Source organism: Gardnerella coleohominis (assembly GCF_002896555.1).
Lineage (GTDB): Bacteria > Actinomycetota > Actinomycetes > Actinomycetales > Bifidobacteriaceae > Bifidobacterium > Bifidobacterium vaginale_F.
This window is the reverse complement of sequence record NZ_MNLH01000001.1, coordinates 346,029-403,699: the sequence shown is the minus strand read 5'-3', so window position 1 is coordinate 403,699 and position 57,671 is coordinate 346,029. Positions and strand designations below refer to the sequence as shown.

At 37.9% G+C, this 57,671-nt stretch carries 54 protein-coding genes, 2 pseudogenes and 1 riboswitch (2 of these 57 cut by a window edge); of the genes and pseudogenes, 24 read left to right on the top strand and 32 right to left on the bottom strand.

The window, feature by feature from the left end; genetic code table 11:
- The 21 genes from BFS05_RS01565 to BFS05_RS06765 form a co-directional block, all read right to left on the bottom strand.
- Positions 1 to 1,089: the 5' portion of a recombinase family protein gene (locus BFS05_RS01565; RefSeq protein ID WP_103084288.1), read on the bottom strand. 507 nt of this gene lie to the left of the window's left edge; the window shows 1,089 of its 1,596 coding nt (coding positions 1-1,089); it begins with the start codon at positions 1,087 to 1,089; its stop codon lies beyond the left edge, outside the window.
- Between the two features lie 61 nt (positions 1,090 to 1,150).
- Complete coding sequence (locus BFS05_RS01560) at positions 1,151 to 1,363, bottom strand: SHOCT domain-containing protein (protein WP_103084287.1); 213 nt, start codon at positions 1,361 to 1,363, stop codon at positions 1,151 to 1,153.
- Positions 1,350 to 1,760: a helix-turn-helix domain-containing protein gene (locus BFS05_RS01555; protein ID WP_103084286.1), complete on the bottom strand. Its 411-nt coding sequence runs from the start codon at positions 1,758 to 1,760 to the stop codon at positions 1,350 to 1,352. Before BFS05_RS01555 ends, BFS05_RS01560 begins: the two co-directional genes overlap by 14 nt.
- 151 nt (positions 1,761 to 1,911) lie before the next feature.
- Positions 1,912 to 2,685 carry a GH25 family lysozyme gene (locus BFS05_RS01550; RefSeq protein WP_103084285.1) on the bottom strand — a complete coding sequence of 258 codons (774 nt, stop codon included), beginning with the start codon at positions 2,683 to 2,685 and terminating at the stop codon, positions 1,912 to 1,914.
- Positions 2,678 to 3,097 carry a phage holin family protein gene (locus BFS05_RS01545; protein ID WP_032834188.1) on the bottom strand — a complete coding sequence of 140 codons (420 nt, stop codon included), beginning with the start codon at positions 3,095 to 3,097 and terminating at the stop codon, positions 2,678 to 2,680. Before BFS05_RS01545 ends, BFS05_RS01550 begins: the two co-directional genes overlap by 8 nt.
- A gap of 176 nt (positions 3,098 to 3,273) precedes the next feature.
- Entirely contained in the window at positions 3,274 to 3,645 is a 372-nt protein-coding gene (locus BFS05_RS01540) for a toxin (protein ID WP_019260891.1), read from the bottom strand.
- Entirely contained in the window at positions 3,626 to 3,808 is a 183-nt protein-coding gene (locus tag BFS05_RS01535) for a hypothetical protein (protein WP_076002854.1), read from the bottom strand. Before BFS05_RS01535 ends, BFS05_RS01540 begins: the two co-directional genes overlap by 20 nt.
- Positions 3,809 to 3,855: 47 nt before the next feature.
- Entirely contained in the window at positions 3,856 to 6,663 is a 2,808-nt protein-coding gene (locus BFS05_RS01530; protein ID WP_103084284.1) for a phage tail spike protein, read from the bottom strand.
- 12 nt (positions 6,664 to 6,675) lie between these two features.
- Positions 6,676 to 7,329: a hypothetical protein gene (locus tag BFS05_RS01525; RefSeq protein ID WP_219726412.1), complete on the bottom strand. Its 654-nt coding sequence runs from the start codon at positions 7,327 to 7,329 to the stop codon at positions 6,676 to 6,678.
- 11 nt (positions 7,330 to 7,340) lie between these two features.
- Positions 7,341 to 9,908, bottom strand: a complete 2,568-nt coding sequence (locus BFS05_RS01520; RefSeq protein ID WP_103084282.1) for a phage tail tape measure protein — start codon at positions 9,906 to 9,908, stop codon at positions 7,341 to 7,343.
- 491 nt (positions 9,909 to 10,399) lie between these two features.
- Positions 10,400 to 11,056, bottom strand: coding sequence for a hypothetical protein (locus BFS05_RS01510; RefSeq protein ID WP_032812428.1), 657 nt, complete (start codon positions 11,054 to 11,056; stop codon positions 10,400 to 10,402).
- A gap of 288 nt (positions 11,057 to 11,344) precedes the next feature.
- Positions 11,345 to 11,710, bottom strand: coding sequence for a hypothetical protein (locus BFS05_RS01505; RefSeq protein ID WP_004117064.1), 366 nt, complete (start codon positions 11,708 to 11,710; stop codon positions 11,345 to 11,347).
- A 17-nt stretch (positions 11,711 to 11,727) separates the two neighbouring features.
- Positions 11,728 to 12,300: a major tail protein gene (locus BFS05_RS01500; RefSeq protein WP_014554473.1), complete on the bottom strand. Its 573-nt coding sequence runs from the start codon at positions 12,298 to 12,300 to the stop codon at positions 11,728 to 11,730.
- Positions 12,284 to 12,622 (bottom strand): hypothetical protein, encoded by a 339-nt coding sequence (locus BFS05_RS01495; protein ID WP_103014107.1) that lies wholly within the window; start codon positions 12,620 to 12,622, stop codon positions 12,284 to 12,286. Before BFS05_RS01495 ends, BFS05_RS01500 begins: the two co-directional genes overlap by 17 nt.
- Positions 12,615 to 12,995 (bottom strand): HK97 gp10 family phage protein, encoded by a 381-nt coding sequence (locus BFS05_RS01490; RefSeq protein WP_103084281.1) that lies wholly within the window; start codon positions 12,993 to 12,995, stop codon positions 12,615 to 12,617. The genes BFS05_RS01495 and BFS05_RS01490 overlap by 8 nt, the downstream gene beginning before the upstream one ends.
- Positions 12,992 to 13,324 (bottom strand): phage head closure protein, encoded by a 333-nt coding sequence (locus BFS05_RS01485; protein WP_103084280.1) that lies wholly within the window; start codon positions 13,322 to 13,324, stop codon positions 12,992 to 12,994. The genes BFS05_RS01490 and BFS05_RS01485 overlap by 4 nt, the downstream gene beginning before the upstream one ends.
- Positions 13,325 to 13,603: a head-tail connector protein gene (locus BFS05_RS01480; RefSeq protein WP_016815967.1), complete on the bottom strand. Its 279-nt coding sequence runs from the start codon at positions 13,601 to 13,603 to the stop codon at positions 13,325 to 13,327.
- A 30-nt stretch (positions 13,604 to 13,633) separates the two neighbouring features.
- Positions 13,634 to 14,818, bottom strand: a complete 1,185-nt coding sequence (locus BFS05_RS01475) for a phage major capsid protein (protein ID WP_016815966.1) — start codon at positions 14,816 to 14,818, stop codon at positions 13,634 to 13,636.
- Between the two features lie 2 nt (positions 14,819 to 14,820).
- The gene (locus BFS05_RS01470; protein ID WP_103084279.1) at positions 14,821 to 15,564 is read right to left on the bottom strand and encodes a head maturation protease, ClpP-related; all 744 of its coding nucleotides are present in this window, start codon (positions 15,562 to 15,564) and stop codon (positions 14,821 to 14,823) included.
- Between the two features lie 116 nt (positions 15,565 to 15,680).
- Entirely contained in the window at positions 15,681 to 16,448 is a 768-nt protein-coding gene (locus BFS05_RS01465) for a hypothetical protein (protein ID WP_103084278.1), read from the bottom strand.
- 229 nt (positions 16,449 to 16,677) lie between these two features.
- Positions 16,678 to 16,827, bottom strand: coding sequence for a hypothetical protein (locus tag BFS05_RS06765; RefSeq protein ID WP_180978553.1), 150 nt, complete (start codon positions 16,825 to 16,827; stop codon positions 16,678 to 16,680).
- Here BFS05_RS06765 and BFS05_RS01460 point away from each other — a divergent pair.
- Positions 16,819 to 17,141, top strand: a pseudogene (locus BFS05_RS01460) (IS256 family transposase); the annotation flags it as partial. The gene BFS05_RS06765 and the pseudogene BFS05_RS01460 sit on opposite strands and share 9 nt — an antisense overlap.
- A 223-nt stretch (positions 17,142 to 17,364) precedes the next feature.
- On the opposite strand, the gene BFS05_RS01455 reads toward BFS05_RS01460, so the two are convergent.
- From BFS05_RS01455 to BFS05_RS01445, 4 genes are all read right to left on the bottom strand, one after another.
- Complete coding sequence (locus tag BFS05_RS01455; RefSeq protein WP_103084277.1) at positions 17,365 to 17,670, bottom strand: YhbY family RNA-binding protein; 306 nt, start codon at positions 17,668 to 17,670, stop codon at positions 17,365 to 17,367.
- A gap of 238 nt (positions 17,671 to 17,908) precedes the next feature.
- Positions 17,909 to 18,040, bottom strand: coding sequence for a hypothetical protein (locus BFS05_RS06950; RefSeq protein ID WP_258004174.1), 132 nt, complete (start codon positions 18,038 to 18,040; stop codon positions 17,909 to 17,911).
- Between the two features lie 116 nt (positions 18,041 to 18,156).
- Positions 18,157 to 20,640 (bottom strand): energy-coupling factor transporter ATPase, encoded by a 2,484-nt coding sequence (locus BFS05_RS01450; RefSeq protein WP_103084276.1) that lies wholly within the window; start codon positions 20,638 to 20,640, stop codon positions 18,157 to 18,159.
- Between the two features lie 15 nt (positions 20,641 to 20,655).
- On the bottom strand, positions 20,656 to 21,228 hold the full coding sequence (locus BFS05_RS01445) for an ECF transporter S component (protein ID WP_103084275.1): 573 nt from the start codon (positions 21,226 to 21,228) through the stop codon (positions 20,656 to 20,658).
- Between the two features lie 6 nt (positions 21,229 to 21,234).
- A riboswitch (FMN riboswitch) is annotated at positions 21,235 to 21,368 on the bottom strand.
- Between the two features lie 172 nt (positions 21,369 to 21,540).
- Here BFS05_RS01445 and BFS05_RS01440 point away from each other — a divergent pair.
- The 3 genes from BFS05_RS01440 (at position 21,541) to BFS05_RS01430 (ending at position 25,190) form a co-directional block, all read left to right on the top strand.
- Positions 21,541 to 22,752, top strand: a complete 1,212-nt coding sequence (locus tag BFS05_RS01440) for a glycosyltransferase (protein ID WP_258004173.1) — start codon at positions 21,541 to 21,543, stop codon at positions 22,750 to 22,752.
- 178 nt (positions 22,753 to 22,930) lie between these two features.
- A complete protein-coding gene (gene ppgK / locus BFS05_RS01435; RefSeq protein WP_103084274.1) occupies positions 22,931 to 23,701 on the top strand; it encodes a polyphosphate--glucose phosphotransferase in 771 nt (256 codons plus the stop codon).
- Positions 23,702 to 23,927: 226 nt separating this feature from the next.
- On the top strand, positions 23,928 to 25,190 hold the full coding sequence (locus tag BFS05_RS01430; RefSeq protein WP_103084273.1) for a pyridoxal phosphate-dependent aminotransferase: 1,263 nt from the start codon (positions 23,928 to 23,930) through the stop codon (positions 25,188 to 25,190).
- 34 nt (positions 25,191 to 25,224) lie between these two features.
- On the opposite strand, the gene BFS05_RS01425 is transcribed toward BFS05_RS01430, so the two are convergent.
- Positions 25,225 to 27,423 (bottom strand): beta-carotene 15,15'-monooxygenase, encoded by a 2,199-nt coding sequence (locus BFS05_RS01425; RefSeq protein WP_258004172.1) that lies wholly within the window; start codon positions 27,421 to 27,423, stop codon positions 25,225 to 25,227.
- Between the two features lie 129 nt (positions 27,424 to 27,552).
- Positions 27,553 to 29,154, bottom strand: a complete 1,602-nt coding sequence (locus tag BFS05_RS01420) for an ABC-F family ATP-binding cassette domain-containing protein (protein WP_103084272.1) — start codon at positions 29,152 to 29,154, stop codon at positions 27,553 to 27,555.
- A 415-nt stretch (positions 29,155 to 29,569) separates the two neighbouring features.
- Between BFS05_RS01420 and uvrA the strand changes: the two genes are divergently transcribed.
- The 20 genes from uvrA (at position 29,570) to BFS05_RS06760 (ending at position 51,995) form a co-directional block, all read left to right on the top strand.
- The gene (uvrA, locus tag BFS05_RS01415) at positions 29,570 to 32,518 is read left to right on the top strand and encodes an excinuclease ABC subunit UvrA (protein WP_103084271.1); all 2,949 of its coding nucleotides are present in this window, start codon (positions 29,570 to 29,572) and stop codon (positions 32,516 to 32,518) included.
- 46 nt (positions 32,519 to 32,564) lie between these two features.
- A complete protein-coding gene (gene uvrC, locus BFS05_RS01410; protein ID WP_103084270.1) occupies positions 32,565 to 34,757 on the top strand; it encodes an excinuclease ABC subunit UvrC in 2,193 nt (730 codons plus the stop codon).
- Positions 34,758 to 34,914: 157 nt separating this feature from the next.
- Entirely contained in the window at positions 34,915 to 36,033 is a 1,119-nt protein-coding gene (locus tag BFS05_RS01405; RefSeq protein ID WP_103084269.1) for a GuaB3 family IMP dehydrogenase-related protein, read from the top strand.
- A 512-nt stretch (positions 36,034 to 36,545) separates the two neighbouring features.
- Positions 36,546 to 37,142 (top strand): hypothetical protein, encoded by a 597-nt coding sequence (locus BFS05_RS01400; RefSeq protein WP_103084268.1) that lies wholly within the window; start codon positions 36,546 to 36,548, stop codon positions 37,140 to 37,142.
- 430 nt (positions 37,143 to 37,572) lie between these two features.
- Positions 37,573 to 39,600, top strand: a complete 2,028-nt coding sequence (locus BFS05_RS01395) for an AMP-dependent synthetase/ligase (RefSeq protein ID WP_103084353.1) — start codon at positions 37,573 to 37,575, stop codon at positions 39,598 to 39,600.
- 345 nt (positions 39,601 to 39,945) lie between these two features.
- Entirely contained in the window at positions 39,946 to 40,431 is a 486-nt protein-coding gene (gene def / locus BFS05_RS01390; RefSeq protein ID WP_103084267.1) for a peptide deformylase, read from the top strand.
- 298 nt (positions 40,432 to 40,729) lie between these two features.
- On the top strand, positions 40,730 to 41,557 hold the full coding sequence (gene rpsB / locus BFS05_RS01385) for a 30S ribosomal protein S2 (RefSeq protein WP_103084266.1): 828 nt from the start codon (positions 40,730 to 40,732) through the stop codon (positions 41,555 to 41,557).
- 103 nt (positions 41,558 to 41,660) lie between these two features.
- Complete coding sequence (gene tsf / locus BFS05_RS01380) at positions 41,661 to 42,512, top strand: translation elongation factor Ts (RefSeq protein WP_103084265.1); 852 nt, start codon at positions 41,661 to 41,663, stop codon at positions 42,510 to 42,512.
- A 303-nt stretch (positions 42,513 to 42,815) separates the two neighbouring features.
- Positions 42,816 to 43,565 carry a UMP kinase gene (gene pyrH, locus BFS05_RS01375; RefSeq protein ID WP_103084264.1) on the top strand — a complete coding sequence of 250 codons (750 nt, stop codon included), beginning with the start codon at positions 42,816 to 42,818 and terminating at the stop codon, positions 43,563 to 43,565.
- Positions 43,566 to 43,674: 109 nt separating this feature from the next.
- Complete coding sequence (frr, locus tag BFS05_RS01370; protein ID WP_103084263.1) at positions 43,675 to 44,229, top strand: ribosome recycling factor; 555 nt, start codon at positions 43,675 to 43,677, stop codon at positions 44,227 to 44,229.
- 64 nt (positions 44,230 to 44,293) lie between these two features.
- On the top strand, positions 44,294 to 45,352 hold the full coding sequence (locus BFS05_RS01365; RefSeq protein ID WP_103084262.1) for a phosphatidate cytidylyltransferase: 1,059 nt from the start codon (positions 44,294 to 44,296) through the stop codon (positions 45,350 to 45,352).
- A 111-nt stretch (positions 45,353 to 45,463) separates the two neighbouring features.
- Entirely contained in the window at positions 45,464 to 46,381 is a 918-nt protein-coding gene (gene lgt, locus BFS05_RS01360; RefSeq protein WP_103084261.1) for a prolipoprotein diacylglyceryl transferase, read from the top strand.
- Between the two features lie 31 nt (positions 46,382 to 46,412).
- Positions 46,413 to 47,078 (top strand): ribulose-phosphate 3-epimerase, encoded by a 666-nt coding sequence (gene rpe / locus BFS05_RS01355; RefSeq protein WP_180978552.1) that lies wholly within the window; start codon positions 46,413 to 46,415, stop codon positions 47,076 to 47,078.
- A 286-nt stretch (positions 47,079 to 47,364) separates the two neighbouring features.
- Positions 47,365 to 47,970, top strand: coding sequence for a CDP-alcohol phosphatidyltransferase family protein (locus tag BFS05_RS01350; RefSeq protein ID WP_103084259.1), 606 nt, complete (start codon positions 47,365 to 47,367; stop codon positions 47,968 to 47,970).
- Positions 47,971 to 48,154: 184 nt separating this feature from the next.
- The gene (locus tag BFS05_RS01345) at positions 48,155 to 49,174 is read left to right on the top strand and encodes a DUF881 domain-containing protein (protein WP_374703748.1); all 1,020 of its coding nucleotides are present in this window, start codon (positions 48,155 to 48,157) and stop codon (positions 49,172 to 49,174) included.
- A gap of 13 nt (positions 49,175 to 49,187) precedes the next feature.
- A complete protein-coding gene (locus BFS05_RS01340) occupies positions 49,188 to 49,520 on the top strand; it encodes a small basic family protein (protein ID WP_103084258.1) in 333 nt (110 codons plus the stop codon).
- Position 49,521: 1 nt separating this feature from the next.
- Positions 49,522 to 50,355, top strand: a complete 834-nt coding sequence (locus BFS05_RS01335) for a DUF881 domain-containing protein (RefSeq protein ID WP_103084257.1) — start codon at positions 49,522 to 49,524, stop codon at positions 50,353 to 50,355.
- An 18-nt stretch (positions 50,356 to 50,373) separates the two neighbouring features.
- Positions 50,374 to 50,811 (top strand): FHA domain-containing protein, encoded by a 438-nt coding sequence (locus BFS05_RS01330; protein WP_103084256.1) that lies wholly within the window; start codon positions 50,374 to 50,376, stop codon positions 50,809 to 50,811.
- A 136-nt stretch (positions 50,812 to 50,947) separates the two neighbouring features.
- Positions 50,948 to 51,580 (top strand): MerR family transcriptional regulator, encoded by a 633-nt coding sequence (locus BFS05_RS01325; RefSeq protein ID WP_103084255.1) that lies wholly within the window; start codon positions 50,948 to 50,950, stop codon positions 51,578 to 51,580.
- 232 nt (positions 51,581 to 51,812) lie between these two features.
- Entirely contained in the window at positions 51,813 to 51,995 is a 183-nt protein-coding gene (locus BFS05_RS06760; RefSeq protein WP_219726409.1) for a hypothetical protein, read from the top strand.
- A 329-nt stretch (positions 51,996 to 52,324) separates the two neighbouring features.
- On the opposite strand, the gene BFS05_RS01315 is transcribed toward BFS05_RS06760, so the two are convergent.
- The 5 genes and pseudogenes from BFS05_RS01315 to BFS05_RS07130 form a co-directional block, all read right to left on the bottom strand.
- Entirely contained in the window at positions 52,325 to 53,032 is a 708-nt protein-coding gene (locus BFS05_RS01315) for an HAD hydrolase-like protein (RefSeq protein WP_103084253.1), read from the bottom strand.
- Positions 53,033 to 53,077: 45 nt separating this feature from the next.
- Positions 53,078 to 53,425 carry an RNA polymerase-binding protein RbpA gene (locus tag BFS05_RS01310; protein ID WP_103084252.1) on the bottom strand — a complete coding sequence of 116 codons (348 nt, stop codon included), beginning with the start codon at positions 53,423 to 53,425 and terminating at the stop codon, positions 53,078 to 53,080.
- Between the two features lie 196 nt (positions 53,426 to 53,621).
- Entirely contained in the window at positions 53,622 to 56,303 is a 2,682-nt protein-coding gene (locus BFS05_RS01305) for a DEAD/DEAH box helicase (RefSeq protein WP_180978550.1), read from the bottom strand.
- A gap of 103 nt (positions 56,304 to 56,406) precedes the next feature.
- A complete protein-coding gene (locus BFS05_RS01300; protein WP_103084251.1) occupies positions 56,407 to 56,775 on the bottom strand; it encodes a hypothetical protein in 369 nt (122 codons plus the stop codon).
- Positions 56,775 to 57,671 (bottom strand): annotated as a pseudogene (locus tag BFS05_RS07130) (helix-turn-helix transcriptional regulator); its annotated part runs 243 nt beyond the window's last position; the annotation flags it as partial. The gene BFS05_RS01300 and the pseudogene BFS05_RS07130, both read right to left, overlap by 1 nt.

The following is a 57,671-nucleotide window of genomic DNA, read 5'->3' as shown; positions in this document are numbered from 1 at the left end:
ACTTTCCATAACAGACTTTTGTGAACAAGCATGAATATCTTCAAGATGCGTTATACAAACCCATATGCCATACGCCTTATTATGTTGATAAATTATTCGTCTTTTACACTTGCTTCCACACTCACCACAACGAATTTTACCTGAAAACGCATAAAGCTTATTGTACTTACCACTACCACATACTATATTATTTTCACTTCTTCTCCACGCGATAATCTCTTTTACAAGATTAAAAGTTTCATGACTGATGATAGCCTCGTGATGGTTTTCAATAACATACTGTTGTTTCTCGCCACAGTTTTTATGACGGTTAAAATTATCGTCTGTAAATGTCTTTTGAAAAATCACATCCCCTGTGTATGTTTTATTAGTCAAAATAGCATTCACGGTACTTGAAGTCCAACTTCCGCCCTTTTTAGTTGGAATCTTTTTATCGGTCAATACTCGTGCTATTGCTTCTCCACCCATGCCGGAAAGAGCCATGTTGAAAATTTCTTTTACTACCCTGGCTTGCTCGGGAACTATAATCATTTTCTTATTCTCGTTTTTATACCCATACGCAGGGCAGGAAATGACGAAGGTTCCGTTTTCGAACCGTTTTTGAATTGCCCACGTGTTGTTTTCCGAGATGGATTTTGACTCGCTTTGCGCAATAGAACTCAGGATAGAAAGCATAAGCTCTGAACTCATATGCTCGGTATCAATGTTTTCTTTCTCAAAATACAAATAAATACCGAGACCGGTAAGTTTTCTAACTATTTCAAGACAGTCAACCGTGTTTCTTGCAAGCCTACTAATAGACTTTGTAATAATCCTGTCTATCTGACCGCTCTGACAGTCTTTAAGCAGTTGTTTAAGACTTTCACGCTTACCGATTTTCGTGCCGCTAATACCCTCGTCAAAGTAAAGCCCCGCATACTCCCAGCAGGGATTAGACTTAATATAGTTTTCGTAATGCTCCTTTTGCACTTCTAGACTGAGAAGCTGCTCATCACTATCACTAGAAACTCTCGCATACGCTGCAACCCGCGTCTTTTTCTCAAAACCAGTTTTTCGCATTGTAGAGTCTATTTTTATTATCTCTTTCACTATTTCCCCTCACTTTCAGCTAATACTATTCATCACTCTAAAAGCAGTGTTTATCAAGCTTTTAACCCAATAATTCCTTGTAAAACGGGTGAAATTTTTCCCTGTTAAGACGGCTTATTTTTTCTTTTTCTTGCTCGCTGATAAGCCCTTTTTTAAAGAGTGAAGCGGTAAGTTTTTCGGCTATTTCAAAACGAAAATCCGCCTGCATACTCTCTTTTGTCCAAGCTCTCGCTTTAACATCCTTTAGCCCGTGAACATCATTACTTATTTGCATGATGCTCACCTCCAAAACGATGTTCTATATAGCAGGCGTGGCAGCAGTATTTTCTGGTTTTATTACCGTAAGAGATAAAAGAATTTTTGCAGTTAAGACAAGCACACTCATAGTTTGCCTGTCTTTTTACCAACTGTGTATGCTTGTTCCACCACGTGTTTCTACACGCGTCAGAACAGAAACGTTTAACTTTTCTTCCTGTGTTTTGCTTAATTGGTTTTGAACAAGATTCACATAATTCCGTCTGTGTTTTCATAGACTGGATTACGCCTAGACTATTACGTTTGCAGTAGCTTTTAATCGTATTAACGGAAACATCCATACGGTTTGCAATCTGCGTATAGCTAAGACCTTCATCTCTTAGTAATTTGACTTGCTGTTTTTCTTCCACATTCATTTGCCTGTGCCTCCTTACATCACAGGCAAAGAAAAAACAGTGTTTTTTAACCTCTTGACTTGACAATTTAACCTTAAAAAAAAAATAAAAAAAGCCCGAGGATTGCTCCAATGTAGGAACAAGCCTCGGGCTTTACATGTTTCAAACTGTTTTACAAGAGTTCGTTTACTCGTTTTTGTACCGTAGCATAATCGTATCCGGCAGAAGTTAAACGCTGTTTACGCGTGCTACCGTTACCCCACGCGCCGTTAATAACTTCTCGCGCCACCTCATCAATACTTGACGTGCGCGCAGCTTGGTCAGAGCCGCCGTTTTTACACCCGTTTAATCCAGCGTTTTTAATAATGCTCGGATAATCCACGTAAGCATAATCCATGTCAACTCTGCCGGCTACTCCAGGCACACTGCCACTTGACGAGTATTGCCAAAGACCATACGAGCCTTGATAACTGCAGTGCGTGTTCCACTGTGCGATCCACAAAGCGTAACGGTTTCTAACATGAGATGACACAAGATTATTAGCGGTTGAAAGCGAGGTGTAAAAGCCTGCATAATACCCGCAAGTTTCCAGCTTATTGCAAAAACTGGTAATCAGCGAATCGCAGAAAGCTCGCCCACGGTTAAGCTGGCTTTTTTCTTCCAAATCAAAGTAAACAGGATACTCAAAACTCTTACCTGAAAGCATGTTCGCACAGCTTTGAGCCTCTTCAGCCGCCTCAAAACCAGAGTTTGCGTACGAATACCAGTAGGCTCCCACGTCAAGACCAGCTGTTTTTGCTTTACGATAGTTCTGTTCAAACCACTTGTCTTTGCATCCGATACCGTATCCTGCTCGAATGATCACAAACTCAACGCCGGATGCTTTCACCGCGTTGAAATCAATGTCACCCTGCCACTCTGATACGTCTATTCCTTTTTTACTCATGAGTATTGTCCTTTCTGTTCTTGTCGTGTAATTGTTCTAAAACGTTTTTTAATTTCTCAGGCACGGGAAGCCCCAGGTGAGCCGCGTTTTCGGTTAAAGATAATCCTTCGTTAGATAGGTAGAAGAAAATTACTGCGGTTCTAATCACGCTTCCTTGTTTCAAAACATGAAAATCTATAATGTTTGCTATGCCAACAAGCATAAAAATGAGCACCTTTCTAAAGATGCCCTTAAAACCAATGCTGCTAGACAGTTTCTTATCCGTGACCGCACACATCACGCCTGTAATATAATCCGTTACCACAAATAAAACGAGTGCGAGGATCAGCCCGTCGCACCCGCCTAAAAAGTATCCCAGCCAGCCGCCTACTAGTGTGAAAGCCAGTTGAGCACTATTCCAAAATCCTCTCATAATTCTCCTTACAAGTTTTCCTAACATTTGCCAGTACTCTTATAAAAACAAAAAGTAAAAAGTAGAAAGTAATAAAAAATGGCAGGCATGGTTTAACCCACACCTGCCCTAACATTTCAGCATTTCAGCATTTCAGCTTTTCAGTATTTCGACTGATATTATTTTTCAACACATGACTACTCCTTACCATCTTTTTCACCTTCATCAACCATTTCATCTTTTACACTTTTCCCAGCCGCTTCATCTTTTTCATCTTTTTCATCTTTTTCGTCTTTTTCGGCTTTTTCGGCTTTTATTTTCAAAATCTCGTCGTTAAGTTCGCGTTCTCTAGAATTAAAATAGTCTTCTAACTGTTTCACATACACTTCATATTCCATCGAGTTTTCCGCAATCACTGCCGAACGCATATCAGATAATACGCTTGCAACAATGCCTTCTATCATGTAAGTAGGTATTGGTATTTGCTTATTCAACTCGACTATTTTTTCGTTTAACTCAGCCTTATATTTTTGCACAGCTACCGCGTAGCTAATTGTCGGTTTTACCACTACTCTCCTCCAATCTTTTTAGAATAATATCCAGCTTGTGGCTGATTTCGCATAAAATTTTCGTATTATCAACTACAGGTGTTGTAATACTTTCTGTCACGTCTTTTAAGCGCGTGCCTTTATTAGCCACTATTTTGTTTGTGTGAATAATTAGTTTCTCCATAACAAATTCTCCTCTACTTTCACTTCCGCGCTTCACTTCCGCGTTTTTTAATAGTATTTAACTTTCATGAGTATCCCGTTTTTAAACACCATGTGAGCGTTAGAACCCCATTTTGAAGCTTTCCCATCCTGGTTCATTTCAATAATCTGCACATAGTTAATATCCGCGTCTACTCCTGCACCGTCTTGCCAAACAGGATCTATAATCTTGTTACCATGCATGTAAAAGTTGCATCCAGCGTGAATACCATACTCTTTATAAATGCTTTGTGAACGTGAAAAACACAGCATAGTAGCGTATGTTTCTTCATCAGCCGTTTTACGTTGCGCGAAAGCCATATACTTTCCGTCGTTAGTAAGATGAAAAACTAGACCCTTGTGAGAATTATCTTCTTCCCACTCGCCGGTTCCAACATAGCCAATATACACGCCGTTACGGTAGAAGTTGTTCCCGTTTTTATCAAAAACAGCTCTTTTATGATCCTCATCAACTTCACCATCGTAAAGCTCTATCTGCCCGGGTGTTATTTGCACGTATTTACTCGAATGGTTAAACCCGAGAAGGAAACTGTTATAGTTTTGCTGCATGAAACTACCAAAATCACCTTTTTTAACCATTGAAGATATGGAATCTTCTACTATGGTTAGTTTAGAAATAGCCTTATCAGCCGTGAATTTAGCAGCCTCAATATCTTTATCTTTAACTCTCAGCCAATCGAACGTTCTAAAACTACTTATACTGTCAGCGGAAACGTAATGCCATAGTTTGCTTGTTCCACCTTTATACGGGTGTTCAGACTCAGGATAATTTTCACCTTCAACCTCAATAATGTTAATATCTTCAGGCAGTTTAGACACGTATCCTGAAATTTCTCCTGAATACTCTTTTTTAATGCTATCAATCTTAAAACCATAATTGTCAAACGGAGACCAGTTAGTTCTAAAATGTAGCCAAAACTCACTTGATGGAACAAACACTGTCGCGCCAGAAATTTTTTCACCAGTTAAACCCGGTATAGCGTAAATTTTATCCTCATACTTGTAAAAAATGTCTACAAAATCGTCAAAAGCTGATTCCGTGTGCGACTTCTCATTAAATTTTACGGCTAAACTTTCCTGCTTAACAATAAGCCTGTAAGCGTAGCCGGTTGACGTGTCGTAGAAAAAATCACCAACATGCTGCATTTTTTCACTATCAGTCAGCCACAAGCTCATAGGAGCGTTAAAATGGCTTGGAGTATACGAACCGTAATAGTTACCGTTTTTCTGTTTAAGACTATGGTTAACGCTTTCAACACCAGCCTCAATCTTACCGTCTGTAACATTTAGTTTCGTGTTGATTTCACTTATCGTGTAATAGTTTTCAAGCCTCCTACCAGTGTCTTTTATAGCCTCGTTTTTTGCTTTACTAATCTGCTTTTCTACCTGCGAAGTGTAAGAAACTGAAAGTTTTTCCGCGTCAATCGAATGCCCGATAATCCTGTCACCATACACCATGCCGTCAAGAGTCATCGCAGTATTGTAAGGCCCTGAAAAACCGTTATGGCTTCCAGCAATACCATTCATGTTAACCTGTAACACTTTCGTAGCAGTGTTTTTATCAGGCGTATCCATGTAAAGGTCACGAACCCACATGCCTTTACTATCGTATTCGCTTATCTTATAGCCGCTTTGAGAATTACCCATTTGCGCTTTAATATTATCGATCGCAGCTTTAACACGCTCGTTATCAATTTTTCTAGCTTCAACCGCTTCTTCTTTTAACGTTTGAACAGCATGCGACACGTTTTGCACATACCCTTTAGAAATCCTGCTCGCAAGCACGATTCTAACTTCGCCTGGTTTTTGAATCGGTATAGTCTTTTTTACTACAGGAAACACACGGTCCATGCCAAATTGTGGAGCGAGGCAACGAACCCTATCCCCACACTTAATCGTCGCATAATGTAAACCTAACTCGGATAAGTCAACCGCGCTAAGGCTTATTTCTACATGCTCAAACTGGTTATCCTGTAACCATTTAGTAGCTTTGCGCATAAGATTAGTTGGAACTGTCACATTATTGAAATTAATAACTTTACAAACCCAGCCGAATGTTTTTTGCGCTTCACGAGATACTATATAGTTTTTCCCATTGTTTATTGAAGTAATATCAACATGCTTTTTAAGAACCTCGTTTTCACCATTCTCGTTTTCCAACTCTTTGCCGAGAGGAATAACCGCTGTAGTAACATCCTCTGCTGAAAGGTTTTCCGCGTATTCAAGCAGGTTCAAGCCGAAACTAATATGCTGGCTTGTAGCTTTCCCTATTTCCTCCAAATGCAGGTAATCTAAGTAAAGTTTCCCGTCTTCTTTCCTAAGACGCAAATATCCGCCAAGCTTTTCAACCATTTTACCCATAATCGCTTCAAGCGTGGTTTCAAAATTAGTAAACCTGTAGAGCGAATCATTCGAGTCAGATACGGTGACGAAACCAATTCTTATTTTCTTATAATCATCTACCTGACTGTTATGAGCTTGTAAAAGTTTTTCTAAAAGCTGGTAGGAACTCTGATCATGATATTCTTTCTGAGGTTGAATACTATCCGCTAAATAAGTTAACAACCCTACGCAAGTTACTTTCTTACTACCATACAAGTCTTTTACTTGCTCTCTAACCTCGCCGAAGAAAATCTCCTCATCGTCACGCCACACGCTTACTATTGATTTCCGGTTTTTAATAAGCTCATAGCAAGGGTTTTGACTCGGGCAAGTAAACGTTAACGTTCCCGCAGTGTTAAGCTCCAAGTTTAACGTAATATCATCAAGTACCGCTTTATCATCATTCGGATAGTAAATCGTATTACCGTCAAGCATGATCCTGTACACTCACAACCACCCCCTTTTATAGGAAATATTTACCATCCCGTTTCCAACGAATGTTAAACTCATGCTTATTTTTGAACGAAGCTGTGGGAAACGGTTAACACCTGTTTTAATCTCATACTTTTTACCATTAGAATCCAGTAGCATACTGTTAGATGACAGGTTGTTAAATTCTGGAATCAGCGTCATGTCAAAATCGTGAACGAGTGTTATTTCCCGCTTATCATCTACTTGCACACCCCATATTGTGTGAACCCCATCCGAATCATCTACACTATACTTATATGGTTGCAGCTTATAGTTGAGTGTGAGAGTTGAATAGTTTTTATCCGATTTAAAACCACTAACCCACATTCGACCCTGATAGTAGAACAATGGTTCATCATCAAGAGACAGTTTCACACTCTTACCGTGGATTAACGTTTTAACCCTATGGCATGTTTCACTCCACTTGTTTTTGTTTGCAACAATGAATTCGAAACAGCCTTCACGCATCTCGTATAACACTTCACCGGCAAGACTTTCACTAATATCAATACTTTCCTGCCTGCCTGGTATTTGCAAATACTCTAATTTAGGTTCTGGAAGTTGAACGCGTGGACGGCTTGTAGCAACAAGCCCTAGATCGTTAAAACTATGCAACCCGTTTATTAGCATCCCATACACTTTTACCACCCCCTTGTTTTTCTTGTTTGAAGCTTGAAAAGCTCACTGTCCATCCTGTGCGCGATACCACCCACTAGTTCGCCAGTGTCGAGCACAATACTCTGGTTGGAAAACTGTGGGAAATACGCGTCCATAATCGCTAGAATCTGGTTCATAACACTAAGCATTTGCGTGTTCGCTCCCGCGCTCATATTCTGCAAAGTATCAAGCCCCATGATCACTTCCGGGCCTTTTTCACCGCCGCCAAGCATACGCCCGTTTTTCTCACCGAAAATAGTCGCCCCGTTTAACAGCATCGGCTTATTCATTGCTTTCTTATACCAGTCGATAGCAAGATACGGTACAGACGGTGGCGTAAGAGAGAATTGTCCTTTAATACTAAAATGAGGCAGTTTAATATGAGGAAGACTAAGTTTTATGCCAGAGAAAAACCCTGTTATAGCGTCGATTACTGCTTTAACCTTGTTTTTCGCCGCTTCAATCGGAGTGATGATAGCGTTTTTAATACCATTCCAAACTGACACAACCGTGTTTTTAATACCGTTAAACACAGACTTAACCATGTTTGCTACTGAATTAAACACTGTTGAAATGCTTGTTTTAATACCGTTTACCACGCTCATGATCGCAGTTTTAATACCATTCCAAACACTTGTTGCAGTGTTTTTAATACCGTTTAAAACGTTAGTGAAAAACGATACGATACCATTCCAAACATTCATGAAAAAGTTTTTCACACTCGACCACAGTTTGTTCCAACTAGTGCCAAAGAAAGACAAAAACACGTTAAAAACGTTTTTTAACGTGTTAAATACCGTTATGAACGTGTTTTTAACCGCGTTCCAAACAGCGGTAAAAATTTCTTTTACACCATTCCAAAGCTGAGACCAGTTACCGGTAAACAATCCTATAAAAACGTCTAAAACGCCTGTGATTAAATCAAGAACGGTTTTGAAACTAGTAAAACTTAAATTTAAAGCGCCTTCAAACAGTGGAGCTAGAATAGCACACAAACCATTCCACACTGTTTTAAGCCCTTCAACAATACTCGTAAAATCAATACCAAGGCTTGACAGTTTTTCTTTAACACCATTAACAAAACCGGTGAAAGTTTCCTTGATTTTCTCCCAAACAGCAATAACACTGTTTCTAAACTCTTCGTTAGTGTTCCATAAGGTTACAAAAGCTGCTACCAGAACACCAATAACCGCAACAACCGCGAGTATTGGCGCGGATACTCCACCTAAAACAGCGCCTAACCCTTCAAGAATACTAGAGCCGGAAGTAAAACTTGCGAACATTTTACCTATAAACAAAGCTAGTTTAGAAAACCCTTGTATAGCAACACCTATTTTAGAAATACACGTTCCAAGAACCACTAAAAAAGGGCCGACTGCCGCAGCAATCAGCCCAAGTGTAACTATAAGTTTTTGGCTTTCTGGAGAAAGCTGTTTAAATTTAGAAAGCCATGCTGATATTTTCTGCATTAATGGTGTTATGACGGGAAGTAAAACATTACCAATAGTCGCAGCAATATTCTGCAACTCTGTTTTTAGAATCTTCATAGAACCCGAAGCGCCCGCAGCTTCACGCCCAGCCTGCCCTTGAGCGTCAGCAGTCTGCTCCATAATAAGAGCCAAAGTAGCAGCCTGTTTCGCTTGCAAGCTCATCGCGCCTCTACCATCATGCAAACCCATGGCAAGAGCTTTAGCTTTAATAGTCGCCTCGTTAACACCCATACCATAATTGTCAAGCATCGCATTATTACCTTTAAGCGCGCCTGTTAAAGCAAGAACAGCAGACTCGGTTGTGCCACCAAACATAGCAGACAAGTCACCTGCAAGAGCAACCAGCTTCTGACTCATCTCGGCTGCTTCAGCATCACTTTTCCCACCAATATTTTTCAACATCGCGCCCATAGTATTCGCATACTCTAAAGCTTGACCTTGAGCAATACCATAATAGGATTTCAAACTTCCTGACCATTTAAGCATTCTGTCAGCAGACTTACCGTAAATCTGCTCTGTAGCCCCCATAGCATCCTGTAAGTCTGCTGCAGCAGTAAAACCAGCAGTACCAATAGCAGCAATCGGCAGCGTAACTTTCGTGCTTAAACTTTGACCAAGAGATGACATACCATCTCCTAGTTTCTTTATCTTTTTACTCGTACTATCAAACTGGCTACTAAGCTTGGTTAAACTAACACTACCTACCTGTTTTAATTTTTCTTTTAAACTATCAAGACTATTTTCTGTCTCAACAATCTCACGCTGCAAAGCATCATACTTGTCTTTACCAAGCTCCCCGTTTTCCAACTGTACTTTAGCCTGCTTATCCGCCTGTTTCAAAACGTTAAGCTTATTAGACGTTTCTTGGATTTCTTTCTGCAAAAAAGCCTGCTTTTGGCTTAAAAGCTGCGTGCTAGTCGGATCAAGTTTCAAAAGCCTATTAACATCACGAAGCGACTGTTCGGTTGAGCGAATAGTCGAATTCACCTGTTGTAAAGACTTATCTAAGCCTGTAGTATCCCCACCAATTTCAACAGTAATACCTTTAATCCTGTTTGCCATAACTTCACCTCCTTCCTAAAAATAGGCATGAAAAAAGCACCTACTATTTAGTAAGTGCTAGAAATAATCTTCCATGATTAATTTATCAGTAAATCAATCTATTCAAGTTCTTTAGTTCTATTTCATTTATATTTATGTTCGTATAGCCGTCTTTCAATAATTCTACTCGTACAGATCTAAATAAATCCTCACATACATCTGGACGATTTAATGTTTTTAATCGATCATCATAATGTACTGTAGTTGTCAGAAATAACTTATCACAATCTATTCTAGTTGGTCGCGTAAATGGATTCCTAGATATATCTGGCTGCTCATCATGATAATGAACCATTGGGTTTCTAATAAGCATATAAGGTTTTAGTGTTTGACATTTAATATACTCATACACTGTACCCGAATGTTTATTACAAATATACATATGTGAAGCCACAGCCATCCCATCCGATATAGACGGATAAGGCACTTTCATCCTCACAACATCTTTTTCGTTAATCAATCAGAAGCCTCCCTTCTTCGTCAATATCGACGAATACTGGATTATGGAGTTCTTCATTTTCCGCAAGAGTAAGCATCATATCGAAATGTTTCTCCGTAAGTAATTCCGAATCAGATTTTGAAAATACAAAGTATTTTTTATCTAAATTTATAATTTTTGAGTTTTCTACCATATTTGTTGAATACATTGCATCTAATGCATCGATCAGTTTTTTATCATTATAATTGAAGTCCGATTCATCTAAATCTACTTGATACTCACCAGACACAATGCGATTTTCTTTTGATTTCCAAAGATTCATCTGATGTGTAAGATCAGATAATTCCTTTTCCGTCATAGTACCAACTATAAAAGCGCATTTTTCAGCCCTTTTAACATTAATAGCTTCAACATTTTTATCATACGCATTCTGAGCCGCCACATTAAAGCTTGCTCTTTCCTTAGTATAATCTCCCCAAACATTACTAAATACCGGACCTTTTTTATACCCTCTTAAATGACTAAAATCAGGTGTTTCTCCAGATACTTTCGTAAAGGCTTCATAAAACAGCAAAAATTTTTGCAACTTTAAAGGGGTCTCATATGATGTATTGTCATTATTCTTTAGCCAACCACTTAAATATAGTTTTCTTTCATTTGAATAAATCATATTCATACTCCTTTCGTAAATCTTTTCATTTTACATCAATCTGATATTAATGTAAATATATTTTCCCATTTTTTGTGCTTATTACTATATTTATCATTATCATACCAAAAATACTCAAGTCTTTAAATTAGAACTTATCAAACTCTGCTTGGCTTGCGAGCTTATCGTATTTCACACTATCGTTTGCTTTCTCCGTCCACATGTCTAAAATCATGCCGATGGTTAAAAGATCCAGTTCGCAAATACTAATCCCGATTTCGGTGCATCTAAGAAGAAACAACGCGGTTGTCATTTGCCGTGTTGTTGTTTTAAATTTTTTTTAGATTTTACTTCAGTTTCCAAGTTTGCTCCCCAAAGTTCTAGAATTTCAGGAAGAATCTCGTAGATAGAAAACATTTCAAACTCGTCAAGCCACTCATCAATACTTGCTGGAATACTATTATCCGCGTGGTAAGCCATGATGTAGGCTACGTTTTCAAAAATTTCAAGATCTGCTATTTCAAAAACACCCTCGTTGTTTTTGAAAGACTGCTCTAATTTTGATAGGTCTTTGAAAATATCACGCTTGAATTTAATACGATACAGTCTTGGAATAGTGGCGGAAGAACGAAACTTCACGTCTTTACCATTTACTTTTACTGTTTTTTCTAACACTTTTACCCCTTTAAAACTTATTTGATTTCCGTGTTAACTTGCGGAACGTACACGCTCTTATACCATTTCTCATAGGTTTCTTTTGAAGTAGTGTCACCACTCCTAGATTTCACCAAACCATCTTCTCTAGGATCAGCCGTAAGCGACAAAGTTTCCGTACCCGGTTCTATCGTGTCTTCCTTAGTTTCTGACTCGATAGACGGTCGTGTTGCTGAACAGTTATATAAAACGTGTCTGATAGCGTTCACGTCACCATCAAACTCAAACAGGAGCGCGAATTTTTCTGTTTCACTAATCTTCGCGTTTTCAACCAGCACACCGTTTTTATCTAGTTCTTCTCTCAGTATTTCCGTCCTAAACCATTCAGGTATAAGAGCAATTTCCAAGTCGCCACTGTAACCGTTGTTAGCAGTCGACCTGAAGTAAACAATCCCGTCAGCGTAAAACGGTGAGGATTCACCCTCAGCCTCAAGGCTTATACTCACCGCCCCCGGAATCGGCTTAGGCTCATCGTAGGAGAAACCACTCGAATCTTTTTTAAGTTTTGCCGCGTACACGTTTTTCAGATTGTATTTAACCTTGTTTCCCATTTATTGTTACCTCCATTTCAAAAATGTAGAGTGTTTCATAAAGCTTTTCCGACTCTATGAACGCTTCTGTTTTGTTATAAAAAATGCCGTGCCTATCAAGCACGGCTTCAACTTGTTCTTCCAGTACGGGGTTCTTATAGTCTGCGTATAGTTCAATATGAACTTCGTTTGCTTTAAAATACGTTTTCCCGTCTGCAGCGAAATTACTGCTCGCAGGCGTTAAGAACAGGAGGAAAGGCGGATTAGGTGATTCTCCTTCAGCAAAATGGTGATAGGCGAAAGGAAAACCTATCTCCCTCATAATGTTTAAAAGATTACCCATTTTTAACCGCCTCCTCTATTTCTTTTTCAAAACTTCGTACTGCTTTACTTTCAGCCTCAGCAATGTGTGCTCTTGCTTCCACGCGTCCGCCGCCTCGTTTAGCATGCCCGTACTCTAACAAGTGTGTAAGCTGATACTTGTTTCTAGAATGCACTACGAGAACTAGCCTGCTGCCTGTTTCGCTTAATGTTTTAACCGCCCAACTTTTCGCATACGCTCCAGTTCGTTTAGGAGCTGTCATGTTAATTTCTTCTTTTGCTGTTTTACCAGCGGTTTTTACTGCTTCTTTTACTTTCCCGGTTGTAACTTTCGCGTAAGTTTTAAGCTCTCTAATAACTTCTTTAGAGAGGCTGCCAATACTTACTTTGCTCACTTTTTACACCTCTTACAGTGAAGTTTCAGGCTTTTCTTCTTATAATTCATGTGGTCAACACCTAAAATCTCATAAACCGTATCATGAAAAATAACACGATACCTGGTGGATGATATTGCAGCGGTTTCTTTCGAATAGCGGATAGTAAAATCTATTTTTGACTCATCCCACACGTTTCCCGCCGAAGTCTGCTCAGATGGGCTTTCAGCACTCACCGTGGCGTAACACTCGTAATATTTACTCCACTTAATCTTATGATTACCAACCTCATCAACTTCAACACTGTTTTTAAGCAGCGTAATACGCTCGTTTAATAAACTTATTCTCATTTAAAACCCCGTTTTTCTAACAGTAAAAAGCATCGAACGTAAGGTGAGAGTTAGCGCGTGATGGTCTGCTTCTTCCCGATGCTCATACAAGTAGCCTGTAGCGTATAAGACTGCGAGCCGATACTCGTCAAAGTTTTCACTAATCAAACTAGTATCGTTTTTACGAGCTACTCCCTGGCAGAGTTTTTCAGCAGAATGAATAAGGGTGTTGATAAGCTCATCATCTTCTTTACTATCCACCCTAAGATAGTTTTTTGCTTCCTCGACTGTAACTATCATCAACACCCCTCCTTAACTTTTAGTCGTCTTTTAAGCTGCTACGCTTGTTTTAACAGGTAGAATCTGTACTGCTTCTTTAAGCACGAGTTTGCCGTCTACACGCTCTTTAGCGACGAAACCTATCATGCCGTTTCCAGCGAAAAGTTCGGTAAGTTCTTTAAACGAGCGTGAACCACGGTCGCCAATGTTGTAGTACGAGTAGTCGCCAAAAGCCACCATGTTTTCAGGCGCGTAAGCAGACGTGTATACCGGGTATCCGAGAATCCTGTTCGGCTCATCATCCTGGTATGAAGGCTGCCAAACGTACGCGCCATTATTGTCTTTAAGTTTTCGTATGCTCGCGACTGTTTTATCGTTCATAATAAAACTCGCGTTTTTACGGTATGGTCGCCTCAAAGCGTGAATAAGATCAATCAGATCATCAGTTTTAATACTGGTAGTTTCTTTAAGGAACGTGCCGCCGTCTTTCTTGTTGAAAATACCAGTCGGTTTTCCAACGCCATCCCCGTTAAGAAAAGCGTCTTCCTCAGCGTTAGCCAACGCCATGCCGAAGGATGTGAGAAGATGATTCTCGAGGTTAAACGCATTATCATGCAAGAGTTCTTCAGTAACTTTTACTGCAACGTGAAGCTTATGAGCGTCAAGCAGGATTTGCGCGAACTTGGAATCCCCAAAGTTAAGGCTTGCGCCTTCTTCAATCCAAGCTGCTGCAGGATCACTCATCGCAACATTAATCTTATGCTCTCCACTAGTGGTAATCGTGGTAGCAAGAGAGCGAATAATGTTTTCTTCTTTCAACGTTTCAATCAGACGATTATCGTATTCTTCCGGCACAAGATACCCGCCGTCAGCGTCCACGCCTTCCTGCAACACGTTATCGACTCGTTTAAAATTACTTCTAAGAGCTGTAAGCATTGCCTGCTTATACTCGTCACGCGCACGACCTTGTTTTTCAAGGTTCACACCTGTTTTCATAGGTTTTGCAACAATCGCCTCAGATGTTGGTTTTGAAAGCTCCTTATCCATTTTTTCCATCTGTTCCAAGCGTTCAATTTCCTTACTGTAAGCTTTCACTTTCGCTTCCATCTCATCATAGGTTTTCGCGTCTTCTTCTGAAATAAGCCCGTCCTTGTCACGTTTAGACTCAAGGAAAGCTTTTGCACCCTGCCAAGCCTTATTACGTTTCTCAACCATGTTTGAAATAGTGTTCATCATGTTTACCTCCAATTTTTGATTAAAAAAAGACGATCCATAAGATCGTCTGCACTAATATTGTTTGTTTCCTTACCGCTTATCCGGCAGGCTTTAGATATTTTTTCCAATAACGTGTTTTGCACGCTTAATTTTGAATACAATGTTGAAACTTGTGGTATGCCAATATCAGTGGTTTCACCTCTAGTTAAAACACCGTCCGCGAACCCGAGTTCTACCGCCTTGTTAGCATCCATCCACGTTTCCGAATCCATTAAATGCGAGAGTTTCACACGGTTAAGCCCTGTTTTAATCTCGTAAGCGTTAATAATGGACTCTTTGACCTCATCAAGCATTGATATTGCTTTTTCCATTTCGCTTCTGTTTCCAAAAGCAACAGTCATAGGATTATGAATCATAAGCATTGACACCGGGCTCATATAAACCTTTGTCCCAGCCATAGCAATCACTGATGCAGCCGAAGCTGCAATCCCATCAATCTTGACCGTCACACAACCCTTGTAATCCATGAGCATGTTATAGATTTGTGCCGCAGCCACACAATCGCCGCCAGGTGAGTTAATCCACACGGTAATATTTCCACTACCAGCGTTTAACTCGTCTTTAAAAAGTTGTGGTGTAATATCATCATCAAACCATGATTCTTCAGCAATCGTACCGTTAAGAAACAGTGTCCTCTCAAAAATCTCATTATTCTCATTAGTCTCATTGTTTTCCTTTTGGTTTTTCCACTGCCAAAACTTCCTCATTACCTTTTTCCTCCTCTCTTATATAAAGAAGCGACCAAGATTTTCTTGGTCGCTTCATGTTCGTATAACACTCATATAATACCTAAAGAACTAGCTTTACAGTTAAATAATCCACCTTACTTGTATGCTCTTCCATTTAAGGAAACTAGAGAATCAAATAATTGTGTTTCATCTAGAATACTCTCAGTTGGAGTTCTTTCCGTTATTGCAAGTTCTTTATACTTACTAGTAATTCCCTTAACAGCTTCTAATATCGATGGTTTAGAAACTTTGGAATCACTTTTCCTATACTCTTTAATTAAATCAGAAACTGCAAAAATCCCTAATTCCTTAAATTTCTGAGTTCGGTCATGATCATTCAAAGTTTCATTATTACTGATTCTTTCAACATTAAACCTTGTATTGTTTACTTTTTCGTCATAAGCCATCCTAAACTCTAACGAATTTTTCCAACCATAGTCAGAATTGTAAACAAACTTTTCGCCAGTTATGTCTTCAATAGCCATAGCTAGAATATATTCATAGCATCCAGCATCTCTACTATCATAAATAGCATCGTAAAGAGGTTTAATTGCCTTCAGTCCCAGTTTCAATATTCTTTGATAGTTTTTAGAATTCCTAATAAACTTTCCTGGATGTGCCTGCATAGCCACTTGTGGATTAGTCTTCGTCTCAGTTTCTAATTCCACCATCAACTTATTCATGGATCCCTTTATATCATCTAACGTTTCAGCATAAGCTACGTTTACTGGCATCAATTTATTAGCTATATTCCCACTATTCTTTGATGCTGGATTATTTCCAATAATAAAAATTCCAGTAAATACAAATAGAACCAATAAAAGTAAAGTTCCTAGCGAAATATACATTTTTTTCTTAGACATAGTATTACGCCTCCTAGAATTCTATATTCTTAATTCGCTGTATACTCTCATAGTGTAGGATATTATCTTAGTTAAGTATCCATAGAGATTAGATTCTATTTTTCGCTTAACGTTAAGATAATTCGTTATGTCTTCGTTGCCTAAATGATTCATTCACTGTCTAAACAGTTATAATAAAATAATATTAATATAACATGTTATATTAATATTATCAAGACACAAATTCAGCTTAATCACCTAACTTATTTCTACCAATTACATTGAACGCTCCCGCACGGTTAAGTGGGAGCATGTTACCGTTAATCAAATACAAGTCACCACCCTCACAGGCGGGAATCTTATCCAAGTTTTCTAACTGTCTAATATCGTTTGCACTCATCCTATTCCACCAACTAATAATGCTATTGAATCAATGAATAGTAGAATTCGTGATATGCTACGTAATCATCGTGGATTAAGCTTGTTAAAACGTATACATGCTGTATGCTGGTGGTGTTATTTAAACACAAATGAGCCACAAGATAAGTCTTGGATAATCGCTAATTCTTTTACTAGTGAATGTATAGAACAACTTTATCAGCAAGCTTGGGAGCGTTCTGAGCAGGGATTATCTGAAGTATTTGGAATACCAGCAAGTATGGTACTGGTGTTGATTGGAATGAGTTCCATAAGAGTCGTGAATACTACCAGTAGTTATTAAAAAGCTAAGCTGATTACTCCTATTTCAAGAATATTCATCAGCTTAGCTTTACGCACTTTTTGGCCTATAACCCCAAGATTTAGAGCTTAATGGTGTTAAATACAAAAATTCTCCACGATTCGCTTGGCTATCAAATTGATTATGAATAAGCCTTAGAATCATGGAGCATTTTTATTTACGAAGTATCGCAAAAATATAAAATATTAAGAGAGAGTTTTATTCGCGCACGAGCACAATATGCTCAACGTTGTCTAATGTGGAGACGCGGAAAAGTACAAAACGATTTCCGATTACTTGCACGACTTCGGCTCCGAGCTTTTCAGCAAGTGCATCAGCAGCTTCTTTAGCGCTTAATCCGGAACCATCTTGCACAGCGCACTTCATGAGTTCATGATGCTGCATGGTCTCGTCTGCCTGCTTAACTGCTGCATCAGTAATATCGTTCTTGCCAACGTATAAAAGTGGGCTAAGCGTATTAGCGAGCGCGCGAAGCTGCTTAATCTGCTTCTTTGTCAATGCCATAAGTAGTCCTTTCAATAAAAGTAAAAGTATTGGTAATCTCAAAAGTATTCATACTTAGTACTAAGTGCTTAACGGATTATACAGTATATTGCGAATTGCTGCATAGATTCATTTACAAAGTATGATTTTCTACCAGTTAGGCAGAGATTTAAGATTTTTCGCAGCGAAAGAGGCGAGCCTCAGCGTCGCTAGATGGTGACTCGCCGAGAGAGCAAGAAAAATCGAAAAATCTCGGTGATTAACCGAAGATTAAAAGACTAAACATGCCAAGAGCTGTCGAAGTTTCTCTTAGAGCAATGTAAAAATCTTGCGATGAGAGAAACTCCGACAACTCAGCACCATCAGAAAGAATCTTAACGCGCACTTGCAACTTTAAGCTCCTTCGATTTGCAGCAACATTAGATGGGAAAATTTTGTAAGTGTATGCATATTTTAGTAGACACTTATGTATTGCGTTTGCTGAAAAATGTGAAATGTTCGGAAAGTTTAGTATAAATACAATATTTTGCAAGCAATAATCGCGCTCACAATTATTAGAGAAGTTACCAATAACGCTATATCTTTTATGCGCACTCTCCAAGTATGTAAGTGAGTTCTTTTAGCTCCAGGTGTGTAGCATCGTGAGTCTAATGCGAGTGCAAGCGTATCTGCATGGCGAATTACGCTAGCAAATCCTGGCACTATTATAGCCGTTATGGCATGTATTCTTTGCTTAAATGATCCGTCGTGAATACTGCTTCCGCGTGCGATTTGTGCTAGTGCAACAGCGTGAGCTTCAGATGCGAGCGTTGGTAAAAATCGCATTGCCAGGCTCATGATAAGAGATATTTCCTGAGTTGGTATGCATATATGTTTAAGCGGTGAAAGTAGGCGTGCGCAAGATTCAGTAAGTACTGTCTGACTCATAGTGAGCACTACAATAGCGCCAATAATAATAACGAGTGAAAATCGTGTTGCAAAAAGTATTGAATAATTAATTCCGTCACTAGTTATTGGAATAGTTGCAATGTTTGCGAGTACTGTACCAGTTCGAACTGAAAGAATATTAAGCAAGCCTGAAAAAATAAATACTGCGATAATCATATGAAGTGAAGATAACAGTTTTATAAGTGATATTCTTGCTATAAAAGTGAGCAAAATTGTTGCTATTGCTAGGATTGTTAATTGCGTATAGTTAGTAATACTAAAAGCGCTTAGCATAATGATAAAGCAAGAAAATAAAGTTACTCGAGGATCAAAATATGCGAGTAGTGATTTTTCTGGTCGTTCTGCTGGCTTGATATTGCTTGTATTTTTGCGCTTGTCTTTTTGATTTTTATATACTTTATTTTTATCTACTTGATGATTTTTATCTACTTGATTATTTTTATTTCCGCTTTGCTCAATACTTACAATTCGTGCTCCTAAAGCTTTCGCTTCCTGAATATTATGCGTAATAAGCACTATTGTCACGCCTTGATTGTGCAAAGTGTAGAGAATATCTAGAATGCGCGATGCTGCTTCAAAATCCAATCCTGCAGTTGGTTCATCCAATACAAGCACGCGTGGTTTGCATGCGAGTACTCCTGCTATTGCAACAAGTCGTTGCTGGCCTCCAGAAAGAGCAAAAGGTGATTTTTCAGCCAAATCCTCAATATGCAGTAAACGCAGAGTTTCATCCACACGTCTTTTAAGAGCATCGCCTTTTAATCCAAAATTTTGTGGGCCATAAGCAACATCATTTCGTACTGTATCGGCAAAAAGTTGTTGTTCTGGAAGTTGCATAACGTAACCAATAGTGCTGCGCAATTTACGTCGATCATCGCGAGAAGTTTTTCCAGTTACTGGTATGCCATCAACTGTTATGGTTCCGGAATCGGCTTTTAACAATCCGCAAATAGTTTTAGCAAGAGTTGATTTTCCACTTCCATTTTTGCTTATTATTGCAACGATTTCGCCACTTTTAACAGTGAGTGAATAATCGTCAATAACAGCTGGCGAAGTTTTATCATATTTAACAGTTAGATTAGAAATTTTTATAGCATCGTCAGATTTATTTACGCAATTGCTATTCTCAGTTGAATTTTTGCGTTCGCTGATTTTGATGAAATTATTATTCGCTGAATTAATATTCGAAAAATGAGTTTCTAAATCTTCAAAACTAATTTCTTTCAGTTTGCTATTTTCTAATAAAAGTATGCGATTTGCATTTTTGCATTCTTCAAGACTATGTGTAATTTGAACGATGCTAGTGCCATTTTTGTGCAAATTATTTAGTAGATCATCAACGCTTTTACGCGAATATGTATCAAGCATAGAAGTTGGCTCATCAAGAACAAGTAATTGAGAATTCATGGCAATAGAGGATGCCAGAGCAATTTTTTGTTGTTGGCCACCGCTCATAGAACTAGGGTTTGCATAACGTTTATTTTCCATGTGAATAGCTTGTAAAGCTTTGCTAATACGATTTTGCATTTTTTCGCGCGGAATTTGCAAGTTTTCTAGCCCAAAAGCAATATCATCTTCAACAACAGTAGTAATAATTTGATCTTCCGGACTTTGAAATAGCGTGCCGATATGCTTTCTTGCTTCTTTATATGCTAAAGAGTGAGCAGTAGTATTATCAAAAACTTTTTCTCCGCATAGATGTACGTAACCACTATCTGGTGCTGTAAGGCCGGAAATAATTTTCGACAATGTCGATTTTCCAGAACCGTTAGCTCCAACAATTGCCACGCGCTCGCCGGAATTAATAGTTAGATTCACATTATTAAGAATCCAAGTATTGCCATTATCGTAGCTAAAGCAAATATCTCGCAGTATTACTGGAGTAGTAAAGTCAGCTTTGATTTCTTGACTTGCGTTTGTATTACTGCGACTTGCGATTCTGCTAATGCCGGTTGTATTACAAGCTGTAATGCAATTCGTATTTACGTTTGTATTACAGCTCGTATTGCCAGTCGTACTACAGTTCGTATTTATGTTACGCATGTTTGTCTGCGATAGTTAATTAACTTTATGAAGTAATTTAGAAATTGGCTTATAAATAATAATTGTTATTACTACGTGCAAAGCAAGTTTAATAACATTAAACGGCAATAAAACTGGAAGAATAAGTGATGCAACATCAGCAACATGCATGTGAGGAGCGTAAAGAGGAGTAATAATAAGATTTCCAACGATTGCGATAATAATAGCAACTACAGATCCAAAGATAAGACTTAGTGCAGCTCCCTTTTTTGTGTGCATTTTTTTGTAGATAAATGCTGCGGTAACTGAGAATCCAAATGAGACTAGCACTGCCATTATTGTTCCTAATGGATTTGTGAATAAGTGTGGTGCAAATCCAAGTATGCTTACTATTGCTGCAGCTGCAGGTCCGTATGCGAATCCTGCTACGAGGCATACAATTCCTGAAGGATCGTATTTAAGATAGCTAACTGGAGTAATAGGGAATTCTATGAAGCTAACTGCCATAGATAAAGCTACGAACAATGCGTATTGCGCGATTCTTTTTGTTGACCAATAGTTTGAAGAATTAGCATCTGTGCTGTGCAGAGAATTACTTAAAGTACCCATGGTGGGCCTCCGTTTCTTCCATCCGGACTTTGACCGTTGGCTTCGGAATTTGACCGAATCTGCAGATTTTACTCCGCTCGCGGGCTTCAAGATTATCTTGCTACCGCCAGTAAGGATTTTCACCTTCCCTGAAACAAATATTCTTTTATACATTCCTTTTGTATATCATGCCGTGAACATTATGTGTTTATAAGACTAAATATGAAATTAAATATTGAACTAAATATTGAACTAAATATTGAACTAAATAAAGTAATCCATTTTATATTTTTGTAATTTAAATGTGGCGAGGGTAGGTGCGAGAATAACAGTATGAGCAATGTTAGCAGTACGAGAACTAGAAAATCTGTAAGCGTTAAAAAAACCAATGGTACTAAGAAGACTACTGGTGCTAAAGAATCTGAAGACGTTAAGGAAACTAAGGCAATTGAAGAAACTAAAGTAATTAAAGAAGCTAAAGAAACCACTGGTGTAGATAAAAGTTTAACTAAAGTAAATAACAATATTGAATCTACAAATAGTGAGTATTCGAAGCAAAGTATTGAGCGTTTAGCTGTTGTTGTAGTTACGTATAAGCGTCAAGAGTTGTTGGCTCGTTTATTTAAGTCGTTTGAGAATTTAAATGAATGCCCATGGAGAATTATCGTAGTTGATAATGAAAAAAGCGAGAAAACTCGTGAAATGGTTGATTCGTTAAATGAGAATCTTACTAAAAAATGGGGTAATACGTATAGCGATGATGAAGGCAATTGTGAACACGTGCTTTACGAGCCTCAAGAGGATAATTTAGGTGGTGCTGGTGGATTCAGTGCTGGCGTTAAAAAGGCTTATGAGATTGGTGCTAAGTGGTTCTGGGTTATGGATGATGATGTTGAAACAGTTCCAGAATCTATTTCTCGTTTAGCTCCATGGACTAAAAAGCATTCTGTAATTCAAGGAAGCCGATTAGATTACGATGGTGGGAAATTCTACTGGCAATACGACTTCTTGGTGCCTATGGGCATACCAAATCCTTTCGCTCCTGCGGCTTTTGGACGTTCTGGATATCGTGTTATGAACACTTTGTGTTTTGAAGGTGGATTGTTTAGAAGAGATGTTGTTAAGAAAATAGGTTTTCCTGATCCTCGATATTTTATTTATTGGGATGATACTACTTATGGGTATCTTGCTAGTAAAGTTACAAATCCTATTGTTATTCCTGACATTGTTTTAAGACGTACTCGTGATATTCCTAATTGGGATATTGCTGGAGTACGACAGTTAAATTCTACTTCTGATATGAATCGTTACCATATTATGCGCAATCGCGGTTTTATGGCGCGTTATTTCATGGTTCATGGAGATTATCATCCGGTTATGTTTGCTTTGGGAACTGCTGCTACTGCTGCGAAGGAATTTATTCGTTTGTTAGCAGTTGATCGCGATAACATATCTTCTGGCGTAGGAAAATTAATTAAAGGATGGTTTGCTTCTAGAAGGATTTTGCATGATTCACATTGGAAGCCTATGCCTTCTTTAGAATAAAAAACAAACGTGTTTCATAAATTTGCAAATTTGTATAATTCTTGGTTATTATACTGAGAAAAATAATATTGGAACCGTTGGCAATAATTAAGTTCGTGGCTACGCGTGTCGTTTATAAGATAATGTAGAATGAACTTGAAATTCCATTGTCAACACATTCAGAGGAGAGGTGTTAGCGATGATTAACACTGCACAAGCTTTTGGCGTAGATATCGGTGGTTCAGGTATTAAGGCTGCACCAGTTAATCTTGAAAAAGGCGAGTTCGCTGAACCGCGTTATAAGATTCTAACTCCTGCAGTTTCTACTCCTCAGGCAGTCGCTGATATTGTTCGTCAACAACTTGAACATTTCGAAGTCACTCCTGATGTTCCTGTTGGTATTGCTTTCCCAGCACCAATAAAGCCAGGCAAGAAGCTTGATTATATGGCAAATCTTGACCAGTCGTGGATTGGTGTTGATGTCACAGAAGTGTTTAGTGAAGCATGCGGCCGTCCTGTTACCGTTGTTAATGATGCTGATGCTGCAGGTTTGGCTGAACAGCATTTTGGAGCAGCAAAAGATAAGGATGGATTGGTTATTGCAACGACATTAGGTACTGGTATTGGTACTGCGTTGATTTATAACGGTGTTCTTATTCCTAACACAGAGCTCGGCCATATTCAGCTTGAAAAGGGTAAGGGTGATGCTGAGAAGTATGCTGCATCATCAGTGCGTGAAAAGCTTGATATGGGTTATAAGAAGTGGGCTAAGCGCTTAACTAAGTACTACGGATTGATGGAAAAGTATTTTAATCCAGATTTGTTCGTTGTTGGCGGTGGCGTGAGCCGCGTAAGTGAAAAGTTCTTGCCACATATTGATATTAAGACTCCTATTGTTGTTGCTTCTTTGCATAACGAGGCTGGCATTATTGGTGCAGCTTTCTATGCTATGCAACAGCGTGAGAAGTAATTAATTTAAATTAGATAATATTAGTTTATTATTTAAATTTATGTGCTAATTGCTTTTATGCTCTGACATTTAGCTAGGCGCAGTCGCGATTTTAAATCGTTTGATTGTGCCTAGCATTTTTATTAGTTTCTTAGTTTATTAATTTATTAGTTTTACATGTTGTCTTACATGTATCGTTTTGCGTATCGTTTTATCATATATCTTTGATTCACTGTAGTGTAGTTGTGTGCGATTTTCTTCTAGAGTTGATGTAAGTGAGCCGAATCCTATTATCGTAGCTCAGCGACGTGCTTTATCTGAACATATAAAATTAACGAAGCTTAATGATTCTAATCCAACATCTCATAATCTTGCTCCAGAGTGTTTATCTAGCACATACAATGCAGATCCTAGAGGTCCTTTAGAAGTTAGAAAGCTATTATCGGATTTTATTAATAAAAGAGATAATCGAATTAGTGATGCGTGTGCTACTGATTCCGTAAGCGATTCTGTAAGTGATTCGTGCGCAAATGGCAAAAGTAAATATAACGTTCAAGCTGTTAATCCTGAAAATATTTATGTTTTGTCTTCCACTTCTCAAGCATATGCATGGCTTATGATGCTTTTATGCGATGCTGGAGATGCTGTTCTTGCGCCTACTCCTGGGTATCCTTTAATTGAATCAATAGCCAGACTTAATAATGTAGTTTCGATACCTTATTTTTTGCGCTATGACGGATCGTGGACTATTGATTTATCTAATCTCCGCTACTTAATCGAAAATGATTCGCACAATATTAAAGCATTAGTGCTTATTAACCCAAATAATCCAACTGGTTCGTATGTGAAGCCACAAGAGCGAGAAACGTTGTTGGAACTTTGTAATCGTCATGGTATAGCTATTATTGCAGATGAAGTTTTTTATGATTATTCTTTAGAGCCTTTTGACAATAACGCTCGTTTAGCTGGAGAATCATCAACGCTTGTTTTTGCTTTAGATGGATTTTCTAAAATGTTGGCAGCTCCTCATGCAAAAGTTGGTTGGATTGAAGTTTCAGGACCAACTGAAGATGTTAATGAAGCTAAAAAACGCTTAGATGTTATAGCTGATGATTTTTTGCCTATCGGTGCAACTGTTTCAGAACATATTCCGGAATTATTATCTTGCGCATCTAATCAAACTAATAAAGTTCGCGCTCGCGTACGTGAAAATCTTAAAACATTACGGTCAGTGTTATCTAAATGGCCTAATTGCACTGTTAGTGCTTTAAGAGCAGAAGGCGGATGGAATATTTTACTTCGTGTGCCTTCATGTATTGATGATGATGTTCTTGCGTTGCGTTTAATTAAAGATTATTGCTTGGTTTCCCAGCCTGGATATTACTTTGATATGCCTAATAATGGTTATCTTGCATTATCGTTATTGCCGGAGCCTGAACAATTTAATAGTAATATCGAGCGTTTATTAAAAACCGTTGATGTATTGCTTAGTGAAATTATAGGTGAGTGATCTTATAGGAGAGTGATCTTATAGGAGAGTGATCTTATAGGAGAGTTAGCCAAGCTCTTACGTTATACCATAAATCTGGATTGTATTTTACTAGTGAATCTTCTCTTCCTACAGTGAACCAGCTCAAGAATATTATTGCGATTGAGAACAGTAGTAGAGATATAAAAATAGCTCGTATAGAATATGCTGATACTTTATTTATCAACGTATCGTCATTGTTAAGTACAGCGATTTTTTCTAGGAATAGTGTTATTCCTACTGTTGCTCCTATTGCAAAAAGCCAGCTGAAATCTGCCATATATCTCCAGCCTATTCCAGCTTTCAAACTATCGAATATCACTAATATAAAAGCTGATGCAATTGAAGTAATCGCAATATTAGCTACGTATTTATTTTTAGTATGTTTGTAAAAAGCAATAGCTGAGATTATGCCTAATAAAACTAGAGGGCAAATACTAAAAATTCCGCCGATCATTGGTTCGCTATACTGCCACTTATTAAATGAGATTGGTTGAATTCCAATCCAAGGGAAATCAGGTATGATGCGTAAAGGCAATGCTAAATAGCTAATTATAGATGGGAGTATATTATCTGCCGGTATTCGCATTTTAGTCATGTCTGTTACTGTTATTTGATATTCGTTCCCAAATTTAAAAGGTGAGCCGAAGCGAATACTGTTATAAAAGCCTAGTGGTATTGCGATGATTGCTATTGGTATAAAAGTTATTGCAATAAATTTAGATAATTCTTTCCAGGAAGACGAATTTTTATAGTCGGCTAGAATATTTCTTAAAATGTCTAAAATTTTCTTTCCGAAAATAGGGAAAATAAAAATGAAAGCTATTGCGAATGTTGGTCTACAACCCAGATTAATAGCTATAAAGAATGTGCCTAAAATGAAGTATGTTTTACTGAAAGTCGAATCTGATTTTCTTGCATGAATCCAGCATAGTAATCCTATAGTTGTGAACATCATGGAAGCTGCTATAGGTACTGAATAGAATGATGGTCTAAACCATAAGTATGAAATATTAGAAGAAACCAGGAACATCGCAACGCAACAAGATGCGGTTCCTAATGAAGCCTGTTCTTGAACTCTGCGAACTAAGCTAATCACAAGTAAAGATCCTGATATAAGGAATCCTATAATGCATAAGAAAGTAACTGAAGATGTAGGTAAACTAATAGCATTATGAGTGAATATTGAGCTTATTGCTTGGAAAGGTAAGAAGAATAATATTGTTGGAACAACGCCAAAATAAGAGTACCAATGTCCTTGATAATAAGAGTGATCCCAGTAAATATTACTAACACCGCTTGCTAAAAGTTTGTCTCTTGCAGAAGGATCATATGGATTTGCTAATTGTGTAAGCTCATGCGGTACTGGTAAATCTAAGTAAGCATGACCGTTTAGGAAAGCTTTAGCTGTGTTATTGTATTGGTCGAAATCGTATGTATAGTTTCCTTCTACGTCGAAATGCAATGGTGCTGAGTACATGAAGCTTTCAACAATAGATTTCACAGCGTTTAATATAAATGGCAAAATAATGATTATGAAAAATATTTGATGGTAAATATTAGATGTGTTAAGTTTTATTTTCCATAATTTAGACCACGGATTCCATGCTGCGATTATTAACGATATAAGAATTAGTATTCCTATGCGTCCCCATGAAAAGCTAAAAGGCACTCTTACATTTGCTCTAGCGTCTTCCAAATCTATTATTGAATCGGCTGGATGTTGTATCCAGATTCTTAAAATGCCTGGTTTTCCAACGCCTTCTTCTGGTATTGGTATTATGGCGCCGTTTGTTGCACGAGGATTTGCGCTAATGTATTTTCCTGCATGGCTATTTACGTCAATTCGTACGTGAATATCTTTAATAATTGGCACATTTCCCAATTTTTTAGGTGGCTTAGATGCTGGTTGTAAACGAATATAAGGAGATGACCCATCTGAAATCACTTCAATATACGCTTCTGAAGGGTATAGGATTTTAAGTCCTCCAGAATGTAAACGCTGAAGTCCTGCTCCAATATTGTTGTGTGCAGAAAAACTATCCGTACTACCTGCGACGCTGTTCCAAAATTGGATATTGCCTAAAGTGCACTCAAACAAAACTATTAGTAATAATACGATTATTGGCATGCGTAGTTTTCGCAATATGTGTTTGTTGCGAAAGTATTTTCTACGTTGTGCTTCTATCAGAGTCTGAGATACTGAAATTGCCATAACGTATCTATCCTAACTGATTTGCATAGCTTATTAGTAATAAGCTTAGTTTTGTTCGTTAATTATTTAGTTTAAGTCTTATGCGTTTATTATTTTTATTTTTATTTTTATTTTTATTTTTATTTAATTTTATTCCTCTGCGACAAGATCTAGATATTCATCGTTCCATAAATCTTCATCGCCATCAGGCATAAGAAGAACTCTTTCAGGATGTAATGCTTCAACAGCTCCTTCATCGTGTGTTACAAGCACAATAGCGCCTTCATATTTTGATATAGCTTTAAGAATTTCATTCCTAGAGGCTGGATCCAAGTTATTAGTAGGCTCATCGAGTAAAAGTACGTTAGCTTGTGAAGTAACTAAAGTTGCGAGTGCAAGGCGTGTTTTTTCGCCTCCGGAAAGCACTCGAGCTGGTTTCATTGCGTCATCTCCTGAGAACAAGAAACTGCCAAGCATAGAACGAGCTTGAGTGTCATTCAAGTTTGGTGCAACGTGTTGAAGATTTTCTAAAACTGTTGCGTCTAAATCTAGAGTATCGTGTTCCTGTGCAAAATAGCCGATTTTGCATCCGTGGCCATACTTTACTTCACCAGTATCTGCTGTTTCTTCGCCTGCTAGAATGCGCAGTGTAGTTGTTTTACCGGCACCGTTGTAACCGAGTATTACTACTCGAGATCCTTTATCTATAGCAAGGTTAATTCCAGCGAAAACAATATTAGATCCGTATGCTTTAGAAATTTCCGTTGCCATAATAGGCGTTTTTCCACATGGAGCTGGCTCTGGGAAACGAATGTCTGCCACTTTTTCTTGTTTTTGAGCTTCGCTTGTTTCGCTAAGAAGTCGTTCTGCTCTGCGCATCATGTTTTGAGCTGCTACAGCTTTAGTGGCTTTAGCATGTAAGCGAATTCCTTGTTTCATAAGGCGTTCGGCTTTCTTTTCAGCTACTTCACGTTCTCTGCGTCTGCGTTCTTCGTCAACAACTCTTTGGTGCAAATATGCTTTCCAGCCCATTGAATACATGTCAATTTGTGCTGTTTGCGCATCTAAATGCCATACTTTATTAACAACTTCGTCAAGTAATTCTGTTGAGTGGGAAATTACGAGGAATCCGCCTTCAAATCGTTTAAGATAATTGCGAAGCCATATTATTGAGTCTGCGTCAAGGTGGTTAGTAGGTTCGTCAAGAATTAGCGTATCTGCGTCAGAAAAAAGTATTCTAGCTAACTCAATGCGCCTACGTTGGCCGCCTGAAAGAGTGCCTAGAGCTTGTTGCATGACTTCTTGTGGGAGTCCTAGGCTTGTTGCCATTGAAATTGCCTCAGATTGTACAGCGTATCCACCTGCTTTTTCATAGTCTTGCATGGCTTTGTCATAGCGATTCATAGCTTTTGACATAATATCTGGATCTGGATCCGTCATTTCTTTTTCTGCTTTGCGAATTCTAGAAACGATGGATGCTATGTCTCTAGCGCTCATAATGCGGTCGATAACGCTTTGTTCTGGATCTGCTGCATGAGTATCTTGTGGTAAGTAACCTAATTTTCCGCTTACTCGGACTGATCCTCCTGCAGGTAGCATGTCGCCTGTTATTACTCTTGTTAATGTGGTTTTTCCGGCTCCGTTTCGTCCGACTAAACCAATTTTGTCGCCTTTAGTAACGTGAAAATCAGAAGAATTTAATAGCGTACGCGCACCAATTTGTATGGTTAATGCTTGTGCGTCAATAGGCATATTATGTGTCCGTTTCCTGAAAAATAAGTCTTACTCATACTTAACTAAGTAAAATCTCAGCCAAACGAGCCATTATATCGTGTGGTGGTAACGAATTCTTAATAATCGCTTTTAAAATGCTATGTTTGGATTTTATGTGTGATGTTATGTGGGAGCTTAAGTCTGATGTTATGTGGGGGATTAAGTGTGATTTTATGTGTGACACGATTGTGGATGTTATGTGGGATGTGTTGCTGGAATATATTGTTTAGATGTGTTTAATGAGTATTTAATCACACGCGAATCGTATAACTTTACTTTTTCGAACAAGTGTTCTATACTTATTGGACTTGTATGATTTATTGTGAATTAAAATCGTTAATTGAACGTTGCATATGCGTATTGGGTATTGCATATAAGTATTTCGGAGGCGGCTATGTCAAAGCTACAGCAATCAGATGCGTTACAAGCGTTATTGGATGATGCTCCGTTATGCTTATCTAAAGGTTCTCTTATATCTGATTTATCTAAAGTTCCTTCTGAATGGAAAATAACTATTCAAGGAGCTCGCGAGCATAATCTTAAAAACGTTAGCTTATCTATTCCAAGAAATCGCATGGTTGTATTTACTGGTCTTTCAGGATCCGGTAAATCTTCACTGGCTTTCGACACTTTATTCGCAGAAGGACAACGACGTTACGTTGAATCACTTAGCGCTTATGCTAGGCAATTTTTAGGCCGCATGGATAAGCCAGATGTAGATTTTATTGAAGGCTTAAGCCCAGCAGTTTCTATAGATCAAAAAACTACGAATAGGAATCCTAGATCTACAGTTGGTACGATTACGGAAATCTATGATTATTTACGTCTTCTTTTTGCTAGGGTTGGAACTCCATACTGTCCTGAATGTGGTGAATTAGTTAGTGCTCAAACGCCTCAGCAAATGACTGATACTTTGCTTTCTATGCCTGAGCGTACGCGTTTGCAAATATTAGCTCCAGTAGTTAAAGGACGTAAAGGTGAGTTTAAAGATGTTATAGAACTTTTGCGTTCAGACGGTTATGCTAGAGCAATTATTGACGGTAAGATGCGCGATTTTTCCGAAGATATTAATCTAGCTAAGCAAAAAAAGCACACTATTGAAGTTGTTATTGATCGTTTAGTTATTAAAGATGGAATTCGTGTACGTCTTACCGACTCTATTGAAACAGCATTAAAACTATCTCATGGAGTTGTAGTTGCTGATTTTGTTGATGAACCAGAAGAGTCTTCAAAACGTAGACAATCATTCTCAGAACATAGAGCATGTCCAAATAATCATCCTTTAGAGCTTGATGAAATTGAACCAAGAACTTTTTCGTTCAACGCTCCATATGGAGCATGCAAGGAATGCTCTGGTATCGGTTATAACCTAGAAATTGATCCAGAATTAGTTATTCCTAATCCGGAAAAATCTCTTTCTCAAGGTGCTATTGAGCCATGGGCTATGAATAAATCTGCTGGAATGTATTATCAGCATGTGCTTTCAGGACTTGCCAAAGATCTAAGCTTTAGCATGGATACTCCTTGGCAAGATTTACCTAAAGATGTTCAACAAGCAATTCTTTATGGACATGATTTTACTGTTCAAGTTTCATATAGAAACAGATGGGGTCGTAATAGGGAATATTCCACTGGATTCGAGGGTGTAGTTCGTACACTCATGAGAAAACATGATGAAACTGATTCTGATCAAATGCGCCAATACTATGAATCTTATATGCGTGAAGTTCCATGTAGGGCTTGTGAAGGCAGACGTTTAAAGCCAGAAGTTCTTTCGGTTAAAGTTGGCGAATACTCAATTGCAGACGTGTGCGATATGCCTGTTTGTGAAAGTTTGAAGTGGATTAATTCACTTGAGTTAAAAGGTTCTCAAGCTATTATTGCTGGAGAAGTTCTTAAAGAAATACGTGCACGACTTGGATTCTTAAATGATGTCGGATTAAATTATTTAACTCTTTCACGAGCAGCAAAAACATTGTCTGGAGGAGAAGCGCAGAGAATCCGTTTAGCAACACAAATCGGCTCAGGATTAGTAGGTGTCATGTATGTGCTTGACGAACCTTCAATCGGATTGCATCAAAGAGACAATGAACGCTTAATAGCAACATTGCACCATTTACGAAATCTTGGTAATACTCTTATAGTCGTTGAACATGATGAAGACACTATTCGTCAAGCAGACTGGCTTGTTGATATTGGTCCAGAAGCTGGAGAACGAGGCGGTGAAGTAGTATATTCAGGACCATCCTCGTGCATATGCAAAGCTGAACGCTCTATTACTGGAGATTACATTGCAGGAAGACGATCAATTAGTGTTCCTGAAAAGCGTAGAAAAGTAGATTCAAATCGTGTCTTAAAAATTATTGGCGCTCGCGAACATAATTTAAAGAATATTGATGTTTCTATTCCGTTAGGCGTTTTTACGTGTATTACTGGCGTTTCTGGATCTGGAAAATCGACTTTAATAAATTCAATACTTTATCCAGTTCTTGCTGATAAGCTGAATGGTGCGCGAATTGTTCCTGGAAAGCATAAGGAAATAAAAGGCGTTGAGAAGTGTGACAAAGTTGTTCATGTAGATCAGAATCCTATTGGTAAAACTCCGCGCTCTAATCCTGCTACATACACTGGCGTCTGGGATAAAATTCGTTCTTTATTTGCTCAAACGCCTGAAGCTAAAGTTCGAGGATATGGTCCGGGAAGATTCTCTTTTAATGTTAAAGGAGGTCGTTGTGAGGCATGTCATGGCGATGGTACTTTGAAAATTGAAATGAACTTCTTGCCTGATGTATATGTTGAGTGTGAAGTTTGTCATGGAAAGCGTTATAACCGCGAAACTTTAGAAGTTAAATATAATGGCAAAACAGTTTCAGATGTTCTTGATATGCCTATTTCTGAGGCTGCTGTTTTCTTTAAAGCATATCCATCTATAGCTAGATATTTAAATACTTTAGTTGATGTTGGTTTAGGATATATACGTTTAGGTCAGAGTGCTCCAACTCTTTCTGGAGGTGAGTCTCAACGTGTGAAGCTTGCTACAGAATTACAGCGCAGATCTACAGGTAAGACTGTGTATATTCTAGATGAGCCAACAACAGGTCTTCATTGTGAGGATGTAAGAAAATTATTGCTTGTTCTTCAATCTCTTGTTGATAAAGGCAATAGTGTTATTGTTATTGAGCACAATCTTGACGTTGTGAAATCAGCGGATTGGATTATTGATTTAGGGCCAGAAGGTGGGGATGCAGGTGGAACTGTTGTAGCTTCTGGTACTCCTGAAGATATTTGTGAATGCGATTCTAGTTGGACTGGTAAATTCTTAAAACCAATGTTAAATCTTTAATATTTGACTTTAGAAGTTTATAGGATTTTTTAAGAAAGGGGGTGAAATGAATAATATCGACGATTTAGAATCTGATTCTTCTCATTGGCGTAAAACAAGTAAAAACAACAGTGACTCTCAAAATAACCACAGTGATGTTCAAAATGTAGATGGTTTTAATTCTTTAGGAGCGCCTTTATTGGGGGATAGTCGTGACCTATTTAGACCAGCTTCGCGTGATATTCCAGCTCAACCAGGAGTTTACAAGTGGCGTGATGGTGAAGGAAGAGTTATTTACGTTGGAAAAGCAAAAAATTTGCGGAATCGTTTAGCTAACTATTTCCAGCCTTTATATCAATTGCATCCTCGTACACAATCAATGGTTTTAAGTGCAAGAAGCTTGGAGTGGACTGTTGTAGCCACGGAATTTGAAGCGCTTACACTTGAATACACTTGGATTAAAGCATTTAATCCAAAATACAATGTAGTTTTTCGCGATGATAAAACTTATCCTTATGTTGCAGTGTCTGTTAATGAGGAATTTCCAAGAGTCTGGATTACTCGTAATCGTGGTGCGCGAAGCGCTCGCTATTTTGGTCCTTATGCAAAAGTATTACCGCTAAAACATAGTCTTGATTCACTACTAAAAACTTTTCCTGTTCGAACGTGTTCTTCAGCGATTTTTAATAAAGCTAAAAGAACTGGAAGACCGTGCTTGCTTGCATCAATTGGCAAATGTTCAGCTCCTTGTATAGGAAAAATAACTTCAAAAAATCATCGTGATTACGTTGAACATTTAGTTGGAATACTTACAGGAACAATAGGTTCTTCTTATGTTTCTAGTCTTGTTCATGAAATGAAAAAAGCCAGTGATGATTTAGAGTTTGAAAAAGCTGCAAAGTTACGTGACGATATTTCTCTATTAAATACAGTTTTGCAAAAAAATGCGGTAGTTTTTGATGACTACGTTGAAGCAGATGTATTTGGCTTATGTGGAGACGATTTTGAAGTTTCAATTCATGCATTTTTTGTGCGAGCGGGGATGATTCGTGGAGAGAAAAACTGGTCCGTTGAAAGGAATGAACAAGATGATGATAGTAATCTTTTAGCAGATTTATTAGCGCATGTATATTCAGAATACGATAACGGATATAAGTCAGAGTTAAATGAGTCTAATCACATTAAACAGTTGCGCGATGCTTTTGACGGAGTAAATAACACTATCGCTACTGATCCAATACTTCGTGCACAAGCAACTCGAGAAAGACGTGAAAGACAGGAAACAACAGGTCGTGAGGATTTATTAGCTCCAATATCGCCTGTTCCTCGAGAAATTATTGTCCCATTGGAAATACATGAAGATAGGCGTAAGGAATTAGAGCTTTGGCTTTCTAATATTCGAGGTTCGCAAGTTAGCATTCGAGTTGCTGAGCGTGGAGATAAACGCGCATTAATGCAAAGAGCTAATGAGAATGCAAGTCAAGCTTTAACGCGAATTAAATCTAGTCGAATAAACAGCATTGAAATGCGAACTGATGCCATGAATGAGATAGCTCAAGCATTAGGATTAGCAGAAGCTCCTTTGCGTATTGAATGTTACGATATTTCTAATACGATTGATGGCACGTATCAAGTTGCTTCAATGGTAGTTTTTGAAGATGCAATAGCTCGTCCAAGTGAATATAGGAGATTTTCTATTCATGGAGAATCTGGCAATGGGCAGCTGGATGATTTAAGTGCATTATATGAAACTATTTGTAGAAGATTTACTCATAGTGATTGCGAAAGTTCATCGTCTAGTTCCAATAAAAAGCAGAAAAGGTTTGCTTATAAGCCGAATCTTATTGTTGTAGATGGTGGTAAGCAGCAGGCTATTGCAGCGAAGAAAGCGATGTTGGATTGTGGTATAAAAGATATTGCTGTATGTGGTTTGTCAAAGAAGCTTGAAGAAGTTTGGCTTCCAGATGATGATTATCCTATTATTCTTAAAAGAAGTTCTGAAGGATTATATTTACTTCAGCGTGCAAGAGATGAATCTCATAGATTTGCAATAGCGTATCATCGCAATAAAAGAAGAAAAGGCGTTTTGCGATCTTCTCTTGACTCTATTCCTGGAATTGGTTTGTCTTATACAAAAAGATTATTGTCTGTTTTTGGTAGTGTGAAGGCAATTTCTTCAGCATCTGTAGAAGATTTGCAAAAAGTTCCAGGAATTGGTGCAGATAAAGCTCGTAGCATTTTTGAAGCTTTTCACAATTAAGTTTATACTTTCCACAATTAATTTGAAACTTTACGTAATTAATACGTGTAAGTATTTTCGTCTAAATATACGTTATAAAAAATGAGTATGTGCTTTACGATTAATTATTGCGACATTTTAATTTGTTTAGTCAACATCGAGCATTAGCCTAATAAGTATGTCACAGGAAATTGAAATTGGTTTGGGTAAAAAAGCCCGTGTAGCGTATTCACTTGATGATATCGCTATTCTTCCTTCTCGTCGTTCGCGTGATCCACAAGCTGTTTCTACAGCTTGGCAGGTTGATGCGTATAGCTTTGATGTACCTATTATTGCGGCTCCTATGGATTCAGTTACGAGTCCTGATACTGCAATTGCAATGGGACAAATGGGTGCTTTAGGTGTTCTTGATTTGGAAGGACTTTGGACTCGTTATGAGAATCCTGAGCCATTGTTAAAAGAGATTTCTGAATTGCCTTCTGAGTCTGCTACCAAGCGTATTCAGGAAATTTACTCTGAGCCGATTAAGCCTGAGCTTATTGTTAAGCGTTTGCATACTATTCGCGATGCTGGTGTTACTGTTGCAGGCGCTCTTTCTCCTCAGCGCACTCAGGAATTTTATGCTAATGTTCTTGAAGCTGGAGTTGATTTATTCGTTATTCGTGGAACTGCAGTTTCGGCAGAGCATGTTTCTAAAGATCATGAGCCTCTTGATTTGAGGAAGTTTATTTATGATCTTGATGTTCCAGTTATTGTTGGCGGATGCGCAGATTATACGTCTGCATTGCATCTTATGCGAACTGGTGCTGCTGGAGTTTTAGTTGGATTCGGCGGCGGTGCTGTTTCTGCCACAATGAATACTTTAGGAGTTCAAGCTCCACTTGCTACAGCTATTGCTGATGTTGCTGAAGCTCGTCGTGATTATTTGGATGAGTCCGGCGGCCGTTACGTTCATATTATTGCTGATGGCGGAATGGGCAATTCTGGTAACTTCATTAAGGCTTTGGCAATGGGAGCAGATGCTGTAATGCTCGGTACTCCTTTGGCTCGCGCTACTGAAGCTCCTGGTCATGGAATGCATTGGGGTGCTGAAGCTCGTCATCCTTCGCTTCCTCGTGGCATGCGTACTAATGTTGGTACTGTTGCTCCTTTGGAAAATATTCTTTTCGGACCAAGTCATAAAGCTGATGGAACCACTAATTTCGTTGGAGCTTTGCGCCGCACAATGGCATCAACTGGATATGTTGATGTTAAGAGTTTCCAACGTTGCAGCGTAGTTTTTAAGCCATTTAATTAAGATAATAGGTGAGTAGATAGCTTCTTTTAGAAGCGTTATTGCTGTATTATGGCGAGTTTGACATGAGTTGAACTCGCCATTTTATTAAATTGCTGTATAGGTTTGTGATACCGGAAGTTTGTGATGATAGAAGTTTGGGATATGTGATACCAGAAGCTTGCAATGCTAGAAGTTTGCGTACTCTAAGTTGAAGTTATAGTCTAAAAATCAATAAATCAACAATTTTTCTAATTTTTCAAATTTTTATAATATAAATGTTAGATTAAATCGATTTTGCATGAAAAATTAACATATCTTTTGTTATTTTTTTAGAATTGAAGTTCTATTTTAACAAAATGTGCATAAAACAATGTGTCAAAAACGTTGATTTTATTGGGAAAATAAGATTGTCGTATTTATTTATCCACATTTTTAATTGTTTTTTATTCTCTTTTTTAATTTCGTTGTATGCTGTACCTATTCCGCAAAAGAAATCATATTATATGCGGTATTTTAATGAAAAGAGGAAGAAAATGAAAAAGATATGTTTTGCGGATTCAGATCCGCTTGATGAGGATAAATATCTAGATTCTAAAGGTATGTTTACCAATAGTTCATCTGATGATGCGTCTGATTATGATACGGCACCGCCTCCTATTAAAAAGATGCCTAATAAGCTACCTACGTACGATGGAGTATTTTTAGTAGGAGTTTCTCAAAGAAAAGTCCCTTATCATATAAGCCTTGCTTATGATGACACTATTTCTGAGGAAAAAATGTTCTCGATGGCTATGCATACTTGCAGGGTTGCTTGTATAGCACTCGATATAGCTCGAGGGCATCCAATTATGCCTGTTATGAATAAAATGCTTTCAAGTGATTGCATAAAAAAGTTGCATAATATGTGGGTTATGGTTGGAGAGCATCTTCGTGAGCTTAATGATCCTATTTTGAATTTTGAAGTGTGTAGACTTCCAGTTAATCCGCATTTAGTTAATGGAATTATGGTAGAGCCAACTCATTTTGAGGGAGTAGTTAGAATGACTACTGGCTATGAACAATATTGGACTTCGTTGTCTTTGAAATATAAGCGCGGTGAATGGATTTGTACTTATGCGGATATTGGCTGATTTAGTTGATTTTGTTAGTGAATTAAATATATCTCATTGCTAATAAAAGTATGTAAAAAATAAAAAATAAATTAAATAATAATTGAAATTATTTTATATGACTATTGATTTTAGAAATGGTGATGAGATGGTTATTAAAAATAAGCTGCGGATTAGTTATTTTTATAATTCGCAGCTTTTTATATATAAGCTGGCTCATACCTTTAGTCATACCTTTAGTTATATCTTTAGCTATATTTTTAGCTATATTTTTATATTCTTAGTCGTATTTTTACTCATATATTTACTCAAACCTTGTTTTATAGTACTCATAAATTTCTGTATAAAATAATGCGCAATATATTTATTTGTAGAAATTTCCAATATAAAAAATATTTTTTTGTATGAATTGCGTTCGTGTTGCTCTAATAATTAAAGTACAATGACAATTATGCTCCGAGAATTTTCTGTAGAAGCCATTCACCCAACTCAAGACGGTGATACCATTTATTCACTTCTTGCTAATAGGGCATTACGCTCTCCGCAAGGAACTATTGCTCAATGGCAAGACGAAGACACTAGACAATGGCATGATGTTACTGCTGTTGAAATGCTTGCCAAAGTTCGTGCTACTGCTAAAGGATTGATTGCGCTTGGTGTGCAACAAGGATCGAAAGTAGTTATATATTCAGCTACATGCTACGAATGGGGTGTAGTTGATTTTGCTTGTGCAGCTATTGGTGCTGTTTCAGTTCCAATTTATGAAACTGATTCTGCGCTGCAAGCAACTGACATTATTAATGAAGTACAGCCTGTTATTGCTTTCGCTGGTGATGACGCTCATGCTCAGTGCTTAGAGTTGATTCGTAATAACAATAAAAATACTTCTTTCAAGACTTTTAATTTCAAAGCCGGCGGCTTAAGTGCTGTTATAGACTTTGGTAGGTCTTTGAACACTCAAGAGCTTGATAAGGCTATTGAAAATGTAAAAGCTGACGATTTGTCAACTATCGTATACACATCTGGTTCTACCGGTAAACCTAAGGGTGCAATGCTTTCGCACAGAAACTTCACTCATATTGTTTTCGCTGGTTATGATGTGTTGAATGACATGCTTTATCAGCCTAGCAGGCTTTTGCTATTCTTGCCTTTAGCTCATTGCTTTGCTCGCTATATACAATACGTATTAATCGGTTCCAACGGTGTAGTTGGATATGTTCCTAATGCTAAGCATCTTTTGACTGATTTGCGAAGCTTTAAGCCTTCTTATTTGCTTGGAGTTCCTCGAGTATTTGAGAAGGTCTATAACGCTGCTTCACAAAAAGCAGGTGCGGGTATTAGAGGTAGAGTTTTTGCTAAAGCTGTAAGGCATTTTATCCAGTGGTCGCGTGATGAAGTAAATGGCAAGTCGCATTCTTTGTCTGCAAAAATGGAACACAAGTTCTATATGAATACAGTTGGATCATCTATTCGTTCGGCTTTGGGTCCTAATCTTTCATGGTTAGCTTGCGGTGGTGCTCCTATAAGTGCAGATTTAGCTCATTTCTTTAATGGTCTCGATGGTATAACCTTCATACAAGGTTATGGTATGACTGAAACTGCTGCTCCATGCGTAGTTAATTTTGAACATGCTAATCAAGTTGGTTCAGTAGGTCGTCCTGGTCCTGGTATTTCTATTCGTCTTGCAGACGATGATGAAGTCTTGATTAAAGGCCCAAATGTCTTCATGGGTTATTACAACAAGCCTGAACTTACGGCTGAAGTATTAGATGAAGATGGTTGGCTACATTCTGGAGATATTGGCGAGATCGACGATGAAGGATTCTTATCTATTACTGGCCGTAAGAAGGATATTATTATTACGGCTGGCGGTAAGAATATTAGTCCTGCTCCGCTTGAAGGCATTATCTCTAAGTGTCCTTTAGTGTCTCATGCAGTAGTTTTGGGCGATGGTAAGCCATTTATTTCTGCACTTATTGAGCTTGAACCAGATATGGTTCGTTCTTGGCTTAAAACACAGGGCATGCCAGAAAATATGCCTATGAGCAAAGTTGTAACTAATGAAGCTGTACGTTCTGTTGTTCAACAATATATTGATCAAGCGAATAGTACTGTTTCTAGGGCTGAGTCGATTCGTAAATTCGTAATTTTGGAAGATGAATTTACTCAAGATGCTGGTACTCTTACTCCAAGCATGAAAGTTGTTCGTCCAAAAGTATTGAAGCGTTATGCGAATATTATTGACACGCAGCTGTATGCTCCTAAGCCTAATACGAAGCCTTTTCCAGCGACTGTAAAGATTCTTGATAAGACTACTGAAACAGTTCGTCAGGCTCAAGAAGCTGTAACGCCTAGAGTTCGTCAAGCTTTTGATCAAGCAGCAAATCAGCTTATGCATTTCGGTGATGAGTCTGCTTTAGAAAAGCATGATGTGGCTGCGAATGAGGCGTCTAACAAGACTTCTTCCGATGCTCATTAGTTTTATAATTTAAGAATTTGATAGTTTAGTAATTTAATTACATATCAAAAATTATTTATTAGCGCAGTGTTAGTAAGCATTAAATCTTTTTTGCTGTTTATTAACACTGCGTTTGTTTATTAGCACTGCTGTTTTATTTGTTTTACATGTTCTATGCGTTTATTTGTTCTATAAGTCTATTTGTTCTATACGTCTTATTTTTTTTTATTCGTGTTGTTTAAGTTTCTATTTGATTTTTTATAATTTTTATAATTTTATTAAAAAGATGTCTATCAATTATTACGTGCTGTATACAATAATAGAGATTCTGTTTATAGTCTTCAGTAATAGTGATGAAGGAGAATTGTGACTATTCGTAAAATTCGCGTTGTACCTGATCCAGTATTGCGCACTCCATGTGATGAAATCAGTGAAATTACGCCTGCAATTCATAATTTGGTTGAAGATTTGCTGGAAACTGTTAACGATCCTGGTCGTGCTGGTTTGTCTGCAAATCAAATTGGTGTTAGCTTGAGAGCATTTTCTTATAACATTAATGGTCGAATTGGCTATATTTTAAATCCTGTTATTGAAGAAACTAGTGGTGAGCAATATGACGATGAAGGTTGCTTATCTGTTCCAGGATTGTGGTACAAAACTCGTAGAGCTAAATATGCTCGTGTTCGAGGCATTGATCTTCAAGGTAAAACTGTAGTTTTAGAAGGCGAAGGTTTGATGGCTCGTATGTTGCAACACGAATGCGATCATCTTGATGGACATATTTATTTAGATAGATTAGAGAAGGATGTCCGAAAGAAAGCTTTGAAAGAACTACGAGATAATATTAAATAGTTCTAAATGTGTTTATTAAATGTATTTCTTGAATATATTAAGAAATACATGAATCTTTAGTGTTATTTAATGATTTAGTTTAGTAGTTAGTTTCTGTTATAATCCTATTTCGCGTGTCCATTTGAGCATGAGTACTGTCGCGTTATATGATTGCTCGATTTTTATTGTCTACCGGATGCGCAAATACGCGCCATGTACGCGTCCATTCGTGTCGGTCGGCTTGATTTAGACGGATTGTTTAGACAAGTTGCATGCGAATAGACATGGCCAGGCAAGAACCGACAAGAAAGGTAAAGATATGTCGCAAATTACCATGAGCGAAATGCTGAAGGCTGGTTTACATTTTGGCCATCAGACTCGTCGCTGGAATCCAAAGATGAAGCAGTTCATTCTCACCCAGCGCAATGGTATTCATATCATCAATTTGTTCAAGTCTCTCGACATGATCGATAAGGCTTATGACTTCATCAAGCAGACTGTTGCTCACAATGGTACTGTTCTTTTCGTGGGTACTAAGAAGCAGGCTCAAGAAGCTGTGCAGAATCAGGCTACTCGCGTGAATATGCCTTATGTTTGCGAGCGTTGGCTTGGCGGTATGTTGACGAATTTCCAGACTGTTTCTACTCGTGTTAAGCGCTTGAAGGAACTTGAGGAAATGGACTTCAGCGATGTTCGTGGCTCTGGTTTGACTAAGAAGGAACTTCTTCTTTTAGAGCGCGAAAAGGATAAGCTTGCTAAGCAGCTTGGCGGTATTCGTAATATGAACCGCACTCCTTCCGCAATGTTTGTTGTTGACGTAAACAAGGAAGCTCTTGCTGTTGAAGAAGCTCATAAGCTTGGTATTCCAGTTGTAGCAATCGTTGATACTAACACTGATCCTGAGTCTGTTGAGTATCCAATTCCAGCTAATGACGATGCTATTCGTGGCGTTGAATTGTTAACTAGCTTGATGGCTGATGCTGTCGCTGAAGGTTTGCTTGAGCATGCTGGTAAGGGTTCTAAGTCCGAAGGTGCTGATGCTCAGCCAATGGCAGCTTGGGAAAAGGAATTACTTACTAACGAAAGCGAAGCTGCTTCTGAATCTGCTGAAGGTGAAGAAGCAGAAGAAGCAGAAAAGTCTGAGTGAAAAAATAGAGCTTATCTTCTATAAGCTTAATAGTAAGGCGTTTATGTGGTGTAAGCGTTTTGCCTATGCCACTAAGCCCTACATATAATACGAGGAGAACAAAATGGCAGCTATTACTGCAGCGTTGATTAAGCAGGTGCGTGAAGAAACCGGCGCCGGCATGATGGACGTTAAAAAAGCTCTTACTGAAGCTGAAGGCGACGTTGCCCGCGCTAAGGAAATCATCCGCGCTAAGGGTATTCAGGCAGCTGGTAAGCGTGAAGGTCGTAAGGCTCAGGAAGGTACCATCGCTTCTAAGGTTGTTAAGTCTGCTGAAGGCGAAACTGGTTACGCAGTTGAATTGAATTCTGAAACTGACTTTGTGGCAAAGACACCAAAGTTTGTTGAATTCTCAAACACTGTTCTTGACCATGCTGTTGAAGCTTGCGCTTCTACTGCTGAAGAAGTACTTGCAGCCCCAGCTGATGGTGCAACAGTTAAGGAAGCTGTTGAAGAAGCAGCAGCTTTGTTCGGCGAGCATGTCAAGGTTGGTCAGGTTGCTAAGGTAAGCGGTCCACACGTTGAGATTTATGCTCACAAGAAGTCTGTAGAATTGCCTCCAAGCATTGTTTCTATGATTGCTACTGATGAAGCTGGTGCTAAGGTTGCTCACGAAGCAGCTTTGCAGATTTCTGCTATGGGTGCTCAGTGGCTTCGTCGTGAAGATGTTCCAGAAGAAGTTTTGGAATCTGAGCGTCGCGTTGCTACTGAAAAGTCTTTGGCAGAAGGCAAGCCAGAGAAGATTGTTCCAAAGATTGTTGAAGGTCGTATGAATGCCTTCTTCAAGGAAACTGTGCTTCTCGAGCAGGCTTACGTGAAGGATCCTTCCAAGAGCGTCGGCGACTTGTTCAAGGAAGTTGGCGGTACTGCTTTGGCCTTTGCTCGTCTTGAAGTTGGCAAGGGTTCTGCTGAGTAAGTATCGTTTTATATCGATTACTTGTAATTGATTATTTTATAAGAAGTGGGTTCGTACATGTGCGTGCCCACTTTTTATATTTATAAGTAATCAAAACTTTATATTTACAAGTAATAATTTTTTTTTATTTGTTTCTTGTATTTATATTTCATAGTCATATTTTTATTTATATTTCGTAATTCTATATTTTTCAGTAATCTGCTATTCTTTTGAAAACTTTTACTCTGCGTTTTGTAGTGTCGTTGTTGGCCGATAGTATGACAACGATATGCTTGCATTCGCTGTGAGGACTGGAGGAATGGTATGACTATCGAACAATCGGAAAGCAATGCTCGTAGAGTTCTCTTAAAACTTTCAGGTGAAGCATTCGGCGGTGGTGCTGTTGGCATAGATACAAAAGTTGTACGTAGAATTGCCAAAGAAATTATGACTGCAGTGCGTAGTGGCGTGCAAGTCGCAATTGTTGTAGGCGGAGGCAATTTCTTCAGAGGTGCTGAGCTTCAGCAAGCAGGTATTGATCGTAGCCGCGGCGACTATATGGGTATGCTGGGTACTGTCATGAATTGCTTGGCTTTGCAAGATTTCCTTGAACAAGCTGGGCAAGCAACTCGAGTGCAGACTGCCATTACTATGGGTCAGGTTGCTGAGCCATATATTCCATTGAAAGCAATTCGACATCTTGAAAAGGGTAGAGTTGTTATCTTTGGTGCTGGTGCTGGAATGCCGTACTTCTCAACTGATACTGTTTCTATTCAGCGTTCTTTGGAAATTCATTGCGACGAAGTGCTAATGGGTAAGAATGGCGTTGATGGAGTTTATAGCGCGGATCCTCGTAAAAACCCTGATGCCAAAAAGTTTGTTACTCTTAATTACCATCGCGCTCTTGTTGACGGTTTGGCTGTTATGGATGCGTCTGCGCTTTCTATGGCTCGCGATAACAAGCAAAAAATTCGCGTATTCGGCTTGGAAGGTGAAGGAAACGTTACTCGCGCTTTGATTGGTGAAGAAATAGGAACGCTTGTTTCTGATTTAGAGCCTAAGTTTGCTGAATAAGTTTGCTGAATAATTATATATAACTGTATTATTTTGCACTTATTGGTAATATTCGGTTACCATTGATATTAAGAAATGTTTTAAGAACTATATTTGCAAAGGAGAATAAATGTCTGCAATTATCGATCAAGCTCGCGAACAGATGAATAAGTCTGTTGAAGCTACTAAAGAGAATTTTATGGGTATTCGCACAGGTCGTGCTAATCCTGCTTTACTTAATGGAATTATGGTGGATTATTATGGCGCTCCTACTCCAATTAAAGCTGTTGCGTCAATTGGTGTTCCAGAGCCTCGTACTTTAGCAGTGACTCCTTTTGATGCTTCTCAAGCTAATGCTGTTGAAAAAGCTATTCGCGATTCTGATTTAGGTGTAAGCCCTAATCGTGATGGTAATGTTATTCGTGTTACTATGCCAGAGCTCACCGAAGAGCGTCGCAAGGAATATGTAAAGCTTGCTAAGAATAAGGCTGAAGAAGGCAAAGTCGCTGTTCGTAATATTCGTCGTAAAGCTAAGGAAAGTATCGATAAGTCTGTTAAAGACGGTGAATTAGGCGAAGACGAAGGCGATCGTTTACAAAAAGAGCTTGATAAAGTCACTAAGCAGGTTACTGATTCTCTTGATGTCTTACTTGAAGGTAAGCAAAAAGAAATTATGGAAGTCTGATTTATATTTGTGGCTATAAGCATGTAACTTATATGTTATTGCATGTTCTAAAGATGGGTGTCGCATGAAACAGCATAAAGATGATATTGTTGAGTCTTCTCAAAGTCATTTAGATGATGATAAAAATGTTAAAGGAAAATCGTCTTCTTCAGCATTTAATAATTCAGAATCTAATGGCTCGTCATCTTCTAAGCATGATGGTGGCACCCATGAAGCTTTAACTGATATAAATCGACGTACAGGGCGTAATATGCCACAAGCAATAGCGACCGCAGTTGTTCTTATTGCTATTATTGTGGCTTGCTTGCTTATTAGTATGGATGCTTTCATTATATTGATTGCATTGTTTATGGTTGGAGCATTATGGGAGTTGCATGTTGATTTTGCAACTATTGGATTGCGTATACCTTTTGTTGCGCTATCAATTTGCTCTGTTGTAACTATTTTGTCGACTTATTATGCAAAATGGCATGCTATAGCTATGGCGAGTGGAATAACAGTATCACTTATTCTTACTGTTATTTTTGCAACTCTTAATAGCACTATATCTGCTCGTACTCTTCAAGCTGTTGAAAAGAAATTGCAGCATTCTTCAGGAGCTGTAACTAATAGCAGTACGTTCAATAATACTGCTGCATCCATGTTCGTAATATTGTATATCCCTCTTCTTGCATCGTGTATTGTTCTTTCAATAGCAGGTAGTAAATATGCTATTGCACATGCAATGTTATTGGTATTTTTGCCGGCTTTAAGTGATACTGGTGGTTTATTTGCTGGCGCTTGGCTTGGTAAGCATAAATTATCTCCTAGAATTTCTCCAAAAAAGTCTGTTGAAGGTTTAATCGGTTCAATGCTTTTTGCAATAATCGGTGCGTACGCCATTGTTATCGGCTTCTATGGTATGAAGTTTGTTGAGTTTTGGTGGCTTCCTGCAGTTATGGGCATAATTTCTGGAATCGTCGGTACTTTTGGCGACTTGTGCGCATCAATGCTTAAGCGTGATATTGGAATTAAAGATATGGGCCATCTTCTTAAAGGACACGGTGGCGTTTTAGATCGCGTTGATTCAATTCTGCTTTGTGGCCCTGTTTTGATGGCGATTATGAAGTTTGCGAAAGTTTGATTCTTTAAGAATTCTAGTTTTGTATAACAATTATTTTGCTTCATACGCTTTAAAGTATTGTTCTTAAATGTTTTTGCTTAAGAATCATGATGTCAGTGTAGTATCGTTGCCATGAGTGTAGCATATATTCCTTCGCCAACTATTTCGTATTTTAAACTTGGCTCTGTTACTATCCGCTTTTACGCAATCTTTATTCTTATCGGAATAATTTGTGCAATGTATATTATTACGCGCAAATGGAAGCGCATGGGTGGTAATTTTGATCAAATATTAGATATTGCCTTAGTGAGTGTTCCTAGCGGAATTATTGGAGCTCGTCTTTATCACGTTATTACAACACCTGAAAAGTTTTTTGGCCCTTCTGGCGACTGGGTTGAAATGTTCCGTATTTGGAATGGTGGACTTGGTATTTGGGGAGGAGTGGTTTTAGGATCACTAGCTGCTTGGGGAGTGTGCCGTTACAGGCATTATCCAACTGCTTTGCTTGCGGATGCAGCTGCTCCAGCTTTACTTATTGCTCAAGGAATTGGCAGATTAGGTAATTGGTTTAATCAGGAACTTTATGGTGCTCCGACTACTCTTCCGTGGGGTCTTAAATTAAATAATGTTGGTGGTGCAATCGGTCATAGTGAGAGTTGTTATGACGGCCTTTCATGCCCTGAAGGAACATTATTCCACCCAACGTTTTTGTACGAGATGATATGGAATTTTATTGGTGCCGCATTAATTATTTTTTGCGCTAAAAAAGTAATGCAAAAATGTAAAGCAGGTTCGCTTTTCATTATTTATGTAATGTGGTACACGGCAGGACGTATGTGGATTGAATCATTAAGAATTGATTTTTCACATGTTTTCTTGGGAGTTCGCATTAACGTTTGGGTATCAATCGGCGTATTTATATGTGCAGCTATTATTTTCGCGCTTCTTCAACGGCATAGTTTATTTACTGATAAGTTAAGTGAGAAATTAATTGATGTGACGTCTGATGAGAATGAAAAAAATAGTGCAAAATCGGATTTAAAACGTTAACTCGTCTCTTGCTTTTCTTAGAATGGGAATCATGAATATACAGATAGCACCTAGTATCCTTTCCGCTGATTTTTGCAATCTTGAGCGTGATCTTGTTGCGATTTCAAATGCGGATCTTGTTCACGTAGATGTGATGGATCATCATTTTGTCCCTAATTTAACTTTAGGGGAGCCAATTGTTAAACGTATTTGCGAGGTAACAGATCTTCCAGTTGATGTGCATTTGATGATTGAAGATCCTGATCGTTGGGCTCCAGAGTATGCAAAACTTGGTGCTGATTCTGTGAGCTTCCATATGGGTGCTACTCATGCGCCTGTTCGTCTTGCTCGTCAGCTTCGAGATATGGGTTGCAAAGCATGTTTTGCTGTTCGTCCTGCAGAACCGGTAGAACCAATTTTTGATATTCTCGATGAATTTGATATGGTTCTTATCATGACAGTTGAGCCAGGATTTGGCGGTCAGAAGTTCTTGAGCAATCAAATGGGTAAGGTTCGTCGTTTGCGCGATGAAATTACGCGTCGTGGTTTGCAAACACATATTCAGGTTGACGGCGGCGTTAGCCCATCTACGGCTGCTACAGTTGCACAAGCCGGTGCTGACGTACTTGTTGCAGGTTCTGCTGTTTACGGTGCTAAAAGTCCTGCTGAAGCTATTGAATCAATTAGGAATATTGCTCAAGATGCTTGGCGCGAATAATTAGCTTTAATTGATTGGGGGCATGAAAATGTCCCCGATTTTCTTATTTAATAGTAAATAATTTAATATAAAGTGCGACAGTTTTAATATATTTGCAATAACAGGTGTTATCATAAAAACGTATTTAAGATGAATTTAATATGGATTTTATCTTAAATGTAAAGTTTAAATGTAAAGTGATTATGCGGCGGTTATATAAATCTGCTAAGTGCAATAATTCCTGTGTTCGCATTTTGTATAACGGTTGTGATTTCAACAAGTTGTGATTTTTAATAAGGAAGGTGCTATGGTTAAGTCTGTTGAGAATCAGGAATATAGTCCTGAAGCGCTTAATCGGGTTTTTACTGTACCTAATCTTATTAGTTTTCTTCGCATTTGCTCTATTCCTTATCTTGCTTGGCTTATTGCGTGCAGAAGTATGGTTGTGGCGCTTGTTGTATTAGCTATTTCCGCTTTTTCTGATTGTGTAGATGGTTATATTGCGCGTAAATTTAATCAAGTAAGTAAGCTTGGTCAGATTTTAGATCCTATAGCGGATCGTTTACTAATTATTTGCAGTACTGTTGCTTTAGCATTTGCAAAAATAATACCTTGGTGGGCTTTGGCTTTAGTTGTAGCGCGCGATGTTATTATGACAGTGCTTATTGTGATTCTTGCTCAATATGATTATGGACCTTTGCCTGTTAATTTTGTTGGTAAAGCCGGTACAGCACTTCTTATGCTTTCAATTGTTTCTTTAATGATTGTTTATACTGTATCTGCTGAGTCTATGTTCGTGCTTCACGCTGCTGCACTTGCATGTGGAATATGGGGTATTTCGTTGTATTGGTATGCAGGATTTTTGTATATTAAACAGGCGTGCATGTTGCTAAAAGCAATAAAGAAGCAATAAAGAAGCAAAAGAAAGAATAAAGAAAAAATAAAGAAAAAATAAAGAATAGTAAATAATGGATTATTAGTAGAAATATTAGTAATAAGATATTTGGATTTATATTTTTAGTGAATGCACAAGCGAGTACAATAGAATAAGATTTAATTAAAGAGAAATAGCAAGTGAAAGAGAATACGTTAGCAGCATGAAAGAAGATGGGATTAATTCCGAAGACGTTGAAGCGTCTGATTCTATCGTTGATGATCAGATGCCGTCTTTCCCTGCTGCTGATGGCTCTCAGCTGATTCGACGTAGAGCAGCTTTTTCTAAATCTGTTTTTGGGCTTAAGACTCATCACTCAACTCAAGTTCATAACCATTTAGTTCTGCATCATGATAGACGTCGTTATGTTGATGACTATTCTTTAAGACTTATTGATGATTTAATTAATCGCCCTGTAGATCCTTTATTTATGGATGCTCGTTTAAATAAGCAAAAAGTTAGTGGATTTAGCTTGTGGGCAACGCGAATTATTGTTTTTATTGTTTGCGTAGCTGTTGGAACAGTTGGAACTCAATTTGTTCGTAGATTGCATGTTGATACTAGAAAAGCAATTCGAACGTCTTTGGCAAATGAATTGGTTAGCCATACAACGAAGTTTGATAATCTTCTTAAAGAAGTTACGAAATTGCATAATAGCGTTGATCGTGAATCGAAACGAATTACAACTCCTGAAGAAAATCAAGTTACGAAAAATGACGATATGGTTAATGGCGTAAATCCTGTTGAAGGTCCAGGAATAAGCATTACTATAGCAAATCCTATTTCTGCTGGCTCTGGATCTTCTGCTGGCTCTCTTCCTAGGGAATCTATGGGAGCGAGAATGCGCGTTATTACAGATAGGGATATTCAAACTTTTGTTTCTTTGTTATGGGAAGGCGGTGCTGAAGCTATAGCTGTTAATGGTCATCGTTTAGGTGTACAAACCTCTATTCGTATAGCTGGCCAGGCAATACTAATAGGTGTAAATCAAACGCAGAGCCCATATGTTATTGAAGCAATCGGAGATGCTAATACTTTAGCATCGAAAATTTATGATAAGAAACATTCAGCATGGTATTCATCACTTACGAATGCCGGCATTAATCCGCAAATTTCATATTCAAGTAAATTAAAATTACCAGTAGCTGGTACTGGTGATATTAGGTTCGCTCAAAAAAAGTAAGGGAGTAAATATTATGACAGCGATTCTTGGTTTGATTTTGGGCGTACTAATAGGTATTGTGGTTCATCCTGATATTCCTGTTGTTATTCAGCCTTATTTGCCTATTATGGTGGTTGCTGCGCTGGATGCTTTGCTTGGTGCTGCAAGAGCTTATTTTGAACGTAACTTTTCGGATAAAGTTTTCGTTATATCATTCTTCTCGAATGTTATTGCTGCTACGCTTTTAGTTTTATTAGGCAATCAGCTTGGTGTTGGTGCTCAGCTTCAAACAGCAGTGATTGTTGTGCTTGGCATACGAATCTTCTCCAATGTGTCAGCAATTAGACGTTTTATTTTGAGGAGTTAAAGTGTCTTTTTCTTTTTCTCGCAAACAAAACGATGAAAATATTGTTGGAAAACTACATCGTCAGCATGCTAAGGATCGTGAAAGCGATAGAACTCAAACAGGTTCTTTTCCTGTTGTATCAAAGCGTGCTAAGCCTTCTCTGAGTTCGCATATTACTAGAGCTCGTATTTTTACAGGCTTTCTCATTATGCTTATGTGTGCTTTATTGGGTTTTGCATACATGATTCAGGTGAATCGTAGTTCTTCTATATATGAAACTATGAGCGAAGATGAATTAACTAGGCTTATTACTGAAACTAATTCCCAGATACAGAATCTAGAACAGCGTAAAAGTGAATTAAGTGGGCAATTAGAGTCTTTAAAAGCTTCTGTTAATAAGCAGGAAGAAGCTCGTCGTATTGCTCGTCAAAATGCTGAAACTAATGGATTATTATCAGGTCGTTTGCCTGCTACAGGTCGTGGAATAATAATTCATATTACTGGCGGTGAAAAAGAGAAAATCGATGCTTCTACGATGTTCCAGCTTATTGAAGAATTGCGTAATGCTGGTGTAGAAGTGATGTCTATTAACGATATTCGTATTATCACTTCAAGTTATATTTCTGAAACCAAGCACGGTTTAGTGTGCGATGGTAGGCAAATAAATCCGCCTTATATAGTTAAGGCGATTGGAGATCCTCAAAATTTGCAAAATGCTGTAACTATTGCAGGTGGAGTAGGATCTAGGCTAAAAGTTAAATTTGGCGCGTTGGTGCACGTTATGACGCCTGATGAGGTTGAAATTAACGCGACACGCTCTGCAAAACAATATCAATTTGCTCAACAAGTCGAGTAACAAGGTACAATAAAAATTATGACAGAACCGATTCCTACAGCTGGAGAAACAACCATAATTGGTATGCCAGCAATACATATTCCTATTACATCTACTGCAGATCGTCCTTTGAAGAAAGATGATCTTGATACGATATCTAAGTTGGTACCAGGAACTGCATTGTTGATTTCTACTAGGGGAGCAGTTTCAGGTTCTAGGTATCTTCTAGATGAAGATGTTATTTCTGTTGGTAGAGATCCTCGTGCGGATATTCTTTTAGATGATTCAACTGTTTCTCGTGCGCATGCTGTTTTCCGCAGGAATGGTAATGTTTTTACTATTGCTGATTCAGGAAGCTTGAATGGTACGTATGTTAATCGTGAACGTGTTGACGAAGCTGTTTTGCATAATGGCGACGAAATCATGATTGGAAAATTCAGGTTAGTTTTCTTTGGAACTGACGCTTTTTCGAATTAATATAATTTTTTAAACAATTCTTATGATAGTTTAAATGATAGTTTAAATTGTTTTGTTTAAATTTTATTTAAGTTTGTTTGAATTGGCTGGGATTTTTTCTCGATAAATAAGAGATTTGAGATACAGGGGGATTTTTATGGGTGTTAATAGCTCTGATAAAAAGTCTTCTAAAGTTGATTTAGTATCTCAATCTCTTAATTTTTCTAATGTTAACAGTATTTACGGGGATTTCGATGATGTAGAAAATTCCAGTAGAGGAAAATATTCTAAAAAGACGTCTAATAATTCTTCGGCTGTGCAAGGTGTACTTTTTAGTTTTTCTGCTGGAGTTGATTATGAGAAGGGATATCGCGGTACTGTTGCTATGAAAATAGCAGGTATAACGTATCGCCAACTTGATTATTGGGCTAGAAAGCACATTATTGAACCTTCGATTACACCTTCTCATGGTTCAGGATCTAGAAGGTTATATTCTTTTAAAGATATTGTAATTATGACAGTTGCAAAGAAATTGCTTGATGCTGGCGTAAATTTACAAAATGTAACTAATGCTATTCTTTTTCTTTATTGTCATTCTGAGGAAAGTCTTAATAAGATGACTATTATCTGTGATGGCAATAATGTTCAAGAATGCGATGTTGATAAGAATAATATTTTAGATATGCTTTCAACGGGTTCAGCAGTTTTTGCGATTAATGTAGGTCAGATTTGTAAAAGAGTTGAATCAGATTTGGAATCTGAGAATTTTACTCCGCTGCAATTAGATTAGTATATGGTTTCGTATTGTGTAGTGATTAGTGATTTATATGAGCGCTTTTCTATATATTATTCCGGCGGTATTTTGGCTTCTTGCAGTCGCGTTTCTTATATATAGCTTTTTGGGCTCATGTGTTGCGTTATTTAAATTTAAACAATCTAATAGGGAAGATTTAATTCCAAAAGTAAGCTGGCTGAGTGTTGTATTGCATTGTTTTGCGCTGCCAATAGCGATGGTTTCTTCTATGATTTATCGAATAATGCAAGGATTTGTGGCAATTAACTCAGATATGGCACAAATGTTCGATTTTATTTTTGTTGTTTCTGGGATTATTTTCATAGTGATTTGGATTTTAAGTATTACGGTAATAATCGTCCATTTATCTATTGCGACTAAGCAAGAAGATTCTATTAATGGATACAGATAGAAATAATGAAATAATTAGATAGTATTTTTATCTATAGTTTTTTGTGCATGTGATTTTTAAATAATATTTTTTTTAATACAGAATTCTCGGAATTCTTGGAATTGGAATCGGAAGAGGATTCTGAGTGGTAGTAATAAGCGTATGTGTTATATAGGAGTATTTAAAATAATCTAATTTGACATAACGTACATTATCGGTTATATAAATAAGTTTTCTACTTAAGACCAGTCAGATAATAAAACATATTATTTCATTTACGCTTAAACGGAATCTTATTATTAGCAAGAATATCGTTTTATTAGCAAGAATATCGCTCTAATAATCGTAAACTAATTCAGCTTATTAAAATATTCAATTACTGCAGAAGATAACTCATTTACGTTATCTATAACACGATATGCTTTATGCTTATTTAATTCTCCAGGCTCTGCATAACCCCATCCACAGCCCAAGCAATCTATGCCGCATTCTTTAGCTCCGTCAGCATCAGTCCAACGGTCGCCAACCATTAATGCTCTATCGCCAGAGTCATAATTAAATCCTATATTTTTAAATGCATAACGTATAACTTGCGATTTTTTAATACGAGACGTATCTCGGCTCGCACCGTAAATTGCATCAACCATATTTTCGATGTTAAAACGTTTCGCTATAGGAATAATTTGATATTCAGGTTTGCAAGAGGCAATAGCAAGATAAAAGCCTGAATCTCGAAGAATATTAAGCTGATTTTCTATTCCATCGTAAAGACGATTTAAGAAATTGCCTGTAATAAGCGTGCCTGGATTATTAGGATCATCAAAAGTTGGAACTTCTGAATAATACTTACGATATAAATTAACACCTAAAGTTTGCAAATTTTCAGGCATATGATTTCTTTGGAAAGATTCCAGAATAGACGGACCTATAAAACGATGCATTTCAGCGTCATCAGGGATTTGCATGTTAAGCTCTTGCATAGCTTTTTTCGCGCACGCAATAATTCCCTCATGAGATTGTGTAATAGTACCGTCTAAATCTAACAAGACGACTTTCATAGCATTTCCTGTATTACTTGTACTTGAACGTCGTTTTGTAGAATATCACTCATAATCTGGAATCCAGCCTTCTTTGTGCATTTTCAAGCGTTTCTCAAGAAGAGTTTTCAGTTCTTCTTCGCTACGACGCTCTAAAAGCATATCCCAATGAGTACGAGATTGTTTGTTAAATTCGTCATCTTGGATATCTTCGTCGCCTTCTTTGTGAGCAATGTTTCCACAGCGGCATTCCCATTCCTCTGGTATATCTGCTCCTTGAGCAAAAGGAAGAATAGTTCTATGACCTTTAGGACATACGTAAGCAACGTCGACGCGTGCAGCAAAATCAACGTTGTCATCTGATTCCAAAGATTTTGCGCCAATACTCATTCCTCGCAAACTGCGTTCTGCCATTTTTTCTCCTTAAAACATAATACCTATTTAAGCTATCGAATCACTCGGACGAACTTGTGCAATGTTACGTTTCAGAGTTATCTAAGTCAACGATACACCACAATTTATTGATAGCAATATTTTTTAGTTAATTCTTTATACGTATTGAAAATACAAATTATAAACTGCAAATTATAGAAAATATAAATTATGAAAATCATAAATCAGAATATGCGACCACTCCTCTATTTATTAAATTAGCAGCTTCTTTAGCTTTACTTGTCAAAGAAGAGTCAACGTTTCCAATAGCGTTTAAATAGCTTTCAGATGATGATAATTGTGTAAGAATATCGATTAAGCGCTTTGCTTGACGTACAAAATCGCCTCCAGTAACATCACTGTTTTGCAAAATCATTGACAAATCTGCGCCCTGAGCCCAGTCATACATCATGTCAATTGCTCCGCATTCAAGTGGTCTTAAAGGTTCCAATTTATACTTAACGCACAAGTTATTTATATCCATAAATAAAGCTTTAAGCTTAGCTATTGTTATAAATACAGCGCCATCTGATCCGCCTGGATATCTTTTAGGTTCTGAATAAGAAATACCTCTAGATTCATAAACTAATGAAGATAAGCATGAAGCTAACTCTACAGGAGAAAGATTGTTAAACAATCCTTCGCAAATAGCTTCAGAAAATACGATGTCACGCTCGTTATATAGTCGGCGCAATAATTGACCTTTATCTGTCAAATAAGCATTATCTTCACTTACAAATGACTTATTTTGCTCAGAGTGTTTTGATTGGCTTTTATTTACGGATAAATAATCCAGTGAGTAAAGTACTTCACAGATATGATCAAAGCAGCGAGCTACAGATCCAGTTCTAGATTCATATCGTTCTTTAACTTGATCTAATTCTTTCTTTTCGCGTGCCCAATGGTATCCCCATCTTAAATGATCTTGTATGTCTTTACATCCAGCGCATGGGTGTGATCGTTCTTCTTCGCGAAGCTTAGCAATAGTATTATCTAACTCTTTAAATGCAAGAGATCGTTCAGAATCGTTTGCAAAGAAAGTGTGCTTAAGCTTTTTACGCTGATCATGTTGAGCATATTTAAGCTTCATTCTAAGATCCATAAACTCAGCAAAATCGCCGTTTTCACAGTGGAAAGCATCTTCGTAAGCTTGAAGAGCTTCTGTCAACTCTTTTATTCTAGAGTGTAGTTTTTGAGCTGAAGAATTTGCTTCCCATTGTGCAAAAGATGCGTCTAAAGTAGCTCTAGCAGTATTAACATCGCTGTTATTTAATAAGTTAACAGCCATATTAAATGTAGGAACAAAGCTTGAATGTAATGGGTATACTCGTTTACTTGATAGCGCTGCTGCTTGGTTAGGGTCAAAATCTGAGTGGTCAACTAAAACAGCGTGTCCTATAGTATCAATACCGCGTCGTCCTGCTCGTCCAGTTAATTGAGTGAATTCTCCAGGCGTTAAAGGAACATGACCAGTTCCGTCGAATTTTACGAGTTTTTCTACAACAACACTTCTAGCTGGCATATTTAAACCTAGAGCAAGAGTTTCAGTTGCAAAAACTACTTTTATAAGACCTTTTTCGAATAATGTTTCAACAATATGTCTGAATAATGCAATCATTCCGGCATGATGTGGCGCAAAACCTTGTTCTAAAGCGTAACGGAAACGCTCAAAATTTAATGCGTGTAAATCTGATTTAGTTAGCTGATTTGCGACTATTGAATCAACGATTCTTCGTATTTCATACATTTCTTCGTCGCTTGTAAGAACTAAGCCTGCGTTTAAGCATTGTTGCACAGCTTGATCGCATCCTGATCTAGAAAAGATAAAATAAATACCGGGAAGCATGCCGCAATAGTCTAATTCGTCAATAACAGCCCATCTGCGAGGCGTATAACGGCAGGCTGATAATTTATCTTCAGATTTTTTTAGCTTGTAATTTACGCGTCCATTTTCTTTTAATGTTATATGAGATTTTTTGCGCGCGCTAAAACGTTTTCCTGCTCTTTTGTCAAAAGACATTCTTCTTCTTATAGCGCGATCTTCCCATTGTGAAAGAGTCCTAGTTAGGGCAGGGTTCACTCGCCTATTGTCGCCTTTTTTAGTGTCATAAAGATCTAATATTTCAGGCTCTGTTTCGTAATCTTCTTGAATAATTACGTGTCGCTCTAATGGTACTGGTCTATGCTCGTCAACAATTAAATGAGTTTTTCCACGAACTGAAGTTATCCATGCTGAAAAATCTTCTACGTTAGAAACAGTAGCTGAAAGACCGATAATAGTAACGTATTTAGGAAGATGAATTATTACTTCTTCCCATACTGCTCCCCTGAATTTATCTGCTAGGAAGTGAATTTCGTCTAGAATTACATATCCTAAAGATTGTAATGTAATAGAACGCTCATAAAGCATATTTCGCAACACTTCAGTAGTCATAACTACTATATCTGCTTCAGGATTAACAGATGTGTCTCCTGTGAGTAAACCTACATGATCTGAACCATAAATTTCGCATAAATCATGATACTTTTGGTTACTTAAAGCTTTTATAGGAGTAGTATAAAATGCTTTTACTCCTTTATTTGCAGCAAGAAAAACCGCAAAATCTGCTACAACAGTTTTTCCAGCTCCGGTTGGCGCTGCAACTAATACATTGTCGCCTTTCTCTAATGCGTTATTAGCTTCTTTTTGAAAATCGTCAAGTTCAAATGGCAAAGTTTTTTCGAATTTGGATGCCATTGTTTGCTTATATTCTTGATTTTTACGGAAAGACGCGTATCTCTGTGCTGGTGAAAGATTATCGCTGTAGGAGTTTGAAGTATCACTTGTTTCTTTATGTTTATGAGATGAAGAATTGTTCATTATAACAAGTGCAGCTTTCTTACTATTGTATTTATTTTTAACTTAAATATGGCTAGCCACCATAAGTATTAATGACTAGCCATATTCAATCTTCTTTTAATTACTAATCAGATGATTTATTAGAATTTGCTAATTTCTCAGCATTAAGATCTTCTTCGCGCAAAGATTTTTCGCCCCAACGCTTCCAAGTTGCTTGGCGACGCTCATTTTTATGCTCTTCTTTTATAAGAACTCTTTGATAAACAGCTTCATAACGTCGAGCCGCGTCAACAACAGGACGCGTGAAGAATGGCCTATCGTCCCTAGGTTCTGGTTCTTCATTTTCTGCTGCTTCATAAATAGCAGAAAGCTTATCCGCTGTTTCAGCTACAACAGTAAAATCTTCATTAAATCTCCACGCAACATAAAGCAATCCTGCGCAAAGCATAATAAGGAAGAATAAAACAAGAATCAGCCAAATCCACCAAGGCATTAGCGCACCTCCGAACTATCTTCAGAATGCTCTACACCGCCCTGTTCAATACTTAATTCGCGCTCCGTGCGAGCAAGAATCATCGTGCGCAATGTTTCTGGTGCAACAGCTTTAATATGGCGCGCATGTGCAATGCAGAATGCTACAAACCAAGAATCTGAAGACACGTTTAAGTGTACTTTCAATCCATTTCCATATGGTTCTACACGCGCTCCTGAAAGATTCTTTACAAAGTTCAAATCTGTTTCGTCAGTTATAAATGAAGTTTCTGTTCCATTGTCGAAACTCCAGGTTCGTAACTCACTAACAGGAACATCAGGTATTGTAACTTCAGACAATGGCTTAATAACTTCTGCGCGCTCAATTCTTGCTACTCGAAGTACTTGCCAAATTCTTGGCAAACCGTTTGCCTTGTTAATCGAAGTATCTTTAGCAACCAAAGATCGCTTATCTTCAGGCGTTTGCTTTTCTACATCGGTCCAAACAGCAACGTAATAAACGCCTTCATCAACATAAACTTTAGAAGGTGCTACTACTTTACGACGAGTCCTACCAGCGCCATCTGTGTATTCCATATCAAGCAAAGAATGAGATGCAATTGCGCTTCTAACGATAGAGCAATTGCGAGGCTCTATCTCATATCCAGTTAAGCTTAGCCATGGAGTTTCACCAGGACGAACATGCTTGCGCAAACGCATATATAAGGATTCTGCTTGTTGACGCTGAGCATCAGGAAGCAATGGTGAGTGTGCAAGATAATTTACAGATGCAGTTAGCATACTCATATATTGCTGTGAAATTCCTGCTAAACGTTCAAGACCCAAAGAATTTGTTGCTGAAACAATGCCTTCGGATTCAAGCAAAGACCAGTCAATCTCAAAGAATTGACTTCCAGC

Coding starts and splice junctions, on each gene's coding strand:
- BFS05_RS01560 (WP_103084287.1), bottom strand. CDS start 1,363: ATGCAAATAAGTAATGATGTTCACGGGCTAAAGGATGTTAAAGCGAGA.
- BFS05_RS01555 (WP_103084286.1), bottom strand. CDS start 1,760: ATGAATGTGGAAGAAAAACAGCAAGTCAAATTACTAAGAGATGAAGGT.
- BFS05_RS01550 (WP_103084285.1), bottom strand. CDS start 2,685: ATGAGTAAAAAAGGAATAGACGTATCAGAGTGGCAGGGTGACATTGAT.
- BFS05_RS01545 (WP_032834188.1), bottom strand. CDS start 3,097: ATGAGAGGATTTTGGAATAGTGCTCAACTGGCTTTCACACTAGTAGGC.
- BFS05_RS01535 (WP_076002854.1), bottom strand. CDS start 3,808: ATGGAGAAACTAATTATTCACACAAACAAAATAGTGGCTAATAAAGGC.
- BFS05_RS01530 (WP_103084284.1), bottom strand. CDS start 6,663: ATGCTTGACGGTAATACGATTTACTATCCGAATGATGATAAAGCGGTA.
- BFS05_RS01525 (WP_219726412.1), bottom strand. CDS start 7,329: ATGCTAATAAACGGGTTGCATAGTTTTAACGATCTAGGGCTTGTTGCT.
- BFS05_RS01520 (WP_103084282.1), bottom strand. CDS start 9,908: ATGGCAAACAGGATTAAAGGTATTACTGTTGAAATTGGTGGGGATACT.
- BFS05_RS01510 (WP_032812428.1), bottom strand. CDS start 11,056: ATGATTTATTCAAATGAAAGAAAACTATATTTAAGTGGTTGGCTAAAG.
- BFS05_RS01500 (WP_014554473.1), bottom strand. CDS start 12,300: ATGGGAAACAAGGTTAAATACAATCTGAAAAACGTGTACGCGGCAAAA.
- BFS05_RS01495 (WP_103014107.1), bottom strand. CDS start 12,622: ATGGGTAATCTTTTAAACATTATGAGGGAGATAGGTTTTCCTTTCGCC.
- BFS05_RS01485 (WP_103084280.1), bottom strand. CDS start 13,324: ATGAGAATAAGTTTATTAAACGAGCGTATTACGCTGCTTAAAAACAGT.
- BFS05_RS01480 (WP_016815967.1), bottom strand. CDS start 13,603: ATGATAGTTACAGTCGAGGAAGCAAAAAACTATCTTAGGGTGGATAGT.
- BFS05_RS01475 (WP_016815966.1), bottom strand. CDS start 14,818: ATGATGAACACTATTTCAAACATGGTTGAGAAACGTAATAAGGCTTGG.
- BFS05_RS01470 (WP_103084279.1), bottom strand. CDS start 15,564: ATGAGGAAGTTTTGGCAGTGGAAAAACCAAAAGGAAAACAATGAGACT.
- BFS05_RS01465 (WP_103084278.1), bottom strand. CDS start 16,448: ATGTCTAAGAAAAAAATGTATATTTCGCTAGGAACTTTACTTTTATTG.
- BFS05_RS06765 (WP_180978553.1), bottom strand. CDS start 16,827: ATGAGTGCAAACGATATTAGACAGTTAGAAAACTTGGATAAGATTCCC.
- BFS05_RS01455 (WP_103084277.1), bottom strand. CDS start 17,670: ATGGCATTGACAAAGAAGCAGATTAAGCAGCTTCGCGCGCTCGCTAAT.
- BFS05_RS01450 (WP_103084276.1), bottom strand. CDS start 20,640: ATGCGTAACATAAATACGAACTGTAGTACGACTGGCAATACGAGCTGT.
- BFS05_RS01445 (WP_103084275.1), bottom strand. CDS start 21,228: ATGGGTACTTTAAGTAATTCTCTGCACAGCACAGATGCTAATTCTTCA.
- BFS05_RS01440 (WP_258004173.1), top strand. CDS start 21,541: ATGAGCAATGTTAGCAGTACGAGAACTAGAAAATCTGTAAGCGTTAAA.
- ppgK (WP_103084274.1), top strand. CDS start 22,931: ATGATTAACACTGCACAAGCTTTTGGCGTAGATATCGGTGGTTCAGGT.
- BFS05_RS01425 (WP_258004172.1), bottom strand. CDS start 27,423: ATGGCAATTTCAGTATCTCAGACTCTGATAGAAGCACAACGTAGAAAA.
- BFS05_RS01420 (WP_103084272.1), bottom strand. CDS start 29,154: ATGCCTATTGACGCACAAGCATTAACCATACAAATTGGTGCGCGTACG.
- uvrA (WP_103084271.1), top strand. CDS start 29,570: ATGTCAAAGCTACAGCAATCAGATGCGTTACAAGCGTTATTGGATGAT.
- uvrC (WP_103084270.1), top strand. CDS start 32,565: ATGAATAATATCGACGATTTAGAATCTGATTCTTCTCATTGGCGTAAA.
- BFS05_RS01405 (WP_103084269.1), top strand. CDS start 34,915: ATGTCACAGGAAATTGAAATTGGTTTGGGTAAAAAAGCCCGTGTAGCG.
- BFS05_RS01400 (WP_103084268.1), top strand. CDS start 36,546: ATGAAAAAGATATGTTTTGCGGATTCAGATCCGCTTGATGAGGATAAA.
- BFS05_RS01395 (WP_103084353.1), top strand. CDS start 37,573: ATGCTCCGAGAATTTTCTGTAGAAGCCATTCACCCAACTCAAGACGGT.
- rpsB (WP_103084266.1), top strand. CDS start 40,730: ATGTCGCAAATTACCATGAGCGAAATGCTGAAGGCTGGTTTACATTTT.
- tsf (WP_103084265.1), top strand. CDS start 41,661: ATGGCAGCTATTACTGCAGCGTTGATTAAGCAGGTGCGTGAAGAAACC.
- pyrH (WP_103084264.1), top strand. CDS start 42,816: ATGACTATCGAACAATCGGAAAGCAATGCTCGTAGAGTTCTCTTAAAA.
- frr (WP_103084263.1), top strand. CDS start 43,675: ATGTCTGCAATTATCGATCAAGCTCGCGAACAGATGAATAAGTCTGTT.
- BFS05_RS01365 (WP_103084262.1), top strand. CDS start 44,294: ATGAAACAGCATAAAGATGATATTGTTGAGTCTTCTCAAAGTCATTTA.
- lgt (WP_103084261.1), top strand. CDS start 45,464: ATGAGTGTAGCATATATTCCTTCGCCAACTATTTCGTATTTTAAACTT.
- rpe (WP_180978552.1), top strand. CDS start 46,413: ATGAATATACAGATAGCACCTAGTATCCTTTCCGCTGATTTTTGCAAT.
- BFS05_RS01350 (WP_103084259.1), top strand. CDS start 47,365: ATGGTTAAGTCTGTTGAGAATCAGGAATATAGTCCTGAAGCGCTTAAT.
- BFS05_RS01345 (WP_374703748.1), top strand. CDS start 48,155: ATGAAAGAAGATGGGATTAATTCCGAAGACGTTGAAGCGTCTGATTCT.
- BFS05_RS01340 (WP_103084258.1), top strand. CDS start 49,188: ATGACAGCGATTCTTGGTTTGATTTTGGGCGTACTAATAGGTATTGTG.
- BFS05_RS01330 (WP_103084256.1), top strand. CDS start 50,374: ATGACAGAACCGATTCCTACAGCTGGAGAAACAACCATAATTGGTATG.
- BFS05_RS01325 (WP_103084255.1), top strand. CDS start 50,948: ATGGGTGTTAATAGCTCTGATAAAAAGTCTTCTAAAGTTGATTTAGTA.
- BFS05_RS06760 (WP_219726409.1), top strand. CDS start 51,813: ATGATTTATCGAATAATGCAAGGATTTGTGGCAATTAACTCAGATATG.
- BFS05_RS01315 (WP_103084253.1), bottom strand. CDS start 53,032: ATGAAAGTCGTCTTGTTAGATTTAGACGGTACTATTACACAATCTCAT.
- BFS05_RS01310 (WP_103084252.1), bottom strand. CDS start 53,425: ATGGCAGAACGCAGTTTGCGAGGAATGAGTATTGGCGCAAAATCTTTG.
- BFS05_RS01305 (WP_180978550.1), bottom strand. CDS start 56,303: ATGAACAATTCTTCATCTCATAAACATAAAGAAACAAGTGATACTTCA.
- BFS05_RS01300 (WP_103084251.1), bottom strand. CDS start 56,775: ATGCCTTGGTGGATTTGGCTGATTCTTGTTTTATTCTTCCTTATTATG.